Annotated in this window: 63 protein-coding genes (2 of these 63 cut by a window edge); 41 read left to right on the top strand and 22 right to left on the bottom strand. The window is 68.7% G+C overall.

From position 1 onward, the window contains the following. Positions 1 to 113, top strand: the final stretch of a protein-coding gene (locus tag ASD72_RS01075) for a PDZ domain-containing protein (protein ID WP_056878121.1). It extends 763 nt beyond the left edge of the window; the window shows 113 of its 876 coding nt (coding positions 764–876); the start codon falls outside the window, past its left edge; its stop codon occupies positions 111 to 113. A 1-nt stretch (position 114) separates the two neighbouring features. Here ASD72_RS01075 and hda read toward each other — a convergent pair whose 3' ends face one another. The 3 genes from hda to ASD72_RS01060 are packed head-to-tail and all read right to left on the bottom strand — an operon-like array spanning position 115 to position 3,104. Beyond that, complete coding sequence (hda, locus tag ASD72_RS01070; RefSeq protein ID WP_056878465.1) at positions 115 to 822, bottom strand: DnaA regulatory inactivator Hda; 708 nt, start codon at positions 820 to 822, stop codon at positions 115 to 117. Between the two features lie 23 nt (positions 823 to 845). Further along, complete coding sequence (locus ASD72_RS01065; RefSeq protein WP_056878120.1) at positions 846 to 2,009, bottom strand: AI-2E family transporter; 1,164 nt, start codon at positions 2,007 to 2,009, stop codon at positions 846 to 848. Between the two features lie 12 nt (positions 2,010 to 2,021). Then, the gene (locus tag ASD72_RS01060; protein ID WP_056878119.1) at positions 2,022 to 3,104 is read right to left on the bottom strand and encodes a DUF2066 domain-containing protein; all 1,083 of its coding nucleotides are present in this window, start codon (positions 3,102 to 3,104) and stop codon (positions 2,022 to 2,024) included. Between the two features lie 170 nt (positions 3,105 to 3,274). Here ASD72_RS01060 and purM point away from each other — a divergent pair, with 170 nt between their 5' ends. The 6 genes from purM to ASD72_RS01030 are packed head-to-tail and all read left to right on the top strand — an operon-like array spanning position 3,275 to position 7,690. Continuing rightward, complete coding sequence (purM, locus tag ASD72_RS01055; RefSeq protein ID WP_162250335.1) at positions 3,275 to 4,291, top strand: phosphoribosylformylglycinamidine cyclo-ligase; 1,017 nt, start codon at positions 3,275 to 3,277, stop codon at positions 4,289 to 4,291. Between the two features lie 8 nt (positions 4,292 to 4,299). Beyond that, on the top strand, positions 4,300 to 4,920 hold the full coding sequence (locus ASD72_RS01050) for a DUF2238 domain-containing protein (RefSeq protein WP_056878117.1): 621 nt from the start codon (positions 4,300 to 4,302) through the stop codon (positions 4,918 to 4,920). Further along, complete coding sequence (gene purN, locus ASD72_RS01045) at positions 4,917 to 5,570, top strand: phosphoribosylglycinamide formyltransferase (protein ID WP_056878116.1); 654 nt, start codon at positions 4,917 to 4,919, stop codon at positions 5,568 to 5,570. The genes ASD72_RS01050 and purN overlap by 4 nt, the downstream gene beginning before the upstream one ends. A 14-nt stretch (positions 5,571 to 5,584) precedes the next feature. After that, positions 5,585 to 6,301 (top strand): DUF3108 domain-containing protein, encoded by a 717-nt coding sequence (locus tag ASD72_RS01040; RefSeq protein WP_056878115.1) that lies wholly within the window; start codon positions 5,585 to 5,587, stop codon positions 6,299 to 6,301. A gap of 2 nt (positions 6,302 to 6,303) precedes the next feature. Next, the gene (locus ASD72_RS01035; RefSeq protein ID WP_056878114.1) at positions 6,304 to 6,993 is read left to right on the top strand and encodes a DUF3108 domain-containing protein; all 690 of its coding nucleotides are present in this window, start codon (positions 6,304 to 6,306) and stop codon (positions 6,991 to 6,993) included. A gap of 22 nt (positions 6,994 to 7,015) precedes the next feature. Continuing rightward, positions 7,016 to 7,690 (top strand): DUF3108 domain-containing protein, encoded by a 675-nt coding sequence (locus tag ASD72_RS01030; RefSeq protein WP_162250329.1) that lies wholly within the window; start codon positions 7,016 to 7,018, stop codon positions 7,688 to 7,690. Positions 7,691 to 7,735: 45 nt separating this feature from the next. Here ASD72_RS01030 and ASD72_RS01025 read toward each other — a convergent pair whose 3' ends face one another. From ASD72_RS01025 to ASD72_RS01015, 3 genes are read right to left on the bottom strand one after another with little or no spacing between them, the layout of a single operon-like run. After that, positions 7,736 to 8,077, bottom strand: a complete 342-nt coding sequence (locus ASD72_RS01025; protein WP_235577895.1) for an EF-hand domain-containing protein — start codon at positions 8,075 to 8,077, stop codon at positions 7,736 to 7,738. Beyond that, the gene (gene murA, locus ASD72_RS01020; RefSeq protein WP_056878112.1) at positions 8,074 to 9,345 is read right to left on the bottom strand and encodes a UDP-N-acetylglucosamine 1-carboxyvinyltransferase; all 1,272 of its coding nucleotides are present in this window, start codon (positions 9,343 to 9,345) and stop codon (positions 8,074 to 8,076) included. The genes ASD72_RS01025 and murA overlap by 4 nt, the downstream gene beginning before the upstream one ends. Positions 9,346 to 9,398: 53 nt before the next feature. Further along, on the bottom strand, positions 9,399 to 9,638 hold the full coding sequence (locus tag ASD72_RS01015; RefSeq protein ID WP_056878111.1) for a BolA/IbaG family iron-sulfur metabolism protein: 240 nt from the start codon (positions 9,636 to 9,638) through the stop codon (positions 9,399 to 9,401). Positions 9,639 to 9,691: 53 nt separating this feature from the next. Between ASD72_RS01015 and ASD72_RS01010 the strand changes: the two genes are divergently transcribed. The 18 genes from ASD72_RS01010 to ASD72_RS00925 all read left to right on the top strand — a co-directional run bounded on the left by ASD72_RS01010 (position 9,692) and on the right by ASD72_RS00925 (position 25,668). Beyond that, positions 9,692 to 10,696 carry a KpsF/GutQ family sugar-phosphate isomerase gene (locus ASD72_RS01010; protein WP_056878110.1) on the top strand — a complete coding sequence of 335 codons (1,005 nt, stop codon included), beginning with the start codon at positions 9,692 to 9,694 and terminating at the stop codon, positions 10,694 to 10,696. A 59-nt stretch (positions 10,697 to 10,755) separates the two neighbouring features. Next, positions 10,756 to 11,301 carry an HAD hydrolase family protein gene (locus tag ASD72_RS01005; protein WP_056878109.1) on the top strand — a complete coding sequence of 182 codons (546 nt, stop codon included), beginning with the start codon at positions 10,756 to 10,758 and terminating at the stop codon, positions 11,299 to 11,301. Continuing rightward, positions 11,298 to 11,861, top strand: a complete 564-nt coding sequence (lptC, locus tag ASD72_RS01000) for an LPS export ABC transporter periplasmic protein LptC (RefSeq protein WP_056878108.1) — start codon at positions 11,298 to 11,300, stop codon at positions 11,859 to 11,861. Before ASD72_RS01005 ends, lptC begins: the two co-directional genes overlap by 4 nt. Next, positions 11,839 to 12,348: a lipopolysaccharide transport periplasmic protein LptA gene (gene lptA / locus ASD72_RS00995; RefSeq protein ID WP_056878107.1), complete on the top strand. Its 510-nt coding sequence runs from the start codon at positions 11,839 to 11,841 to the stop codon at positions 12,346 to 12,348. The genes lptC and lptA overlap by 23 nt, the downstream gene beginning before the upstream one ends. Next, entirely contained in the window at positions 12,348 to 13,067 is a 720-nt protein-coding gene (lptB, locus tag ASD72_RS00990) for an LPS export ABC transporter ATP-binding protein (protein ID WP_056878106.1), read from the top strand. The genes lptA and lptB overlap by 1 nt, the downstream gene beginning before the upstream one ends. A 45-nt stretch (positions 13,068 to 13,112) precedes the next feature. Next, positions 13,113 to 14,552, top strand: a complete 1,440-nt coding sequence (locus ASD72_RS00985) for an RNA polymerase factor sigma-54 (RefSeq protein ID WP_056878105.1) — start codon at positions 13,113 to 13,115, stop codon at positions 14,550 to 14,552. A 261-nt stretch (positions 14,553 to 14,813) separates the two neighbouring features. Beyond that, entirely contained in the window at positions 14,814 to 15,134 is a 321-nt protein-coding gene (gene raiA, locus ASD72_RS00980) for a ribosome-associated translation inhibitor RaiA (RefSeq protein WP_056878104.1), read from the top strand. A 159-nt stretch (positions 15,135 to 15,293) separates the two neighbouring features. Next, on the top strand, positions 15,294 to 16,244 hold the full coding sequence (hprK, locus tag ASD72_RS00975) for an HPr(Ser) kinase/phosphatase (RefSeq protein ID WP_056878463.1): 951 nt from the start codon (positions 15,294 to 15,296) through the stop codon (positions 16,242 to 16,244). Next, the gene (gene rapZ, locus ASD72_RS00970) at positions 16,241 to 17,167 is read left to right on the top strand and encodes an RNase adapter RapZ (RefSeq protein WP_081420059.1); all 927 of its coding nucleotides are present in this window, start codon (positions 16,241 to 16,243) and stop codon (positions 17,165 to 17,167) included. Before hprK ends, rapZ begins: the two co-directional genes overlap by 4 nt. A gap of 104 nt (positions 17,168 to 17,271) precedes the next feature. Further along, positions 17,272 to 17,664, top strand: a complete 393-nt coding sequence (locus ASD72_RS00965) for a PTS fructose IIA subunit family protein (protein ID WP_056878103.1) — start codon at positions 17,272 to 17,274, stop codon at positions 17,662 to 17,664. Then, on the top strand, positions 17,657 to 17,926 hold the full coding sequence (locus ASD72_RS00960; protein WP_056878102.1) for an HPr family phosphocarrier protein: 270 nt from the start codon (positions 17,657 to 17,659) through the stop codon (positions 17,924 to 17,926). Before ASD72_RS00965 ends, ASD72_RS00960 begins: the two co-directional genes overlap by 8 nt. After that, entirely contained in the window at positions 17,926 to 19,647 is a 1,722-nt protein-coding gene (gene ptsP / locus ASD72_RS00955; RefSeq protein ID WP_056878101.1) for a phosphoenolpyruvate--protein phosphotransferase, read from the top strand. Before ASD72_RS00960 ends, ptsP begins: the two co-directional genes overlap by 1 nt. 166 nt (positions 19,648 to 19,813) lie before the next feature. Next, positions 19,814 to 21,175 carry a magnesium transporter gene (gene mgtE, locus ASD72_RS00950; protein WP_056878100.1) on the top strand — a complete coding sequence of 454 codons (1,362 nt, stop codon included), beginning with the start codon at positions 19,814 to 19,816 and terminating at the stop codon, positions 21,173 to 21,175. 9 nt (positions 21,176 to 21,184) lie between these two features. After that, a complete protein-coding gene (locus ASD72_RS00945) occupies positions 21,185 to 21,796 on the top strand; it encodes a DUF1294 domain-containing protein (protein ID WP_056878099.1) in 612 nt (203 codons plus the stop codon). Positions 21,797 to 21,897: 101 nt separating this feature from the next. Continuing rightward, a complete protein-coding gene (locus ASD72_RS00940) occupies positions 21,898 to 22,809 on the top strand; it encodes a DNA ligase (protein WP_235577894.1) in 912 nt (303 codons plus the stop codon). Between the two features lie 77 nt (positions 22,810 to 22,886). Continuing rightward, the gene (locus ASD72_RS00935; protein ID WP_056878098.1) at positions 22,887 to 23,690 is read left to right on the top strand and encodes a prolyl oligopeptidase family serine peptidase; all 804 of its coding nucleotides are present in this window, start codon (positions 22,887 to 22,889) and stop codon (positions 23,688 to 23,690) included. 2 nt (positions 23,691 to 23,692) lie between these two features. After that, complete coding sequence (locus ASD72_RS00930) at positions 23,693 to 23,968, top strand: hypothetical protein (RefSeq protein ID WP_056878097.1); 276 nt, start codon at positions 23,693 to 23,695, stop codon at positions 23,966 to 23,968. 140 nt (positions 23,969 to 24,108) lie between these two features. Beyond that, positions 24,109 to 25,668, top strand: coding sequence for a GGDEF domain-containing protein (locus ASD72_RS00925; RefSeq protein ID WP_056878096.1), 1,560 nt, complete (start codon positions 24,109 to 24,111; stop codon positions 25,666 to 25,668). Between the two features lie 17 nt (positions 25,669 to 25,685). Here ASD72_RS00925 and ASD72_RS00920 read toward each other — a convergent pair whose 3' ends face one another. The 3 genes from ASD72_RS00920 to ASD72_RS00910 all read right to left on the bottom strand — a co-directional run bounded on the left by ASD72_RS00920 (position 25,686) and on the right by ASD72_RS00910 (position 27,749). Further along, complete coding sequence (locus ASD72_RS00920; RefSeq protein ID WP_056878095.1) at positions 25,686 to 26,630, bottom strand: aspartate carbamoyltransferase catalytic subunit; 945 nt, start codon at positions 26,628 to 26,630, stop codon at positions 25,686 to 25,688. A 20-nt stretch (positions 26,631 to 26,650) separates the two neighbouring features. Next, positions 26,651 to 27,100 (bottom strand): Holliday junction resolvase RuvX, encoded by a 450-nt coding sequence (ruvX, locus tag ASD72_RS00915; RefSeq protein WP_056878094.1) that lies wholly within the window; start codon positions 27,098 to 27,100, stop codon positions 26,651 to 26,653. A gap of 82 nt (positions 27,101 to 27,182) precedes the next feature. After that, the gene (locus ASD72_RS00910; protein WP_056878093.1) at positions 27,183 to 27,749 is read right to left on the bottom strand and encodes a YqgE/AlgH family protein; all 567 of its coding nucleotides are present in this window, start codon (positions 27,747 to 27,749) and stop codon (positions 27,183 to 27,185) included. Positions 27,750 to 27,850: 101 nt separating this feature from the next. On the opposite strand from ASD72_RS00910, the gene ASD72_RS00905 reads away from it, so the two are divergent. Both ASD72_RS00905 and ASD72_RS00900 read left to right on the top strand, forming a co-directional pair. Beyond that, positions 27,851 to 28,396, top strand: coding sequence for a DNA-3-methyladenine glycosylase I (locus ASD72_RS00905; RefSeq protein ID WP_056878092.1), 546 nt, complete (start codon positions 27,851 to 27,853; stop codon positions 28,394 to 28,396). 90 nt (positions 28,397 to 28,486) lie between these two features. Further along, the gene (locus tag ASD72_RS00900) at positions 28,487 to 30,001 is read left to right on the top strand and encodes an acetyl-CoA hydrolase/transferase family protein (RefSeq protein WP_056878460.1); all 1,515 of its coding nucleotides are present in this window, start codon (positions 28,487 to 28,489) and stop codon (positions 29,999 to 30,001) included. 186 nt (positions 30,002 to 30,187) lie between these two features. On the opposite strand, the gene ASD72_RS00895 is transcribed toward ASD72_RS00900, so the two are convergent. The 6 genes from ASD72_RS00895 to ASD72_RS00870 all read right to left on the bottom strand — a co-directional run bounded on the left by ASD72_RS00895 (position 30,188) and on the right by ASD72_RS00870 (position 34,958). Then, entirely contained in the window at positions 30,188 to 30,469 is a 282-nt protein-coding gene (locus ASD72_RS00895) for a hypothetical protein (RefSeq protein WP_056878091.1), read from the bottom strand. 335 nt (positions 30,470 to 30,804) lie between these two features. Further along, entirely contained in the window at positions 30,805 to 31,221 is a 417-nt protein-coding gene (locus ASD72_RS00890) for a hypothetical protein (protein WP_056878090.1), read from the bottom strand. A gap of 99 nt (positions 31,222 to 31,320) precedes the next feature. Next, positions 31,321 to 31,875 carry a DUF6622 family protein gene (locus ASD72_RS00885; RefSeq protein WP_343123674.1) on the bottom strand — a complete coding sequence of 185 codons (555 nt, stop codon included), beginning with the start codon at positions 31,873 to 31,875 and terminating at the stop codon, positions 31,321 to 31,323. Between the two features lie 122 nt (positions 31,876 to 31,997). Beyond that, positions 31,998 to 32,537, bottom strand: coding sequence for a hypothetical protein (locus ASD72_RS00880; protein WP_155944407.1), 540 nt, complete (start codon positions 32,535 to 32,537; stop codon positions 31,998 to 32,000). Positions 32,538 to 32,730: 193 nt separating this feature from the next. Beyond that, positions 32,731 to 33,861 carry a PilT/PilU family type 4a pilus ATPase gene (locus ASD72_RS00875; protein ID WP_056878087.1) on the bottom strand — a complete coding sequence of 377 codons (1,131 nt, stop codon included), beginning with the start codon at positions 33,859 to 33,861 and terminating at the stop codon, positions 32,731 to 32,733. Positions 33,862 to 33,920: 59 nt separating this feature from the next. After that, complete coding sequence (locus ASD72_RS00870) at positions 33,921 to 34,958, bottom strand: type IV pilus twitching motility protein PilT (protein WP_056878086.1); 1,038 nt, start codon at positions 34,956 to 34,958, stop codon at positions 33,921 to 33,923. Between the two features lie 93 nt (positions 34,959 to 35,051). Between ASD72_RS00870 and ASD72_RS00865 the strand changes: the two genes are divergently transcribed. The 3 genes from ASD72_RS00865 to ASD72_RS00855 all read left to right on the top strand — a co-directional run bounded on the left by ASD72_RS00865 (position 35,052) and on the right by ASD72_RS00855 (position 37,128). Then, positions 35,052 to 35,735, top strand: coding sequence for a YggS family pyridoxal phosphate-dependent enzyme (locus tag ASD72_RS00865; RefSeq protein WP_056878459.1), 684 nt, complete (start codon positions 35,052 to 35,054; stop codon positions 35,733 to 35,735). Positions 35,736 to 35,768: 33 nt separating this feature from the next. Beyond that, positions 35,769 to 36,611 carry a pyrroline-5-carboxylate reductase gene (gene proC / locus ASD72_RS00860; RefSeq protein WP_056878085.1) on the top strand — a complete coding sequence of 281 codons (843 nt, stop codon included), beginning with the start codon at positions 35,769 to 35,771 and terminating at the stop codon, positions 36,609 to 36,611. Between the two features lie 61 nt (positions 36,612 to 36,672). After that, on the top strand, positions 36,673 to 37,128 hold the full coding sequence (locus tag ASD72_RS00855; RefSeq protein WP_056878084.1) for a DUF4426 domain-containing protein: 456 nt from the start codon (positions 36,673 to 36,675) through the stop codon (positions 37,126 to 37,128). A gap of 115 nt (positions 37,129 to 37,243) precedes the next feature. On the opposite strand, the gene ASD72_RS00850 is transcribed toward ASD72_RS00855, so the two are convergent. Both ASD72_RS00850 and pdxH read right to left on the bottom strand, forming a co-directional pair. Then, a complete protein-coding gene (locus ASD72_RS00850; RefSeq protein WP_235577893.1) occupies positions 37,244 to 38,041 on the bottom strand; it encodes a cobalamin-binding protein in 798 nt (265 codons plus the stop codon). Positions 38,042 to 38,141: 100 nt separating this feature from the next. Continuing rightward, a complete protein-coding gene (pdxH, locus tag ASD72_RS00845; protein WP_056878082.1) occupies positions 38,142 to 38,744 on the bottom strand; it encodes a pyridoxamine 5'-phosphate oxidase in 603 nt (200 codons plus the stop codon). 50 nt (positions 38,745 to 38,794) lie between these two features. Between pdxH and ASD72_RS00840 the strand changes: the two genes are divergently transcribed. Further along, positions 38,795 to 39,640, top strand: a complete 846-nt coding sequence (locus ASD72_RS00840; RefSeq protein WP_056878081.1) for a kinase — start codon at positions 38,795 to 38,797, stop codon at positions 39,638 to 39,640. Between the two features lie 71 nt (positions 39,641 to 39,711). Here ASD72_RS00840 and ASD72_RS00835 read toward each other — a convergent pair whose 3' ends face one another. Further along, complete coding sequence (locus ASD72_RS00835) at positions 39,712 to 39,915, bottom strand: dodecin family protein (protein WP_056878080.1); 204 nt, start codon at positions 39,913 to 39,915, stop codon at positions 39,712 to 39,714. 103 nt (positions 39,916 to 40,018) lie between these two features. Between ASD72_RS00835 and ASD72_RS00830 the strand changes: the two genes are divergently transcribed. From ASD72_RS00830 to ASD72_RS00810, 5 genes are read left to right on the top strand one after another with little or no spacing between them, the layout of a single operon-like run. Beyond that, complete coding sequence (locus ASD72_RS00830) at positions 40,019 to 40,561, top strand: shikimate kinase (RefSeq protein WP_056878079.1); 543 nt, start codon at positions 40,019 to 40,021, stop codon at positions 40,559 to 40,561. After that, positions 40,558 to 41,661 carry a 3-dehydroquinate synthase gene (aroB, locus tag ASD72_RS00825; protein ID WP_056878078.1) on the top strand — a complete coding sequence of 368 codons (1,104 nt, stop codon included), beginning with the start codon at positions 40,558 to 40,560 and terminating at the stop codon, positions 41,659 to 41,661. Before ASD72_RS00830 ends, aroB begins: the two co-directional genes overlap by 4 nt. A gap of 9 nt (positions 41,662 to 41,670) precedes the next feature. Next, on the top strand, positions 41,671 to 41,925 hold the full coding sequence (locus ASD72_RS00820; protein ID WP_056878077.1) for a WGR domain-containing protein: 255 nt from the start codon (positions 41,671 to 41,673) through the stop codon (positions 41,923 to 41,925). 19 nt (positions 41,926 to 41,944) lie between these two features. Then, positions 41,945 to 43,015 carry a uroporphyrinogen decarboxylase gene (gene hemE / locus ASD72_RS00815; RefSeq protein WP_056878076.1) on the top strand — a complete coding sequence of 357 codons (1,071 nt, stop codon included), beginning with the start codon at positions 41,945 to 41,947 and terminating at the stop codon, positions 43,013 to 43,015. Positions 43,016 to 43,055: 40 nt separating this feature from the next. Continuing rightward, a complete protein-coding gene (locus ASD72_RS00810; protein ID WP_056878075.1) occupies positions 43,056 to 43,688 on the top strand; it encodes a hypothetical protein in 633 nt (210 codons plus the stop codon). A gap of 21 nt (positions 43,689 to 43,709) precedes the next feature. On the opposite strand, the gene ASD72_RS00805 is transcribed toward ASD72_RS00810, so the two are convergent. Both ASD72_RS00805 and ASD72_RS00800 read right to left on the bottom strand, forming a co-directional pair. Then, positions 43,710 to 44,672 carry a hypothetical protein gene (locus ASD72_RS00805; RefSeq protein ID WP_056878074.1) on the bottom strand — a complete coding sequence of 321 codons (963 nt, stop codon included), beginning with the start codon at positions 44,670 to 44,672 and terminating at the stop codon, positions 43,710 to 43,712. Next, the gene (locus ASD72_RS00800; RefSeq protein WP_056878458.1) at positions 44,669 to 48,238 is read right to left on the bottom strand and encodes a hybrid sensor histidine kinase/response regulator; all 3,570 of its coding nucleotides are present in this window, start codon (positions 48,236 to 48,238) and stop codon (positions 44,669 to 44,671) included. Before ASD72_RS00800 ends, ASD72_RS00805 begins: the two co-directional genes overlap by 4 nt. A gap of 110 nt (positions 48,239 to 48,348) precedes the next feature. Between ASD72_RS00800 and ASD72_RS00795 the strand changes: the two genes are divergently transcribed. From ASD72_RS00795 to ASD72_RS00785, 3 genes are read left to right on the top strand one after another with little or no spacing between them, the layout of a single operon-like run. Next, positions 48,349 to 49,020, top strand: a complete 672-nt coding sequence (locus ASD72_RS00795) for a YceI family protein (protein WP_056878073.1) — start codon at positions 48,349 to 48,351, stop codon at positions 49,018 to 49,020. Beyond that, positions 49,017 to 49,643, top strand: coding sequence for a cytochrome b (locus ASD72_RS00790; protein ID WP_056878072.1), 627 nt, complete (start codon positions 49,017 to 49,019; stop codon positions 49,641 to 49,643). The genes ASD72_RS00795 and ASD72_RS00790 overlap by 4 nt, the downstream gene beginning before the upstream one ends. Next, entirely contained in the window at positions 49,630 to 50,190 is a 561-nt protein-coding gene (locus ASD72_RS00785; protein WP_056878071.1) for a YceI family protein, read from the top strand. Before ASD72_RS00790 ends, ASD72_RS00785 begins: the two co-directional genes overlap by 14 nt. Here the strand turns inward: ASD72_RS00785 and ASD72_RS00780 are convergent. Together ASD72_RS00780 and ASD72_RS00775 are read right to left on the bottom strand one after the other, a co-directional pair. Next, positions 50,159 to 50,773 carry a hypothetical protein gene (locus tag ASD72_RS00780; protein WP_056878070.1) on the bottom strand — a complete coding sequence of 205 codons (615 nt, stop codon included), beginning with the start codon at positions 50,771 to 50,773 and terminating at the stop codon, positions 50,159 to 50,161. The two genes, ASD72_RS00785 and ASD72_RS00780, sit on opposite strands and share 32 nt — an antisense overlap. Before the next feature lie 101 nt (positions 50,774 to 50,874). Continuing rightward, entirely contained in the window at positions 50,875 to 51,102 is a 228-nt protein-coding gene (locus ASD72_RS00775; RefSeq protein WP_056878069.1) for a glutaredoxin family protein, read from the bottom strand. Positions 51,103 to 51,175: 73 nt separating this feature from the next. Here ASD72_RS00775 and ASD72_RS00770 point away from each other — a divergent pair, with 73 nt between their 5' ends. Together ASD72_RS00770 and ASD72_RS00765 are read left to right on the top strand one after the other, a co-directional pair. Further along, positions 51,176 to 52,558, top strand: coding sequence for an L-serine ammonia-lyase (locus tag ASD72_RS00770; RefSeq protein ID WP_056878068.1), 1,383 nt, complete (start codon positions 51,176 to 51,178; stop codon positions 52,556 to 52,558). A 240-nt stretch (positions 52,559 to 52,798) separates the two neighbouring features. Continuing rightward, positions 52,799 to 53,356, top strand: partial view of a ligand-binding sensor domain-containing diguanylate cyclase gene (locus tag ASD72_RS00765; RefSeq protein WP_056878067.1) — the beginning only. The gene runs 2,547 nt beyond the window's last position; the window shows 558 of its 3,105 coding nt (coding positions 1–558); its start codon is at positions 52,799 to 52,801; its stop codon lies beyond the right edge, outside the window.

Raw genomic sequence — 53,356 nt, 5'->3', positions numbered from 1 at the left:
GCTACCGCATCGGTGCACGCCTGTTGCGCGACAAGCTCGATACCCAGAGCCTGCGCGACAACGCCTATTGGGAACCCGTGGTGTGGGAGGAAGTCGCGGAGCGTTGCCCCTGACTCAGGCGGCCGGCGGCTTTCCGCTGCCCAGCGTCTGCCGCAGGAACGGGACGGTGATGCGGCGCTGCGCCGCGAGCGACGCGCGATCGAGCGTATCCAGCAGCGCGACCAGCGCACCCAGGTCGCGCTGGGTATGGGTCAGCAGCCAGTCGAGCGCGGCATCCTCCAGCACCAGGCCGCGCCGGTGCGCGCGCTCGCGGAGGACATCGCGACGTCCTTCATCGTCCAGCGGATCCAGCATGACGCGCATGCACTGCTGCAGGCGCGAGCGCAGGTCCGGCAGGCCCAGGCCGAGTTCGTCCGGAATGCCTCGCGCGGTGTAGAGCACGTTCTGTCCCTGCGCGCGTGCACGATTGTGGAAATCGAACAGCGCGACTTCATCCTCGCGGTTGCCGGCGATGGCTTCCAGGCCGTCGAGCGCGATGACGTCGTAACCTTCCAGCGCTTCCAGCGCCTCGCGCGCACGGCCGGCGGCGGCCATCATCGGGAGGTAGGCGGCGCGCCGCCCCTGCTGCTCGGTGGCGGCGCACAGTGCCAGCGCCAGGTGGGTCTTTCCGGTACGCGAAGCGCCCGCGATGTAGGTCCACGTCGCGTCCGGCTGCACCGCCAGCGCCTGCAGGCCCGGCAAACCGCCTTCCGGCGGCCGGACGAACGTTTCGAATCGCTGGTCGGCGGGATAACGCAGCGCCAGGGGCAGCTGCGGCCCCACGTTCGCACCGCCCGGGGCTTTGCTCACGGCGCTTCGTTGCCCCGCTCGGACGCCTGCTCCAGACTGCCCTTGTCGATGTAGGAATCCAGCAGGATGGCAGGCCTGTCGCCGGCATAGAGGCGGCTCTGGGTATAGCGCTCGTGGGCGAAGCGCAGCAGCACGTTCGCGATCGCCGCGATCGGCAACGCCAGCAACATGCCCAGGAACCCGAACAGCTGGCCGCCCGCCATGATGGCGAAGATCACCGCCACCGGATGCAGGCCGATGCGGTCGCCGACGATGCGCGGCGTGAGCACGTAGCCCTCCAGCATCTGGCCGACGACGAACACGCCCATCACCATCGCCACCAGCGACCAGTCGCCGCCCGACTGCACCAGGGCGGCGATCACACCCAGCACGATGCCGCTCGCGGTGCCCAGGTAAGGCACGAAGCTGATCAGGCCGGCGATGATGCCTACGAGCAGGCCGACCTTCAGGCCCACCACCGACAGGCCGATCGCATAGATCGCGCCGAGCGCCAGCATCACCAGGAACTGTCCGCGCAGGAAGGCGCCGAGGACTTCGTTCGATTCCAGCGCCAACCGGTTGACCGTCGCGATGTGGTCGCGCGGCACCAGCGCGGCAATGCGTTCCACCAGCAGGTCCCAGTCGCGCAGGAAGTAGAACGTCAGGATCGGCAGCAGCACGAGATTGGCGATCCACGCCATCACCGCGAAGCCGGAACGGGAGAAATAACCGAACAACGTCGCCGCGACGCCGCCGGCCTGCTGCCAGTGGCCGCGCACCCATTCGGTCAGTCGGTCCGGATCCAGCCAGGCCACCAGTTCCAGGCCGGTGCGACGTTCGACCCAAGGCAACGCCGTCTGCACGAACCAGTCGCGGTAGGCCGGCAACGATTCGATCACCGTCACCACCTGGCGCTCGATCATCGGCACCAGGATCACCAGCGCGAGCACCAGCAACAGCAGCATCAGCGTGAACACCAGCACCACGGCCGTGGTCCGCGAGCGCCCCGTGCGCTGCAGGCGATCCACCCAGGGATCGCCCAGCCAGCCCAGCAGTGCGGCGCAGACGAACGGCGTCAGTACCGGCGCCAGCAGCCAGATCAGCCACCCCACGATCAGGGCGATGAACAGCCATTGCCAACGGCGGGCCAGCGTTCCTACCGGCGAGGAAGAAAGGTCCATGCGATCCCCAGGTCAGCGCATCTGGAAGGCAGGCGGCTCGCCTTCGCCCCCGGTGAAAGGTGCCTGGTCGCCCATCGTGCGGCGGAAGCCGGCCAGGCCGGAGACCAGTTCGAGATCCAACTCAAGCGTATCGCCGCTCGCGCGCACCGGCGTGATGCGACGGACGACGGCCATCTTCTGCAGGTGGCCGGTCAGGCGCAGGTAGTCATCCGTGCTGCGCACGCCGGAAAACACGACGCGATAGGTGCCCGCCGGTCCGGCAGTACCCCGCTTGCCGTAGCGCTTCACCAGCGCATCGGCCGTGCCATCGGCACCGGACGCCATCGCGCGCCGCGCATCGGCGTCGGTGATCGACCACTTCGCCAGCACCTTGCCGGCATCGACGAACACCCAGTCGGCCGTCCAGCCGCTCTTGTCGCGGTACAGCTTGCCGATCACCTGCATGGGCGGGCTGTAGCGCGAGGACGCACGCGCCACGGCGGCGGTGTCCTGGCGCCAGATGGCGCCGACCAGCGCCTGCTCCGCAGCACCGCCGGCGGGCAGGCCGAGGCTGTAACCGCGCTCGACCGCGCGATTCAGCAGCGGGCGCGCGGCGTTGGATTGCGGCAGGCCTACCAGGCGAGGACCGCTGCCATCGTTGATCGCCAGCCACACCACCGGCTTGGGGCGCGGCTGGGGCCAGATCGGCAGGCCGAGCGCGCCGGCCAGGCCATTCACCTGGTCTTCGTCGAAACGCACGACCAGCGTGGTGCGGAACGTGGGGGCGCCGGAAGCCGACGTGCCCTGGTCCTGGCGGTAGTCGTAGCCATCGACGTAGTCCTTGGCGTTGCGCAGTTCGGCGCCCACGCCCGGACGCGACATCACGCCGCGGTCGCCCGACAATTTGCCGAGCACGCTGCCCAGCGCGCGCGCGAAACCGCCCTGGCGCTCCGCTTCGCCCTGGCCGTTGACCGGCACTTCCGCCTGGTACAGCCCGCGCGCCGACACGGCATCGCCTTCCGTGCGCAGGCCGGACTGGGCCTGTACGGGGAGCGTCGTGAGCGTGGCGGCCAGGAGCAGCGCGGCAGCGAGGGCAAAACCGGAAATACGGCGCATCGAGCGTCCTTGAGCTCTTCAGACCCCCCGAATTGTTGCCCGAATGACCTGCCCTCGCCAACGCCAGCCGTTCAGGCCGGCCGATTCCGGTGGCGATTCCTTTAAAATCACGCCTCTTGCCCCGCCGAAGACCGCCCGTGACCCAGCCGACGACGCCCGCCCCCACCCCGATGACCTATCGCGACGCGGGTGTCGACATCGACGCCGGCAACGAACTGGTCGAACGCATCAAGCCGCTGGTCAAGCGCAGCTTCCGCCCCGAGGTGATGGGCGGCCTGGGTGGCTTCGGGGCCCTGTTCGACCTGTCGGGCAAGTATCGCGAGCCCGTGCTGGTCTCCGGCACCGACGGCGTGGGCACCAAGCTCAAGCTCGCGCAGCAGCTGGGCCGTCACGACACGATCGGCATCGACCTGGTCGCCATGTGCGTCAACGACGTGCTGGTGCAGGGCGCCGAGCCGCTGTTCTTCCTCGACTACTTCGCCACCGGCAAGCTCGACGTCGACACCACGGTGGCCGTGGTGGGCGGCATCGCCCGCGGCTGCGAGCTCTCCGGCTGCGCACTGATCGGCGGCGAGACGGCGGAAATGCCGGACATGTACGGCCCGGGCGAGTACGACCTCGCCGGCTTCTGCGTGGCCGCGGTGGAGAAATCGCGCCTGCTGGACGGCGCCAAGGTGCGCGCCGGCGACGTGCTGATCGGCATCGCCTCCAGTGGCCCGCATTCCAATGGCTATTCGCTGGTCCGTCGCATCTACGACCGCGCCGGTCGCCCGTCCGACATCGACGTCGGCGGCGTGAAGCTCGCCGATGCACTGATGGCACCGACCACGCTCTACGTGAAGCCGATCCTGGAACTGCTGCAGGCGCATGACATGCACGGCATGGCGCACATCACCGGTGGCGGCCTGACCGAGAACATCATCCGCGTCATTCCCGACGGCCTGGGCCTGGAGATCGACGCCAGCGCATGGGCGCTGCCGCCGGTATTCGACTGGCTGCAGCGCGAAGGCGCGGTGGAGAACACCGAAATGTGGCGCACGTTCAACTGCGGCATCGGCTTCGTGCTGGTGGTGGCGCCAGACCAGGTGCCGGCCGTGCAGGCCGACCTCGCGCGCCTGCAGCTGGCGCACTGGCAGATCGGCCAGGTGGTGCCGGCCCAGGGCGGCGAGCGCGTCCGCATCGGTTGAGCGGCGCGATGTCGCGCGCCAAGGGGATCGCCTTCGGCCTGACGCTGGTCGTGTTCGCGGCCAGTTGGATCGCGCCGCGTTGGCCCGTCGAACAGGCCATGCACAGCAGCCTGACGGTGCTGGGCCTGGGCTGGCTGTGGTGGCACGACCGTCGCTGGCCCCTCCGGCCGCTCCATTTCGTGCTCATCTGCGCCTTCATCGTGGCGCACTGCGTCGGCGCACGCTGGCTCTACTCCTACGTGCCGTACGACGCGTGGCTGCAGGCCGCGTTCGGCTGGTCGCCTGCGGAGACGTTCGGCTGGCGACGGAACCACTTCGACCGCTTCATCCACCTGATATACGGCGTATGTTTCGCCCCGGCGATCTGGCACTGGCTGCGCCAGCGCTGGCCGGCGCTGACGCTGGGTCAGGCCTTCGGCGGCGCGGTGATGCTCATCATGTGCAGCAGCCTGGTCTACGAGTGGCTGGAATGGGGCATCGCGCTGACGATGTCGCCGGACGCCGCCGAGTCCTACAACGGCCAGCAGGGCGATGTCTGGGATGCCCACGCCGACATGCTGCTCGCCACGCTCGGCGCCCTCGCGACCTGGCCACTGGCGCGCGCCGAGCGCAGGCAGGTCGCGCCATGACGGCCCGCATCGCCATCCTGGCGTCCGGCAGGGGCAGCAACCTGCAGGCGATCCTGCGGGCCATCGAAGCGGGCACGCTGGAGGCCGAGGTCGCAGGCGTGTTCTCCGACCGTCCGGCGGCGCCCGCGCTCCAGCTCGTGCCGCCCGCAGCCCGCTGGAGCGCCAAGCCCTCCGGCTTTCCCGACCGAACGGCCTACGAAGCCGCACTGACCGACGCCGTTGCCGCATCGCGACCGGACTGGATCGTCTGCGCCGGCTACATGCGCATCCTGGGCGAAGCCTTCATCGCGCGCTTCCGCGGCCGGCTGCTGAACATCCATCCCTCCCTGCTGCCCAGATACCGCGGCCTGCATACCCACGCCCGCGCCCTGGAGGCTGGCGACGCCGAACATGGCGCCAGCGTGCACTTCGTGGTGCCTGAACTCGATGCGGGCGCCGTCATCGGCCAGGTGCGCATCCCGATCACGGCCGGCGACACCCCTGAAACCCTCGCGGCACGGCTGTTGCCGCGTGAACATGCCCTGCTGGTGGCGGCCCTGCGGCTCGCGGTGGCCGGCGAGTTAGCTGAACAGGGAGATACGGCATTCCGTCATGGTCAGGCGCTATTAAATCCCCTGTCTCTAGATTCAACCGACCGTTTGATTCCCTGACGCCGCCCCTCCGGATGCCCTTCAACCTACGCCTCCCCCTGCTTGGCCTGCTCCTGGCCGGACTGGCAGTGCCTGCCCAGGCGCTGGAGCCCTTCGTGGCCAGCTACCAGGCCTACAACGAGGGCAAGCTGGCAGGCAGCGCGAGCATGAAGGTCGTGCCGCGTGGCGGGGAACAGTGGCAGATCGACCTCAACGTGAAGGGCACGCGCGGTTTCGCGCGGCTGGCGGGCCTGAACATCGAACAGAGCACCGTCTTCGACGTGGAAGGCGACCTGTTCCGTCCCCGTAGCCAGGCCACCGTCCGTCACGCCCTGCTGATGGGAAAGAAGATGGTCGGCACCTACGACTGGACCACTCACACGGCGCAATGGCAGGGCGACATCAAGAAGAACCGCCGCGCCCCGCTGCCACTGCAGGCGGGCGACCTCAGTGCGCTGCTGATGAACCTGGCCGTCATCCGCGATGCCGCGCCCGGCCGGCAACTCACCTATCGCGTGGTCGACAATGGCCGCGTCCGCGAATACGCCTATGCCGTATCCGCCGAGGCGGAGACGGTCGCCGTCGATGATCTGAGCTACAGTGCCTTGCGTGTCAGCCGCACCAATGGCGGCAACGACGAAACGATTTTCTGGGTCGCCGACGGCGTACCCACCCCCGTGCGCATCCTGCAGCGGGAGGACGGTCAGGACGGCATCGATCTGCGCCTGGTCGAATACCAAGGAGTGCCCTGAGCATGACGAAGAAGCCCTTCCCCATCCCGCGCATGCTGATCGCCGCGATGCTGCTCGGCGCCGCCGCCGCACCGGCGCTCGCCGTGGAGGCTTTCACCGCGAACTACAACGCCAGCGCCCTCGGCATGAGCGGCGAAGGCCAGATGGTGGTCGCACCGCAGCCGGGCAATCGCTGGCAATACACGTTGACCGTACGCAACCAGGCTGTCGATCTCAGCCAGAAGACCGTGTTCGACGAGCAGGATGGCCGCATGCGTCCGTTGAACAGCAGCGACAGCTCGCGCCTGCTGATCAAGAAGAAGAACGTCAACACCGTGTACGACTGGTCGAAGGCGCAGGCGACCTGGACCGGCGACATCAAGCCCGATCGCGCCGGCCCGGTGAAACTGCAGGCGGGCGACATGGACGCGCTCCTGGTCAACCTGGCCATCGTGCGCGATGTCGTCGCCGGCAAGCCGCTGACGTACCGCATGGTCGAGAACGGCCGCGCCAAGGCGATGACCTACCAGGTCGCCGGCAAGGAACGCATCACCCTGGGCGGCAAGGCGCAGGACGCCACCAAGGTCATCCGTACCGACGGCGACAAGCAGACCATCGTGTGGGTAGTGGCCGATGCGCCGGTGCCCGCGCGCATCCTGCAACGCGAGAACGGCCAGGACACCATCGACCTGACGCTGAAATCCTGGCGCTGAAGCGAGGCCGGCCGTGACACGGATGTCCATCCCGCTCTCCGCCACCTGCGTTGCCCTGCTGTCGTGGGTAGCCGCGCCTGCACTGGCGCTCACGCCGTTCACCGCGCAGTACGAAGCCTCCTTCAAAGGCATCTCCGCAGGTGGCGCCATGTCGCTGACGCAACAGGGCACACGCTGGACCTACTCGATGGGCATCCGCAACTCGGTGGCGAACATCAGCCAGGCCACGGTCTTCGAGGATGCCGCCGGCCGCTATCGGCCCCTTGGCGGAAGCGACCGCTCCACCTATCTGATGAAAACGCGATCGATCGTCACCCACTACGACTGGCGGGCGATGCGGGTGCGCTGGACGGGCGACGTGAAGCCCCAGCGCGCAGGTCCGGTGGCCATGCAGACCGGCGACATGGATGCATTGCTGGTGAATCTGGCGCTCGTGCGCGACGTCGGGTTCGGGCGCACCACGATGAATTACCGGCTGGTGGAGAACGGCAAAGCCAAGCCACAGGCCTACCGCGTCGCCGGCCGCGAAAAGATCACCGTCGCAGGACGCGCGCTGGACACCACCAAAGTGGTGCAAAGCGCCGGCGGCAAACAGACGACGGCATGGATTGCCGCCGGGGTGCCCGCGCCTGTGCGCATCGTGCAGCGCGAGGATGGAAGCGAAGTGTTCCGACTCCAACTCACTTCCTGGCGCTGACGCACGGGAAGCACCATGAAAAAGCCCGGCAATGCCGGGCTTTCTTCATTCCTTGGCCGGGACTGCGTCGGCCTGGAATACGGTCTTGCAATCCATCCGGATCGTGCCCGCTCCGCTTCGCCAGGCGAAGGTGTCGCACTGCCGCCGGCCATCCTGCTTCTGCTCCACCACCACGGTGAAGATCGCCTGCGCGATCTCGCCCTGCGTGACCGTGCCATCCGCGTTCCAGTCCATGTCCCGGGTGGTGATGCCATGGGTGGCCGCGGAACCCGTGTAGTGCAGCCACGCCACCAGCGCCAGCAGCGCGACCACGATGCCTAGCAGGATCTTGCGGCGCAGCGGGAATCGCGGCCGGATGCCCGACAGTGCCGGATCGGGCCGACTCACGACACGCGCCTGATCTTCGCGCCGAGCCCACCGAGTTTTTCTTCGATGTTCTCGTAGCCACGATCCAGGTGATAGATGCGGTCGATGGTGGTTTCGCCGTCGGCTACCAGGCCCGCCAGGATCAGCGATGCCGACGCGCGCAGGTCGGTCGCCATCACCGGCGCGCCACCCAGCCGCTCAACGCCGCGCACGATGGCGGTGTGGCCTTCGACGCGGATATCGGCGCCCAGGCGCAGCAGTTCGTTGACGTGCATGAAGCGGTTTTCGAAGATCGTCTCGTTGATCACACCCACGCCGTCCGCCACGCAGTTGAGCGCCATGAACTGCGCCTGCATGTCGGTGGGAAATGCGGGGTACGGCGCCGTGGTCAGGCTGACCGCTTTCGGTCGCTTGCCGTGCATGTCGAGGGTGATGCTGTCGGTGGTGGTTTCGATCGTCGCGCCGGCTTCGGTCAGCTTGTCGAGCACGGCCTCCAGCGTGTCCGGGCGCGCGTTGCGCACGATCACCTTGCCGCCCGTCATGGCACCGGCCACGAGGAACGTGCCGGTCTCGATGCGGTCCGGCACCACCGAGTGGCGACCGCCGCCCAGGCGTTCGACACCATGGATCACGATGCGCGACGTGCCGGCGCCTTCGATCTTCGCGCCCAGCGCATTGAGGCACTCGGCCAGGTCGGTGACCTCCGGCTCCATCGCGGCGTTTTCCAGCACGGTGGTGCCTTCGGCGAGCGTGGCGGCCGCCATGACATTCTCGGTGCCGGTCACGGTGACCATGTCGAACACGAACCGGGTGCCCTTCAGGCGCGCCGCGCGGGCCTTGATGTAGCCGTTCTCGACGGTGATCTCCGCCCCGAGCGCCTGCAGGCCCTTGATGTGCTGGTCGACCGGGCGCGAACCGATCGCGCAGCCGCCCGGCAGCGACACCACCGCCGCGCCGTGGCGCGCGACCAACGGGCCCAACACGAGGATCGAGGCGCGCATCGTCTTGACCAGCTCGTACGGCGCCACGAAGCGGCTGACGGTGGTCGGATCGACGGTGATGCCGCGCCCCTTCGCCAGCGTGCCCTCGTCGATGGTGATGCCGGCGCCCAGCTCGCCCAGCAGCTTCACCGTGGTCACCACGTCGTGCAGGTGCGGCACGTTGGTGATTTCCACCGGCGCATCCGCCAGCAGGGTCGCGCACAGGATGGGGAGCACGGCGTTCTTGGCGCCGGAGATGGTGACTTCGCCGTTGAGCGCGTTGCCACCGGTAACGATGATCTTCTGCATGGAAGTCCGGAAGGAAAGGTCGGAGAGGAGAGTGGGGACGGAATCGCGAGGCGTCAGGGCGCCGCGGCCGCTTCTTCAGGCGTCAGCGTGCGCAGCTGCAGGGCGTGGATCTCGCCGCCCATGCGCTCGCCCAGGGTCGCGTAGACGAGGCGGTGGCGCGCCAGCGGCAGCTTGCCGCGGAAGGCCTCGGCCACGACGGTGGCTTCGAAATGGACGCCATCGTCGCCCTGGACGTCGGCCTGGGCGCCCGGCAGGCCGGATTCGATCAGTTTACGGATGGTTTCGGCGTCCAACGGGCTTTCCTAATAAAATACCCGGCCATTCTAACCGTCGGCGCCCCATCCGCATGTCCCAGCCGAACCCCCTGTCCCGCTCCGTCCTGCCTGCCAGCCTGGCCGCCAGCGGACGCCGGGTCATCGAGATCGAGGCGCGCGCACTGGATGCCCTGGCGGCCCGCCTGGACGGCACGTTCTCGGCCGCCTGCCACGCGATCCTGGCCGGCCACGGCCGCGTGGTGTGCACCGGCATGGGCAAGTCCGGCCATGTGGCGCGCAAGATCGCCGCGACGCTCGCCTCCACCGGCACGCCTGCGTTCTACGTCCATCCGGGCGAGGCCGGCCACGGCGACCTGGGCATGATCACCGATGCCGACGTGGTGCTGGCGCTGTCGTACTCCGGCGAATCCGACGAAGTGCTGACGCTGCTGCCGGTGCTCAAGCGCCAGGGCAATACCGTCATCGCCATGACCGGCCGGCCGCAGTCCACGCTGGCGCGCGAAAGCGATATCCACCTGGACGTGAGCGTGCCGGCAGAGGCCTGCCCGCTCGATCTCGCCCCCACCAGCAGCACCACCGCCTCGCTGGCGATGGGCGATGCGCTGGCCGTGGCCCTGCTCGATGCCCGCGGCTTCACCGCCGACGATTTCGCCCGCTCCCACCCGGCCGGCAGCCTCGGCCGCCGCCTGCTGCTGCACATCACCGATGTCATGCATGCCGGCGACGACGTGCCGCGCGTGGACGTTTCCGCCACCCTCAGCGAAGCGCTGGTGGAGATGAGCCGCAAGCGCCTGGGCATGACCGCCGTGGTCGATGCCGATGGGCGCCTGGCAGGGCTTTTCACCGACGGCGACCTGCGCCGTACCCTCGACAACCCGGCGCTGGACCTGCGCAGCGCGCGGATCGCCGACGTGATGACGCGCCAGCCCAAGACGATCGGTGCCGACCAGCTCGCCGTGGAAGCGGCGCGCCTGATGGAAACCCACCAGATCAGCGGTCTGCTGGTGGTGGATGATGAACAGCGCCCGGTCGGTGCCCTCAACATTCACGACTTGTTGCGCGCCCGCGTGGTGTAACCGCGTTTCCCTCCCGCAACCGGCTTGCCGTGCCGCCTTCCCCACCCCATCCTGAGCCTATGCCCCTGCGCCATCTCCACGACCTGACCGACGATGTGCTGGCCCGCGCCACGCGCATCCGCCTGGCGTGTTTCGACGTGGATGGCACGCTGACCGATGGCCGCATCTACCTGGACGGCGAGGGTCGCGAGCAGAAGGCCTTCCATGTCCAGGACGGCCAGGGGCTGGTCCTGCTGAAGCGGGCCGGCATCGAGGTCGCCTTCATCACGGCCCGGGGCGGCACCGTCGCCGCGGCCCGCGGGCGCGAATTGGGCGTACAGGTCTTCACGAGCACCAAGGACAAGCTGGCGAAGGTGCGCGAACTCTGCACGACGCTGGCCATCGGGCTGGACGAAGTGGCCTTCATGGGCGACGACCTGCCGGACGTGCCCCCCTTCGATGCCGTGGGCCTGGCCATCGCACCCGCCGACGCACACCCGTGGACCGCCCGCCGCGCGCACTGGCGGACCCGCCGGCCCGCCGGCCAGGGCGCGGCCCGCGAAGCCTGCGACCTGCTGCTGGGCGCGCAGGGCCATGCGCCGGCGTTCGAGGGGGGGATGGCATGAGCTGGCGCGCCGTCCTCGGCCTGGTGCTGCTGCTGGCCGCCATCGTCAGCGGCTGGTCCGCCTGGAAGAACCGCGACATCCCGCCGCCGAACCGTGTGCTGGCGGACCGCTCCGACTACGTCATGCGCGACTTCGAGATGATCGCGCTCAACGGCGAGGGCAAGGAAGCCGTGGCGGTCCGTGCGCCACTGATGACCCGCGACCCCCGCGACGAGACCTACACGATCGCCACCCCGCTGTTCCTGCTGCCGGAGGAACAGGGCCGCTCGTGGGAGTTGCGCTCGAAGACCGGCTGGCTGAGCGCCAAGGGCGAGGAGCTGCGCCTGCGCGGCGACGTGCACGGGACCTCGCCGGCGGGCAGCGCGCGCCAGGCGGACTTCCGCACGGCGTCACTGAATGTATTCCCCGACCGCGACCTCGCTCAGACCGACGACGAGGTGACGGTCACCCAGCCCGGCTCTAGACTGACCGGGCGTGGTTTCGAGACCAATCTCAAGACCAAGGCCTACGAATTCAAATCCCAGGTGAAATCCATCTATGAACCGCGTTCTGCTCGCTAGCGCCGCACTGCTGCTCCTGCTGCCTGCCGCAGGTGCGGCGGCCAAGTCCACGGACCGCAACCAGGCCATGTCGATCGACGCCGGTGGCCAGTCCGGCAACCTCGAAGGCGACGGCAAGACCCTGCTGTCGGGCGGCGTGGTGGTCACCCAGGGCTCGCTGGAGATCCGCTCGAGCGCGGCCGAGATCTACATGGCCGGCGGCGAGATCTCGCGCACGGTCTTCACCGGCAAGCAGGTGAAGATGAAGCAGCAGATGGACAACGGCAGTTGGATGGACGCGCAGGCGGACCGCGTGGAATACGACATGAAGACCGAGACCATCACCTTCATCGGCAATTACACCGTCAAGTCGGATCGCGGTTCGAACAGCGGCCAGCGCATGGTCTACAACACCAAGACCGGCAACATGCAGGCCGGCGGCGATGGTTCGCGCATCAAGACCGTGATCCCGCCGAAGACCGCCGCGCCGGCACAGGGCAAGAACTGATGTTGATCGCGAAGGGACTGCGCAAGCGCTACAAGCAACGCGAGGTCGTCGCCGACTTCGGCCTGACCCTGCAGCCCGGCGAAGTGGTCGGCGTGCTGGGCCCCAACGGCGCCGGCAAGACCACCTGCTTCTACATGATCGTCGGCCTGGTCGCCGCGGACGCCGGCACCATCGAGCTCGATGGCAAGGACATCACCGCAGAGCCCATGTACCGCCGCGCCAAGCTCGGCGTGGGCTACCTGCCGCAGGAGCCCTCGGTGTTCCGCAAGCTGTCGGTGGCCGACAACGTCCGGCTGGTGCTGGAGCTGCGCGAGGACCTGGATGCGGCCGGCATCGACCTCGAACTGGCCTCGCTACTGGACGAGCTGCAGATCACCCACGTCGCCGACCAACTGGGCGCCAGCCTCTCCGGTGGCGAACGGCGGCGCGTGGAAATCGCGCGCGCCCTGGCGGCCCGGCCGCGCCTGATGTTGCTGGACGAGCCCTTCGCCGGCGTCGACCCCATCTCGGTCGGCGAGATCCAGCGCATCGTGAAACACCTCAAGGATCGCGGCATCGGCGTCCTCATCACCGACCACAACGTGCGCGAAACCTTGGGAATCTGCGACCGGGCGTATATCCTCAATGCCGGTAGCGTTCTGGCGCAGGGGGCCCCGGACGCATTGCTGGCCAATCCGGACGTACGCCGGGTCTATCTGGGCGAGACCTTCCGCCTGTGATCCCCGTCGGCGGCTTTTGGCCGCCTCGGGTTTCCAAGGTCGGGAATGAAGCCACGCCTTCAGACATCGCTGGGACAGCATCTGGTCATGACGCCGCAGTTGCGTCAGGCCATCCGCCTGTTGCAGATGTCGACCACGGAACTCGAAGTCGAACTGACCGAGGCCGTCGAAACCAACCCCCTCCTCGACTGGGTGGAATCCGACCAGGAGTCCACCGCGCCCCGCGGCAACGAGGAGGAGGCCCCGCCCGCCGAACGCACGCGCAGCGAAGAAGGCGAAGGCGAGGGAGGCGAAGCGCGCGATGACTGGTCTCCCGACGATGGTCCCTGGACCTCGTCCGGCGGCGGCTCATTCGACGACGACGAGAACGGCAGCCCCGCCGAGCGCGTGGTCGAAGCGGACACCCTGCACGGCCACCTGCTGTGGCAACTGCACCTGTCCCACCTGTCTCCGCGCGATCGCACGATCGGCGCCGCACTGATCGACGCACTGGAAGACGACGGCTACCTGCGCGAACCGCTTTCCGACATCGTCGAGGCGTTGCGCCCCGAGATCGAGGCCGCGGAGGACGACATCCTCGTGGTGCTGCACCAGGTGCAGCGCTTCGATCCCGTCGGCGTGGCGGCGCGCTCGCTCGGCGAATGCCTGCATCTGCAGCTGTCGGTGCTCAGCGACGACACGCCCGGCAAGGCACTGGCGATCAGGATCGCCGAGACCGCACTGGAACGCCTGCCTCGCAGTGGCGTGGCCGGCATCGCGCAGGAAATGAAACTTCCCGTCGCCGAGGTCGAGGAAGCGGTACAGCTGCTGCGCACGCTCGACCCCAAGCCCGGTGCGCAGGTCGGCGACCTGTCGCACGACACCTACGTGGTGCCCGACTGCGTGGTCTGGCGCCAGCGCGGCGTGTGGCGCGCGGCGCTCGCGGGCAACACCTTGCCGCGCATCACCATCCATCGCGGCTACGAGCAGATGATCCGCCAGTGCGGCGACAGCGATGCCGGCTACCTCAAGGCGCAGTTGCAGGAAGCGCGCTGGCTGCTCAAGAGTGTCGAAGCCCGGGGCGAAACGCTGCTCAAGGTGATGCGCTGCCTGCTGCACCAGCAGGCCGGGTTCCTGGAATTCGGCGAGCAGGCGTTGCGCCCGCTCACTCTGCGCGATGTGGCCGAAGACGTCGGCCTGCACGAATCGACCGTGTCGCGCGCCATCGCGCGCAAGTACGTGCGCACGCCGCGCGGCACCCTGCCCATGCGCTCCTTCTTCGCCTCGGGCATCGACACCGAAGGCGGCGGCGAGGCTTCCAGCACCGCCATCCAGGCCATGATCCGACGACTGGTGGATGCGGAGAATCCGCGCAAGCCGCTGTCCGACGCCAAGCTGGCGGACCTGCTCAAGGCGTCCGGCATCCCGGTGGCGCGCCGCACCGTGGCCAAGTACCGCGAAGCGCTGAACATCCTGTCTTCTCACGAGCGCGTGCGCATCGGCTGAACCGACGACCGGCGCAAGCCGTTTCCGTGACCGCGTACGCGTCGCCCGAAACACTTTCCTAACACCTCGCCTCGCGCTCGCAAAAAATGCACGCGGACGGTTGATAGTTGCCGCCAACGGGTCCATCTTGTCCCTGAAGGCAGCCTTTTCCATCGCTCCACGAAGGAGGAATTGCAGGAACCCAGACGCACCTGCGTTGTCAGTTCACCTGACACGCGTTCCGCGCAGCCGCGCGGCTCTACAGACCCGAAGGAGGCACACATGCGTATCGAGACTTACGGCCATGAAATCGAAGTCACTCCCGCCCTGCGCGAATATGTCGAGACCAAGCTGAAGCGGCTGGAACGCCACTTCGATCAACCCTTCGAAGTCCGTACGCAACTGGGGACCCGCAAGCCCGATTACCTGGCCGAAGCCACGATCAACGTCGCCGGCCGCACCCTGCATGCCGACGCCGGCGCGCAGACGATGTACGCCGCCATCGATGTCCTGGCAGACAAACTCGATCGCCTGCTGGTCAAACACAAGGAAAAACGTTCCGACGTTCAGCGCATCGGTGTGCGCGGCGAACTGATCGGTTGAGTCGATGCGCGGCGATCGCCGCGCCCTGTCCCCGGGCCGCTCCGCAACGGAGCGGCCCTCTGCGGTCGCGAAGCAGGCACCGCCCCTTTACACTGGCCTCGCCGATTCCACCGTCCGCTCGCGAACCGGCACCCTCTTCCTGCCGGCCGCCTCCGCATGATGAACACCAGCATCACCGCCCGTGAATTGTTCGACCACCAGAAGGACAAGCTGGTCCTGCGCTGGCTGGCGGGCCAGAAAGGCGAGAAGCGGGTGCTGGAAGCCGGCGACACCCTTTCGCGACGCCCATCGCTGGCCGGCTACCTCAATGCCGTGTATCCCAACAAGGTGCAGATCCTCGGCACGGAGGAGCTGACCTGGCTCGACTCGCTGGATTCGCGCCAGCGCTGGGAAACCATCGAGAAGATCGTGCAAGCCAAGCCGCTGGCCCTGGTCATCAGCAAGAACCAGTCGTGCCCCGAGGACCTGCGCGAGGCCGCCAACGAGAACGACACGCCGCTCTGGGTCTCGCCCAAGCGCGGCCACGAACTGCTCAACCACATCTCCTACCATCTCGCGCGCACGCTGGCGCCGCGGGTGACGCTGCACGGCGTCTTCATGGAGATCTATTCGATCGGCGTGCTGATCACCGGCGAAGCCGGATCCGGCAAGAGCGAACTCGCGCTGGAACTGCTCAGCCGTGGGCACCGCCTGGTCGCCGATGACGCGCCCGAATTCACCCAGATCGCGCCGGACGTGCTGGACGGCACCTGCCCCGAGCTGCTGCAGGACCTGCTGGAAGTGCGCGGCCTGGGCGTGCTCAACGTGCGCGAGATGTTCGGCGACACGGCGGTGAAGAAGAACAAGTACCTGCGCTTGATCGTCCACCTCACGCGCCCGATGACCGAGCCCAACCCGCATGGCTACGAGCGCCTGACCGGCGACTCCGGCACGCGCCACGTACTGGACCTCGACGTGCCGCTGATCACCCTGCCGGTGATGCCCGGCCGCAACCTGGCCGTGCTCACCGAAGCGGCGACGCGCCTGCACATCCTGCGGACGAAGGGCATCGACCCCGCCGCCATGTTCATCGCGCGCCACAGCAACCTGCTCGAGCGCAGCACCCCATGACGGACCCGACCGCCCCGCAGGCCGACCCGGCGCACGACGAGAACGGCGCACCGCCCCCGCCTGCGCCCACCGTCGTCATCGTCAGCGGCCTGTCCGGTTCGGGGAAGTCGGTCGCCCTGAAGACCTTCGAGGACCTGGACTACTACTGCGTCGACAACCTGCCGGTGGACCTGCTGCCTTCGTTCGTGCGCAGCCTGATGCGCGAGGACGAACTGCCGCCGAAGATCGCGGTCGGCATCGACGTGCGCAGCCGCCAGAGCGATCTGTCCCGGTTGGCGCAATGGCGCGCCGCCCTTGCGCAGCTGGGGCTGGAAGGCCGGCTGATCTTCTTCGACGCCAGCGACGAGGTCCTGCTGCGGCGCTATTCCGATACCCGTCGCCGGCATCCGCTGGGCCATGGCGGCCTGTCGCTACAGGAAGCCATCCGGCAGGAGCGCACCATCGTCGAGCCGTTGCGCGCGGAAGCCGATGTCATCATCGACACCAGCCAGCTCAACGTGCACCAGCTGCGGCGCCGGATCATCGCCGAGTTCGCCTTCAACAAGAGCGCACAGCTGTCGCTGCTGTTCGAATCCTTCGCCTACAAGCGCGGCGTGCCGGCCGATGCCGACTTCGTCTTCGACGCCCGCGTGCTGCCCAACCCGCACTGGAACCCGGACCTGCGCCCGTATGCCGGCCGCGACCCGAAGGTGCGGACGTTCCTGGACGCGCAACCGGAGGTCGCCGAGTACGTCGGCCAGGTGAGCGGCTTCCTGGACACCTGGCTGCCACGCCTGCGCGGCGAGACCCGGAGTTACGTGACCATCGCCTTCGGCTGCACCGGCGGCAAGCACCGCTCCGTGTACCTGGCCGAGACGCTCGCCCGGCATGCGCGCGAGCAGGGCTGGGAGGAAGTGGCCACCTTCCACCGGGAACTGGACTGACAAGAGCGGGGCGGACCGGAGATGGACTGACGCCCACTCCGGGCGCCGCATCGTTCCACCGGCGCGGCTTCCAGCGCGTCATGCCGGTCTGTTAACGTTCCAGCATGGCCTGTGGCATTCTTCTTGTGACTCATCCCGGCGTGGGTGCGGCGATCCTCGCCGTCGCCACGGCGCTGTTGCGGCAACTGCCCCTGAAGGCAGAGGCCTTCGAGGTGCCGTTCGACGCCGACCTGGACGCGCTGCTGCCGCAGGCGTCCGCCGCGCTGCGGCGCGTGGACGGCGGCGACGGTGTGCTGGTGCTGACCGACCTGTACGGGGCCAGCCCCAGCAACCTGGCCGGCAAGCTCGCCCGCCTGGGCACGCCGGTCCGGCGCGTCTCGGCGTTGAGCCTGCCGATGCTGCTGCGGGTGATGAACTATTCGGAACAGGGACTGGACGAACTGCCGGCGACCGCCGCCGCCGGCGCACGCAATGGAGTCATTCACGACGATGCTTGAGCGCGAACTCACTATTTCCAACCGCCTGGGCCTGCATGCGCGCGCGACCGCCAAGCTCGTGCAGACGCTGGCCGGCTTCCGCTGCAACGCCACGCTGGCGGCCAAGGGCCGCGAGGTGAACGCCAAGAGCATCATGGGCGTCATGTTGCTGGCTGCCGGCCAGGGCACCCCGGTCATCGTCCGCATCGAAGGCGAAGATGAAGTGGCCGCGATGCAGGAAATCGTCTCGCTGTTCGAGCGACGATTCGACGAGGACGCCTGATGCGGGCGCTGCTGCCGGGCCACGGGGCTTCGCGCGGCAGCGCGCTGGGACGTGCCCGGGTCCGGCTGCCGCACGTCCTGGACGTCGCCGAGCAGCACATCCGCCAGGACCAGATCGACGATGAACTGGTGCGGCTGCACGAAGCCGTCGACGCCACCCGCCGCGAGATGCACAGCCTGCGTGCGCGCCTGCATGGCGCGCTGGCGAAGGAAGTCGGCGAGTTCCTCGACCTGCACGCGCTGCTGCTCGACGACCCCGAACTGCTGCACGGCCTGGACGAACTGATCCGCGCCGGCCGCTACACCGCCGACTATGCCCTGCGCCTCCAGCGCGACCGCCTTGCCGCCGTGTTCGACGGCATGGACGACGCGTACCTCAAGAGCCGCATGGACGATCTCGACCATGTGATCGGGCGCATCCACGCGCACCTGCACCAGCGCGCGGCCGACACGCCCGGCGTGGCCGGCGAGATCCTGGTCAGCGACAACGTGGCCCCGTCGGAACTGGCCGAGCTCCAGCAGCAGGGCGTCGTGGCCGTGATCACGGCGGCCGGCAGCGCGCTGTCGCACAGCGCCATCCTCGCGCGCAGCCTGCACCTGCCGCTGGTGGTGGGCAATGCGCAGGCCCTGCAGCGCATCAACGACGGCGACGTGCTGCTGGTGGACGGCAGCACCGGCGAAGTCGTGGTCAATCCCGACCCGGACGACCTGCGCCGTTACCGCGAACGGTTGCGCGACGCCGCACGCGAAGCGCGCGAGCTCGGCCGCCTGCGCTCCAAGCCCAGCCGCACCCGCGATGGCGTCGACATCGGGCTGTGGGCCAATGCGGAATCGATGGAGGATGTCGCCAACGCCCATGCGCTCGGCGCTGCCGGCGTGGGGCTGTACCGCACCGAGTTCCTGTTCCTGCAGCGCCGCGAGCTACCCGGCGAGGACGAGCAGTTCCAGGTCTACCGCGACCTTGCGCTGGGCATGAGCGGGCGGCCGGTGACGATCCGCACGCTCGACCTTGGCGCCGACAAGGCGGACCGCACCGGCCTGGTGGTGGGCGACGAGGACAATCCCGCGCTCGGCCTGCGCGGCGTGCGCTTGTCGCTCGCGCATGCGGACGTGTTCGACACCCAGTTGCGGGCGATCCTGCGAGCCTCGGCCTACGGCCCGGTACGCATCCTGGTGCCGATGGTCAGCGGCCGCGAGGAGCTGCTGGAGGTCCGCCGTCGCCTCCGCCGCGTCGGGCTGCAGCTGCGCAAGCAGGGGCACGAGATCGCCGAGCATGTCGAACTGGGCGCGATGATCGAGGTGCCCGCGGCCGCGATCGCCTTCCATGGATTCGTGGACGTGGTGGACTTCGTCTCGATCGGCACCAACGACCTGGTCCAGTACCTGCTCGCGGCCGATCGCAACAACGAAGCCCTGGGCGAACTCTATTCGCCGCTGCATCCCGGCGTGCTGCGCCTGCTTCGCCACATCATCAGCATCGGCGCCGAACACAAGGTGCCGGTGGCGATGTGCGGCGAGATCGCCGGCGACGCCACTCTCGCGCCGATGCTGCTGGCCCTGGGCCTGCGCGAGTTCAGCCTGCATCCGGCGACGTTGCTGGAGCTGCGCAAGGCGATCCGCGACAGCGACCTGTCCGACCTGCAGGCCCGCGCGGCGAAGCTGCTGCAGGCGCGCGACCGCGCCGGCATCGAACGCTGGCTCAAAGCCGCCATCGCACCCTGATCCTTCCGTTGTGGGAGCGACGTCAGTCGCGATCGACCACCGCAGGTGCCTCATCGCGACTTCTGCAGGGTGTCCATAAATCGCAGGCCGGGCGATAATGGCGGAATGAACGCTTGATGCCCCGGTCGCATCCGCCTGACGGATCGGCCCCATTCCGGAGTACCGAATGGTCGAGACCATCCGCCACGACAAGACCGCACGCCAGTTGCGCCTGCTCTCCGACGCGCTCGACAGCGGTCGGCTGGGGCCCGTGCGCCGGTTGGTCAATACCTTGTCGCCCGCGGAGATCGGCAACCTGCTGGAATCGCTGCCGCCGGGCAAGCGCGAAGTGGTCTGGGGCCTGGTCGATCCGGAGGACGACGGCGAGGTGCTGGTGCACGTCGGCGACGAGGTGCGCGAGAGCCTGCTGGCGGACATGGACACCGACGAGATCGTCGCCGCGGTCGAGGACCTCGACATCGACGATCTCGCGGACCTGGTCGAGGACCTGCCCGACACCGTCATCGACGAAGTCCTCAAGTCGATGGACCGCGAGAACCGCGAGCGCCTGGAACAGGTGCTGTCGTACGCGGAGGACACCGCCGGCCGCCTGATGAACCCGGACGTGGTCACCGTGCGCGCCGACGTCAACGTCGACGTCGTCTTGCGTTACCTGCGCCTGCGCGGCGAACTGCCGGACCACACCGACCACCTGTACGTGGTCAGCCGCCGCCACCAGTACCTCGGTCGCGTGCCGCTGGCCGCGCTGGTCACGCACGAGGACACCACGCCCATCAACCGGCTGATCGACGACGAGCAGCCGGCCATCGACGTGGGCGAGAGCGCGCAGGAAGTCGCGCGCCAGTTCTCCGACCACGACTGGGTTTCCGCCCCCGTGGTGGACGACAACAACATCCTGCTCGGCCGCATCACCATCGATGACGTGGTCGACATCATCCGCGAGCAGGCCGAGCACCAGGCGCTGGGCGCCGCCGGCCTGGATGAGGACGAGGACCTGTTCTCGCCGGTCAAGCGCGCCGTGCGCGGCCGCGTGGTGTGGTTGGGCATCAACCTGTTCACTGCGTTCATGGCGGCGACGGTCATCAAGGAGTTCGATGCTACCCTCGAGAAGATCGTTGCGCTGGCCGTGCTGATGCCCATCGTCGCCGGCATCGGCGGCAACGCCGCCGTGCAGGTGCTGACGTTGATGGTGCGCGGCCTCGCATTGGGCCAGGTGGGCGCCAGCAACGCGCGCATCCTGTGGTGGAAGGAACTGCGCGTGGCGCTGATCAACGGCGTGCTGATCGGCGGCATCGTCGGCCTGATCGCGTTCCTGTGGTTCCGCAGCCCGATGCTGTCGCTGGTGATCGCGATGGCGCTGGTGCTCAACTTCTGCGCCGCCGCCACCGCCGGCGTACTGCTGCCGCTGCTGTTGAAGCGCATGAACATCGACCCCGCCGTCGCCGGCACCGTCGTCGTCACCGCGGTCACCGACGTGATGGGCTTCTTCTGCTTCCTCGGCCTGGCGACGCTGATCCTGCTGCACTGAGAGCCGCGCATGGAGCGACTCGGCAAGGTCGGCGAATGGAACGACGACCGCGGCTTCGGCTTCATCGCTCCGCTCGATGGCGAGCCGGCCCGGGTGTTCTTCCACGTCCGCGATTACCGGCTCGAGGGTCGTCGGCCCGAGGTCGGTGAAATGGTGAAGTTCACCGCGCAGCGCCAGCCCGACGGCAAGTGGCGCGCGCGGGCGGTACGCCGGGCCGTACCTGCCGCGCGCCATGCGAAGCCGTTCATGCGCGCAACCGATGCGCCACGCACTGCCTCCCCGCTCGCCGGAGCCGGGGCGGTGACTCTGTACGCACTGTTCCTCGCCTGGGCGATCCGCAGCGATCGGCTTCCATTCGAAGCGGTGTTCGTCGTGTTGGGAGTATCGGCGATCACCTTCGTCGTCTATGCGCTGGACAAGCATGCGGCGCAGACCGGTCGCTGGCGCACGCCCGAATCGACGCTGCACCTGCTCGAACTCGCCGGGGGTTGGCCCGGCGCATGGATCGCGCAGCGGACGCTGCGGCACAAATCGCGCAAGCCCGGCTACCGCGCCGCGTTCTGGGCGATGGTGGCCCTGCATGCCAGCGCGCTGATCGCGTGGTGCTGGACGCGGCCTTGAACCCGGTACGCCGGGTTCCCCCCGCTCGGCGAGGCTGATCCTGCTGCCCCGACCGATCACGCCACGGGGCGCTTTCCTATAGACGGACGCGAGGTGTGCCGATGCCGGCACTCGGCCACGCACGCGAGGCTGACGCTTCCTCGGCCCTGTTCGCCATCGCCATGCGCCTGTTCCTGACTGCCCTGCTATGCCTGCTGGCCTGGTCCGCCCTGTCGGCGCCACCCCCCGATCCGATGCTGGCGACCACGTACCGCGGGGGCGTGCCGGTCGCGGCGTTCCTGGTCAGCGAGAAGCTGGATGGCGTACGCGCACGTTGGGACGGGCGGGCGCTGTGGACGCGTGGCGGTGCGCGGATCGCGGCACCGGACGGGTTCACCCGCGGGTGGCCGGCCGAACCCATGGACGGCGAGCTGTGGATGGCACGTGGACGCTTCGACGAAATCAACGCCCTGGTCCGTCGCGTCGGAGCCGATGCGCAGGCCTGGCGTGGCGCGCGCTTCATGGCGTTCGACCTGCCGGCGCACCCGGGGCCGTTCGCCGAGCGCGTCGTGCGCATGCGCGCCCTGGCCTCGGCCGCGCGCAGCCCGCACCTGGCGATGATCCCGCAGCGACGCTTCGACACCACCGCCGAGTTGGAGGCGGAACTGGCGCGCGTGGTCGCCGTCGGCGGCGAGGGCCTGATGCTGCATCGAGGCACCGCGCGTTACCGCGCCGGGCGCAGCGAGGACCTGCTGAAGTACAAGCCCCACGAAGACGCGGAGGCGCAGGTGGTCGCGCACCTGCCCGGCAAAGGCAAGTACGCAGGCGTGATGGGAGCCCTGCAGGTGCGCACGCCGGAAGGACGCAGCTTCCGTATCGGTACGGGCTTCACCGATGCCCAGCGGGCCACGCCGCCGCCCGTGGGCGCGTGGCTGACCTACCGCTACAACGGCCTCACTTCGACGGGGCTGCCGCGTTTCGCCCGCTTCATGCGGGTACGCGACGACATGCCTCCCTCCGATCCGAAGCGCTGAAACCCACAGAACGACGCGGCGCTGTCCCGTGTACAACGGGGTATGCTGCCGCCCGGCTCCCCGACATCGCGACCGCCATGCGCTTTCTTGCCACCGCCTGCCTGGCCCTGCTGCTGACCCTGATGACTGCCTGTGCCACAACGTCCCCGATGACCCCGACCGGCGAATTCCTTTCGCGCGAAGTCACGCTGGAAGGCAAGACCTACCGCTACCAGGTCTTCGTCCCCGCCGCCCGCTTCCGCTCCGGCGCAGTGCCCACCGTGCTCTTTCTCAACGGTTCCGGCGAGCGTGGCAGCGACGGCGTGAAGCAGACGATGGCGGGCCTGGGGCCGTACCTGCGCCAGCACGCAGCGGATTTCCCGGCGCTGGTGGTGTTCCCGCAGGCGCCCGACGACACCGAGTGGACCGAGGATGCCGGCCCGATCGCTTTCGCCACGCTCGACGCGGCGCTGCGCGAGTTCAAGGGCGACCCCGCGCGCGTCTATCTCACCGGCATGTCGATGGGCGGCTACGGCACCTGGGAACTCGCACTCCAGCAGCCCACCCGTTTCGCCGCGCTGGTGCCGATCTGCGGTGGCGTCACCGTGGACTGGACCGACGCACGGCCCGGCCTGCGCGCACATACGGTGGGCCATGCGGCCGACCCGTTCGCCGCCACCGCACAGCGCCTGAAGGACGTTCCGGTGTGGATCTTCCACGGCGGCCAGGACGACGTGGTACCGCCCTCGCAGTCGCGCCGCATGGATGCCGCGCTGAAGGCCGTCGGCGCGCGCGACGCGCGCTACACCGAATTCCCCGACGCCAACCACAACAGCTGGGACGCGACCTACGCCTACGCCCCGATGTGGGACTGGCTGTTCGCCCAGCGCCGGGGTCGCTGAGCATGTCGGAACTGGTCGAGGACTATTTCGCCGATGGCTGGCGCGAACGCACGCTGGCCTGTCCCTGCGGCTGGGAAGGCGACAGCCGCGGCATGGCGATGGAACTGCACGACGCCGTCACCGACTACGCCTGCCCCACCTGCGGCAACCTGCTGTTGATCGTCAGCCACCCGGACCTCGCCCGGGTGCGCAAGGCCGCCGCTGCCGGCAACGCCGAAGCCGCCGGCCAGTTGGCGATCATCGAAGAAGCCCTGGCCCGCTTCCCGCCCGCCGACTGAGCCGCGGCGCCGGTCACGCTTCGCAACCGCGGCAGGCCCGGGTCGCCATCGCGCCCTCAACCGCCGCCGATCCCGGCCGATAACCCGGCATCCCCTGGTGGCTGACGGGCATCCGCCCATGGCCGTGCGAGCGACTTCCGATGGCTGACGTAGCCGACGACAACTCCGGAATTTCTGGCGGCCTCCGCCGGTTTTGGTCGCGCCGTCGCGAGGCCACCGCATCCTCATCGCACGAACTCACCACGACGGGCACGGCCCGGTCGCGGCCGGCGATCAGCAGCGCGCAGCTGCAGGCCTTGTTCGCCCATGCGGAAGAACCCGCAGCGCTCCTCTCCGCCTTCGCCCATGGCGTCGCCGGCCTGCCGGGCGAACTGCAAGGCATGGGCGAGCGCCTGCAGTCCGCGCATGCGGACGGCGACTGGCCGCGCTATGGCCGCGCGATGCGCCAGCTCATCGACAAGTACATCCGCACGATCCTGGACGAGCCGTTGTCCGGCGAAGCCGAGCAACTGCGCGACCTGCTGCACCAACTGCTCGCGGGCGGCATCGAACACCTGCTGCGCGACGACGCCGCCCTGTTGCCGCAGGCGCATGCGCTGGCCGACCGCGTCCGCCAGTGGCAACCCGCGCAGGCGTTGGACCCGCTGGGCGCGGACCTGAAGGAACTCTGCCTCCAGGTCGGCGTGCGCACGCACGAGGTCGACGATGCACAGGAACTGATGCGCAGCCTGTTCGACCTGCTGCTGGAGAACGTCGGCGAACTGATCGAGGACGGCAGCTGGCTGCAGGACCAGATCGGCGCGGTGCGCCAACTGCTGGCGGGCCCGCTGGACCGCACTTCGCTGGAACAGACCCGCGCCGGCCTGCGCGAGGTGATCTACAAGCAGGGCCTGCTGAAGCAGGGGCTGGCCGAATCGAAGGCCTCGATGAAGGACATGATGGTGACCTTCGTCGAGCGTCTGGACGGCATGGCCAACAGCACCGGCGAATACCACGACCGCATCACCTTCCACGCGCAGGCCATCCGCGAGAGCCGCAGCATCGCCGAGCTCGGCAAGCGCATGGAGGACATCCTGCAGGACACCGCCGACGTGCAGGCGCAGGCACTGCGTGCGCGCGACAGCCTGCTGGAGGCACGACGCGAGGTGGAAGCGGCCGAACAACGCGTCGCCGACCTGGAAGTGGAACTGCAATCGGTCTCCGAACTGGTACGCGTGGACCAGCTGACCGAAGCGCTGAACCGGCGCGGCTTCGACGAGCTGTTCAAGCGCGAATCGGTACGCGCCCTGCGCAGCGGCCAGACCTTGAGCCTGGCGATGCTGGACCTGGACGACTTCCGCCACATCAACGCCGCCCACGGCCACCTCGGCGGCGACGCCGCGCTGTGCCATGTGGTGGTGATGGCGCGCGCCACGCTGCGCGCGAGCGATGCGATCGCACGTTTCGGTGGCGAGGAGTTCGTGCTGCTGCTGCCGGACACCAGCTTCCTGGAAGCCACCGGCACGCTCGAACGCTTGCGCGGCCGGCTGGCCCACAAGCCGCTGATCCACGATGGGCGCGGCATCATGGTGACCTTCAGCGCCGGCGTGGCGCGTTGGCGGCCGGGCGAATCGCAGGATGAACTGCTCGCGCGCGCCGACCGCGCGATGTACCAGGCCAAGCAGGCCGGCAAGGACCGCGTCGTCGCCGCCGAGGAGTGACCCCGGCGCGACGCGCCTCAGCCCAGCAGCGTCTCCAGCACGGCCATGCGCACGGCCACGCCGTTGCTCACCTGGCGCAGCACCAGCGACTGCGGGCCATCGGCGACCTCGTCGGTGATCTCCACGCCGCGGTTGATCGGGCCGGGGTGCAGCACCACGGCGTCCTTGGCCGCACGCGTCAGGCGGGTGGCGGTGAGGCCGTAGTCGCGGTGGTAATCCTCCAGCGAGGCCACCAGCCCTTCTTCCATGCGCTCGCGCTGCAGGCGCAGCATCATCACCGCATCCACGCCGTCGAGCATGGCGTCGAAATCCTGGCCGACCTCGCAGCCGGCCAGCGTGCCGTCGTCCGGCAGCAGCGACCGCGGGCCGCACACGCGGATCTCGCCCGCACCCAGCGTGCGCAGCGCATGCAGGTCCGAGCGCGCCACGCGCGAATGGTTCACGTCGCCGACGATCAGCACCTTCATCTTCGAGAAATCCGGACCCTTCGCCTGGCGCAGCGTCAGCACGTCCAGCAAGCCCTGGGTGGGATGCGCGCTGCGGCCGTCACCGGCGTTGATCAAGGCCGTGCCTTCGCCCGCTTCGGCCGCCAATGCGGCGACCGCACCGTCGTCCGCGTGGCGGACGATGAAGCCGCGCACGCCCATCGCCTCGAGGTTGCGCAGCGTGTCGCGCGCGGTTTCGCCCTTGCGGGTGGACGAGGTGGACGCGTCGAAGTTCAGCACGTCGGCGCCCAGTCGCTGTGCGGCGATGTGGAACGAGCTGCGGGTGCGCGTGGAGGGTTCGAAGAACAGCGTGCAGATGGTGGTGCCGTCGAGCACCGTCCGCCGCGGCGTGCGGCCCAGCGCCGCGTCGCGGATCTGGCCGGCGCGGTCGATCAACCGGCACAGGGTTTCGCGGGGCAGCCCTTCCAGGGTCAGCAGGTGCCGCAGGCGTCCATCCGAATCGAGTTGTGGGGTCATGGGGTGTCGTGTGGGAGAAGTCAGGTCAACTGGGTCGCGTCGTGCGGCGCGGCCAGCCAGCGTTCGATGATGACGGCGGCGGCGACGGCATCCAGCGCGGCGGCGTCGCGGCGGCGCTTGCGCCCTTCCGCGCGATCCAGCGCGAAGCGTTGCGAAGCTTCCACCGAGCTGGTGCGTTCGTCCACCAGCACCACCGGCAGGTTGTAGCGCAGGCGCAGTTCGCGCGCGAACGCATGGGCGCGCTTGCGGATCGGCTGGTCGCCGCCATCGAGGGTCATGGGGTCGCCGACGACGAGGCCATCGGGCTTCCATTCCGCATGCAGCTTGTCGATGGCCGGCCAATCAGGCCCATGGCCATGCACGTCGATCACGGCCAGCGCGCGTGCGCCGGTGCCGAAGGCGCTGCCCACCGCCACGCCGATGCGGCGGGCGCCCACGTCGAATCCCAGTACGGTGCCGTCCAGCTTCATGCCATCTGCCTCCGTTCGGACATATGCATCCCATCCTGCACCCGTGGCCGTGGAGAGGGCGTCTGCGGGGCGGGGCGCGCGATCATGCGTGGCCGCTGTAGTCCGTCAGGCGCGTCATGTCCACGCCGATCCGCTGGCCGGCCGCCTGCCAGCGCCGCTCCAGCGGCAGCGCGAACAGCAGCTCGGCATCCGCGGGCGCGGTGAGCCAGCTGTTCTCGCCCAGTTCGTATTCCAGTTGCCCGGCGCCCCAGCCCGCGCAGCCCAGCGCGACGATCGCATGCGCAGGGCCGTCGCCGGCCGCCATGGCTTCCAGGATGTCGCGGGAGGTCGTCAGGTAGAGCCCGTCTGCCACGGCCAGCGTGGACTCCCATGCGCGCGGGCCGTCATGCAGCACGAAACCACGCTCCGGGTGCACCGGGCCGCCGGCGAGGACTATCTGGTCGGCCAGGCGCGGATCCTGCGCTTCCAGGTTCATCTGCCGCAACACTTCGCCCAGCGTGTACTCGGAGGGTCGGTTGACCACCACGCCCATCGCGCCTTCGTCGTCGTGCTGGCAGATCAACGCCACGCTGCGGGCGAAGTTCGGATCCGACAGCGCCGGCGACGCGATCAGCAGCTGGTTGGCCAGGGGCGTGGCGGCGTTTTGCATGGACGTCATTCTAGCCCGGCGCGCGCAGGTGCGCCCCCTGCGGACGGGAACCGTCCGCGATGCCGCCTAGAATGCGGCGACCCTCTCTCGATCCTTTTTCCATGTCCGGCTACTGCGACATCGCCCCCGGCCACCCGCTGCACGGCCCCTACCACGACCACGAATACGGTTTCCCGCAGCGCGAGGAAGCGGTGCTGTTCGAACGCCTGCTGCTGGAGATCAACCAGGCCGGGCTGAGCTGGGAAACCATGCTGCGCAAGCGCGAGGGTTTCCGCGCCGCCTACCACGGCTTCAGCGTCGACAAGGTCGCCCGATACGGCGAGCGCGACCGCGCGCGGCTGATGGCCGACGCCGGCATCATCCGCAACCGCCTGAAGATCGAAGCGGCCATCCACAATGCCCAGGTCATCCAGGGCCTGCGCGGCAGCCATGGCGGCTTCGCCGAATGGCTGGATGCCCACCATCCGCTGGGCAAGGCCGAGTGGGTCAAGCTGTTCAAGAAGACCTTCCGCTTTACCGGCGGCGAGATCACCAACGAGTTCCTGATGAGCCTGGGCTACCTGCCCGGGGCGCACCGCGAGGACTGCCCCGCCTATCGCCGCGCCGCGAAACAGCGGCCGCCGTGGATGGCGCGCGCCGGGCATTGATCCACCGCAATTGCGGCGTTCCACGATGGTCGTATGCTGGTGTCCGACCCCGGGCTCGATAATGTCCGTTTCGTTCCAGCCACCGCCCTCATGTCCGAAGACCGCATCCGCCACGCCGCCCTGCGCGCCCGCCTGACCACGCCCGAGGCCGCCGCCGCGCTGATCCAGCCCGGCGAGACCGTCGCGATGAGCGGCTTCACCGGCTCGGGCTATCCGAAGGCGGTGCCGCTCGCCCTCGCCGCCCGCATCGAACACGCACATGCGGCCGGCCAGCCGTTCCAGATCAAGCTGATGACCGGCGCCTCCACCGCACCGGAGCTTGATGGCGCCCTGGCCAAGGCCGATGCCATCGCGCTGCGCATGCCGTTCCAGAGCGACCCGGACGCGCGCAAGCGGATCAACGACGGCACCCTGGATTACATCGACATCCACCTCAGCCACGTGGCGCAACACGTGTGGTTCGGCTTCTACGGCCCCATCGACACGGCCGTGGTGGAAGTTTCGGCGATCCGCGAGGACGGCACGCTGGTGCCGTCTACCTCGGTGGGCAACAACAAGACCTGGCTGGACCTGGCGAAGAAGGTGATCGTGGAGGTCAACGACTGGCAGCCGGCCGGCCTGGAGGGTATGCACGACATCTACTACGGCACCGCCCTGCCGCCGCACCGCAAGCCGATCCCGCTGGAACACGTGCAGGACCGCATCGGCGACACCGCGCTGCATTGCGACCCGGACAAGATCGTCGCCGTCGTGCGCACGCACGGCCCGGACCGCAACAGCCCGTTCAGCCCGATCGATGCCACCAGCGAGCGCATCGCCGCGCACCTGATCGAATTCCTCAAGCACGAAGTCGCGCAGGGCCGCCTGCCGGCGAACCTGCTGCCGCTGCAATCGGGCGTGGGCAACATTCCCAACGCCGTGCTGGCGGGCCTGGCGAAGAGCGGTTTCCGCGGCCTCACGGCGTTCACCGAGGTCATCCAGGACGGCATGCTCGACCTGCTGCGCGATGGCGTGCTCGATGTCGCCTCGTGCACCGGCTTCGCGCTGAGCCCGGAGGCGAACGAGGTGTTCAAGCGCGACATCGCCTTCTACCGCGAGCGCATCATCCTGCGCACGCAGGAAATGTCGAACCATCCGGAGCTGGTCCGCCGGCTCGGCTGCATCGGCATGAACGGCATGATCGAGGCCGACCTCTACGGCAACGTCAATTCCACCCACGTGATGGGCAGCCGCATCCAGAACGGCATCGGCGGCTCGGGCGACTTCGCCCGCAACGGGTTCATGTCGGTGTTCCTCAGCCCCAGTATCGCCAAGGGCGGCAGCATCTCCGCGCTGGTGCCGATGGTCAGCCACGTGGACCACACCGAACACGACGTCTCGGTCATCGTCACCGAACAGGGCCTGGCCGACCTGCGCGGCCTCACCCCCAAGCAACGCGCAAGTACGCTGATCGCGAACTGCGCCCATCCCGACTATCGCGACGCCCTGCAGGACTACTTCGACCGCGCCCTGCACCACAGCTACGGCAAGCACACCCCGCACCTGCTACCGGAAGCGCTGTCGTGGCACCAGCGGTGGTTGGAGACGGGGAGCATGAAGGGCTAGGCGCCTTCAAACCTTCGCCCCATCCACCTAGGTCGGGGTGAGCCCAACGCGACACGCCGTCCGCGATCTGGGGGTTAGGACTCGTGGGCTAACCCCAAGCAATGGCCATGGCGAGGAACGCCGTCGCCGCATCGCCTCTCGCGCAGGTCGCGCCATGTCAGCGTCAATGATCGGTGCGGAACACAACTATGGATGGCCGCCAGCTCTCAGGCACCGGTAATACCGCCGCTCGAGATAGTTGCTCAAGAAGCCGACAGCCCCAAAAGCAGCACCCCACTTCTGCATGTAGGGCAATGATCCCTTCACGAAGATCATTGCGGCAAGCACCAGAAACGAAGCAACGACCAAGGTCAGGACAATCTTTCCGACCTGGAGCGTGTGGGCTTTCCAGTTCACGATAAGCACCATCACGGCCGTCGCGAACAGCAAGGCATTCAAGATATTCAAAGTGAGGAGAAGCGCACTCATTCGTCTTCAAGCTCCTTCTTCATCATGCTTGCTGCTTGGACCATATCGTTCGTAAAGAGAAGGCAACAACCACCCGCGTAGCCCCGCTCCTAATGCTCCAGCCCTGGATTGTTTGCGTCTGCTGATTATAAAAGGTCTTCGTCAGCCCATAGGTTGGGGTGAGCGCAGCGAACCCCAACAGCCTCAGCCTTCCCCCGCACGGACATCGTGCTCGGGCGTTGGCGCCCAATCCTCCGGCATCTCGCCCAGCAGAATGTGGCGATGGCTATGGCTCATCATCTTCCCCGCGCGCCGGGGTTCGCAAGCTCGCCCCAACCCATGGCTCTGCCGCTTCGTCAAGCCTCGCCCGCAGCGGCATCCGAAATCTCACGAAACCATCGACGCCTTTCACTCGGCTGATCCAGCCTGTCGTAGTCCTGCGTGAAAGCATCCAACAGCGCCGACGTAGCCGATTCATACTTCCAAAGCTTCTTCGCAAGCAGATGTTGAAGGACGTCCAGTTGGGACAGGACCTCGTCATCCCCTTCGGTTGCCAGGGCGGCGTCGGCAAAACGGCGATACAGGCCTGCCAGCAGGTCGCTGCCCTCGCGGGAAGAAAGCGCTTCATGGAGGTATCGCTCGTCCACCACAGGATCGACCGACCCCGCATGTACGCCATGCTCCGAGAGGAAGCCTTCAATCAGCTCCGACCGGCACGCGATCTCGGCCGCCAGAAGCCTGTAAACCCCGGCGAGCGCTTCGACCGCTGTCATGGGTGATCCTTTCCCCTGCACGTTGACCTCTGTGTCCACGACGAGTGGGGGGCTGGATCGAGCCGTCATCGCCGCCCACCCCATCCTACCCGTTCGCCGTCAGGCGCTGTGCTCCACCAGGCGCAACTGCTTCATCACCCCCAGCACCCGCAACGCGCGCGCCATGAACACGCCGCTGAAGAGTCCGTACGTGCCGGCCACCACCACGACGGCCGTTGTCGTTTCAAGGATGCCCGGCTTCATGGCATGGACCACGGCCACGGCGTACTTGAAGAAGAAGATGCCCATCATCAGCGCCAGCGGCACCCAGCTGCCGGTCACGGTGAACTGCTTCGTCGATGCGTCGTAGGCCGCGCGGCGCGACGGGGCCCGCACCAGGGCGATGGCGACCACCGCGACCCACGCGCAGGCCCAGGCGGCCAGCGCGGCGAGGTGGGCGTCGAAGGTCGACCAGACCGAGTACAGCGACCAGGCCAGCATGGCGACCGGGAGCACGATGAGGCGGCCGCGCGACACCTGACGCGTCCTGCTCTGCACGTAACCCAGGTAGACCAGGCCGAAGAACAGGCCGAAGACCCAGAGGGGGGTGTGGGTGAGGATCTGCGTCATGGGGCAAGGGTCCTGGAGAGGCCGACACCGTGTCGGTTCACGCACATCTTCCGATCCGCCTGCCCTCCCGTGAGGTGCCGGAAGTCAACACTTTCAGGTGCCGGAGGTCGTGGAGCCTACCCGCTTCGATCCACTCCGTTGACCCTGTGCCCGGCCTCGGCAGCCGGTCAGATGCTGCAGCCGCGACGGCTCATCGAAGCCTGGATCGTGTTCGCGCTGGAGGGGCTGTTGCGCATGGCACGGCGAAGCTCTTCACAGGTCACGTCCTTGAGGAACTGCTGATAACGGCCGACGAACGAGCTGTCGTGGAGGGTCACGTTGAGCCGTGACGGTGCCTCGAACGCACGCTTGTCCTGGCGGGCGAAGAGATCACGCTCGCCTGCGCGCAGCGGCGCAGCCGGCAGCGAGAGCACCAGCGGCCCCTCGCCCTGCGATGGCAGCGGCGGCGCGTCGTGCGGCGCGACCTCCGGAGGCGTCGCCGGCATGCGCGGCGCGGGTCGCGGGCGTGCAGGCAGCGACGGCAGGTTCGGGCGCGAAGCCACGGTGCGTGGAACCACGGTCGGGCGCGCGATGAAGCGCAGGCGCGGGCGATCGCTGTCCTCCGCCATCCGACCCTGCCCCGGCGATCGAGGGTCCAGCAGCACAACGCCGAAACATGCATGCACCAGCACGACCACGACGACGGCGACGATCCTGTCCCTGCGCATGCGTTCCATCCTGATGGCGAGCGAGTGTGCGAATGGCTCGCCACCCTACCTGCACGATCAGCGCGCCACGCATCGCGGCGCGAACACGTTCAGAACGAAGTCAGCCCCATGTAAGGGACGGGTTAAACGCCCACAGAAAAGGGGCGGTCGCCCGCCCCTTTTCTTGATGACGCGATGGCGCGTTGCGCGGCCGTCAGCGGACTTCCGCGATCTCCACGCCGTCCAGGCCCTGTGCCAGCGTGCGAGCGTCGCCGCCCTGGGCCAGCTTGATGCGCAGGCGCACTTCGTTCTGCGAATCGGCGTAGCGCAGCGCGTCCTCGTAGCTGATCTCGCCGGCCTGGTACAGCTCGAACAGGCTCTGGTCGAAGGTCTTCATGCCGAGGTTGGTGGATTCCTTCATCACTTCCTTCAGCTTGTGGATCTCGCCGTCGCGGATGTAGTCCTGGATCAGCGGCGTGCCGAGCAGGATCTCCATCGCCACGCGGCGGCCCTTGCCGTCCGGCGTCGGGATCAGCTGCTGCGCGACCACGCCCTTGAGGTTGAGCGAGAGGTCCATCAGCAGTTGGGTGCGGCGGTCTTCCGGGAAGAAGTTGATGATGCGGTCCATCGCCTGGTTGGCGTTGTTCGCGTGCAGCGTGCACAGCACCAGGTGCCCGGTTTCGGCGAAGGCGATGGCGTGGTCCATGCCTTCGCGCGTGCGCACCTCGCCGATCATGATCACGTCGGGCGCCTGGCGCAGGGTGTTCTTCAGCGCCGCATCCCAGCTGTCGGTGTCGATGCCGACCTCGCGCTGGGTGATGATGCAGCCCTCGTGCTTGTGCACGAATTCGATCGGGTCCTCGATCGTGATGATGTGGCCGGTCGAGTTCTGGTTGCGGTAACCGATCATCGCCGCCAGCGAAGTGGACTTGCCGGTACCGGTCGCGCCGACGAAGATGATGATGCCGCGCTTGGTCATCGCCAGCGTCTTGATGATCGGCGGCAGGTTCAGCTCTTCCACCGTCGGGATGCGCGTCTCGATCCGGCGCAACACCATGCCCACCTGGTTGCGCTGGTAGAAGCAGCTCACGCGGAAGCGACCCACGCCGGCCACGCCGATCGCGAAGTTGCACTCGTGGGTCTTTTCGAATTCCTCGCGCTGGCCCGGCGTCATCACGTTCAGCACCAGGTCGCGCGACTGCTGCGACGTCAGCGGCGTCTGCGTGATCGGCGAGATCTTGCCGTGCACCTTGATGGACGGCGGCATGCCGGACGTGATGAACAGGTCCGACGCCTTCTGGTGCGCCATCAGCTTGAGGAAGGAGGTGAAGTCGATGGTGCTCATGGGTCTGCTCCGTAGGCGAGGCGGCGGTCAGGCGGCGTGGCGCCGCGCGGGCCCTGCCGTCATTCGAACAACCGCTTGTCCTTCGCGTATTCCTTGGCCTGCTGGCGGGTGATCAGCGCGCGCTTCACCAGGTCCTGCAGGTGCTGGTCCAGGGTCATCATGCCGCTCTGCTGGCCGGTCTGGATGGCCGAGTACATCTGCGCCACCTTGTCCTCGCGGATCAGGTTGCGGATGGCCGGGGTGCCCACCATGATTTCCCACGCCGCGGTGCGGCCGCCGCCGATCTTCTTCAGCAGCGCCTGCGAGATCACCGCGCGCAGCGATTCGGACAGCATCGAGCGCACCATCGGCTTCTCGCCGGCGGGGAACACGTCGATCACGCGGTCGATGGTCTTGGCCGCCGAGCTGGTGTGCAGGGTGGCGAACACCAGGTGGCCCGTTTCCGCGGCGGTCAGCGCCAGGCGGATGGTTTCCAGGTCGCGCAACTCGCCGACCAGGATGTAGTCCGGGTCCTCACGCAACGCCGAACGCAGCGCCTCGTTGAAGCCGTGCGTGTCGCGGTGCACTTCGCGCTGGTTGATCAGGCACTTCTGCGAGGTGTGCACGAACTCGATCGGGTCCTCGACGCTGAGGATGTGCCCGTACTCGTTCTTGTTGATGTGGTCGATCATCGCCGCCAGCGTGGTCGACTTGCCCGAACCGGTCGGGCCGGTGACCAGGATCAGGCCCTGCGGCTGCTGGATCAGCTCGCGGAACAGCGGCGGGCAGGCCAGGTCTTCCAGGGTCAGCACTTCCGACGGAATCGTACGGAAGACGGCGCCGGCGCCGCGGTTCTGGTTGAAGGCGTTCACGCGGAAGCGCGCCAGCGACGGGATCTCGAACGAGAAGTCGACCTCGAGGAATTCTTCGAAGTCGCGCCGCTGCTTGTCCGACATGATGTCGTAGACCAGCGCATGCACCTGCTTGTGGTCCAGCGCCGGGATGTTGATGCGGCGCACGTCGCCATCCACGCGGATCATCGGCGGCAAGCCGGCCGAGAGGTGGAGGTCCGAGGCCTTGTTCTTTACCGAGAACGCCAAGAGTTCGGCGATATCCATGACGCTGCTTCCCCAAGTTGCTGCGAACTGGAACGTTCATTCCCCGAAGGGCAGTATAGCGCCCTTGCCGTTCCCGCCAATGGTTGGATGAACATGCTCGCCGACACCCTCAGCGAGACCCTGCAACATCTTGAAAACGCAGCGAAAGCCGCACATCGGCCAACCCCCGCGTTGCTGGCCGTGTCCAAGCTGCAACCGGCCTCTGCCGTGGCCGAACTGGCGCGTGCCGGACAGCGCGCCTTCGGCGAAAACTACGTGCAGGAAGCCCAGGCGAAGATCGGCGAACTGGCGGACATGGGCCTGGAATGGCATCTCATCGGCCACCTGCAGTCGAACAAGGCCGAACTCGCGGCGCAGCTCTTCGATTGGGTGCAAACGGTCGACCGTCACAAATTGGTCGGCGCTCTGTCACGCTATCGTCCTTCCGATCGGGTGCCGCTGAATGTGCTCGTGCAGGTGAACATCGATGACGAGGCCAGCAAGCATGGCTGCCAGCCGGACGAGGTCGCCGCCCTCGCCGATGCCATCGCGGCCGAACCGCGGCTGCGGCTGCGCGGCCTGATGGCCATCCCCGCGCCGCATCCCGACGCCGCCCGGCGCATCGCGGCCTTCCAGCGCATGCAAGCGCTGCAGGACGGGCTGGCGGCGACGCATCCCGGCGTGGATACCCTGTCGATGGGGATGAGCGACGACTACCCGCTCGCCGTCGCGCACGGCGCCACGATGGTCCGCATCGGCACCGCCCTGTTCGGCGCGCGACCGGCGCGAACCACCTGACTCCTTTCTACTTTTTTCCAGAGGCCTGACGCCATGACTCCTTCCACGCCGCGCCTGCTGACGCATCCGCTGGCCTTCGTCGGCGGCGGCAACATGGCCCGCAGCCTGATCGGCGGCCTGCTCAAGCGCGGGGCGGATGCCTCGCGCATCCGCGTGGCCGAGCCCAACGAGCCCCTGCGCGCCGCGCTGGCGGCGGACTTCGGCGTGCAGGTCTTCACCGAGGCCGGGGAAGCGGCCTACGGCGCGGATACCTGGCTGTTCGCGGTGAAGCCGCAGGTCATGCGCACGGTGTGCGAATCCCTCGCACCGTTGGCACAGGCGCAACGCCCGCTGGCCGTTTCCATCGCCGCGGGCATCACCGTCGCGCAGATGCAGCGCTGGCTGGGCGGCGGCGTGCCGGTGGTGCGCAGCATGCCCAACACGCCGGCCCTGCTCGGTGCCGGCGTCACCGGCCTGCATGCGAGCGATGAGGTCGACACCGCCGGCCGCGAACGGGCGGAATTGCTGCTCTCTGCCGCGGGCCCGACCGTGTGGATCGACGCCGAAGCGAAGATGGACGCCGTCACCGGCGTGTCCGGCAGCGGCCCGGCCTATGTGTTCCTGTTGGCCGAGGCAATGGAATCGGCCGCGGTGGCCGAAGGCCTGTCGGCCGATGCCGCACGCACGCTGGTGCTGCAGACCGTACTGGGCGCAGCGCGCATGCTGACCGAAAGCGGCGAAACACCTGCGGAACTGCGCCGCCGGGTGACCTCGCCCAACGGCACCACGCAGGCGGCGATCGAAACCTTCCAGGCCGGTGGCTTCGAAGCGCTGGTCGCCCGGGCCGTGCATGCGGCGACCGCACGGGGCGGCGAACTGTCCGCGGCGAACGATTGACGCCGCATCCGGCCCGCTCAGAACCTCGTAACGCCCTTACCGCACACAGGCACCGACGCCGATGAAACTCCTGATCGCCCCGCTCGTTCTCGCCCTGTCGCTGGCCGCCTGCTCCGGCGGCGAGACGCCGCGCGCCGCCGAGTTCGTACCGCCCGCCCCCGCCGAAACCGACTTCGGCAACCTGCGCGTGCGCTTCAACGCCCTGCCCACGCTGGCATTGAGCGAAGCCGTCGCGAAGCAGTACGGCGTGCCGCGCGATGCCGGCACCGCACTGGTGCTGATCGCCCTGCGCGAGGTGAAGGGCGCCGAGGAGCTCGATGCCGACGGCGACGTGAGCGTCACCGCGCACGACCTGTCCGGCGCGCGCCAGGTCGTCGCACTGCGCAAAGTGGAGGCCGGCGAGTACACCGACCTGATCGGCACCGCGCGCATCTCGCCACGCAATTCCTACCGCTTCGAGATCGTGGTGCAGGCCGGTGGCCGCACGGAAACGGTGAAGTTCCAGCGGAATTTCTGAAGCGCAGCAGCCTTCGACCGTTGTGGGAGCGACGTAAGTCGCGATGGAGCACCGCGGTGGCCTATCGCGACTTACGTCGCTCCCACGCCAGACCATCCGTACAGGGAGAACCGCCTCAGCGGTGGCGCGACGACCACGCCTGCACGATGGCCGCGATGGCGCGCACGCCATCGGTCAACGCCGCCGGCCCGGGCTGCAGGATCAGCGGCGATTTGATTTCGTGCAGTTCGCCGTCGCGCACGGCGGGAATCGCGTCCCAGCCGGGGCGTGCCGCCACGCGGTCGGCGCGGAACTTCTTGCCGCACCATGAGCCCAGGATGAGGTCGGGTGCGCGCCGCACCACCTCGCTGCCGTCGGCGAGGATGCGGTGCTTGGCCAGCGACTCGCGCGCCATCTCGGGGAAGACGTCGTCGCCGCCCGCGATGCCGATCAATTCGGACACCCAGCGGATGCCGGTGATCTGCGGCTCGTCCCATTCCTCGAAATAGACCGTCGGCCTGCGCGGGAGCCGCGCCGCCTGCGCACGGATATCGTCCAATCCACGTGCGAGCGTGTCGGCGTACGTGTTGGCGCGCGTCGCGGCACCCACCAGCGCGCCCAGCCGCCGCACGTAGTCGACGATGCCCTCCACGCTGCGGTGGTTGCTGATCCACACCTCCACGCCCTGCCGCACCAGCGCGGCGGCGATGTCGGCCTGGATGTCGGAAAAGCCGATGGCGAGATCCGGCTGGAGTTTCAGGATCTCGTCGATCTTCGCGCTGGTGAACGCGCTGACCTTCGGCTTTTCCTTGCGTGCCTGCTGCGGACGCACGGTGAACCCGCTGATGCCGACGATGCGGTCCTGCTCGCCGAGCGCGTACAGCGTTTCGGTCGGCTCTTCGGTCAGGCAGACGATGCGCTGTGGGCCCCTCACGGCGATGCCCGCCCTGTGGGAACGACGTCAGTCGCGAGCTCTTGGGACGCCGCGAAAGGCTCGCGACTGACGTCGCTCCCACCGGGATCCTGGATATCCCTCAAGGGAACAGCATCCGCTTGCTCCACGCGCCGGCGGCATCGCATGCGTAGCGCCAGCGCTCGTGCAGGCGGAACTGCGCGCCGTACCAGAACTCGAGCGCGTCGGGCGCCACACGGTAGCCGCTCCAGCCCGCCGGCCGCGCTACGTCGCCGCCAGCGAAGCGCGCTTCCACTTCAGCCATGCGGCTTTCGAACGCTTCGCGCGAGTCCAGCGTCTCGGACTGGATCGACGCCCATGCGCCCAGCTGGCTCTGGCGCGGACGGGAGGCGAAATAGGCATCGGCTTCGGCATCGCTGACCGGCGTCACCACGCCTTCCACGCGTACCTGGATGCCGGCCTCGCGCAGGGTGCGCCACAGGAACAGCAGCGCGGCGCGCGGATTGTCCTGCAGCTCGCGGCCCTTCTGGCTGTGCGTATGCGTGTAGAAGACGAAACCGTGTTCGTCGAACGCTTTCAGCAACACCGTGCGCGCGGACGGGCGGCCGTCCGGCGTGGCGGTCGCCACCGTCATCGCATTGGGTTCGATTTCGGTGCCCGCGGCCTTCGCTTCGCCGAACAGCGTGGCGAACGTGGACAGGGCTTCGGCGTACAGGTCGGTCATGGCATCGCAGCGGCAGCGCCCGCGTCCCGGGCATGCGCTATTGTCGCGCGATGACGACACCTGTGCATCCCGAGGGTTTTCCGGCGCGGCTCGTCGACGACGCGCTGCAGGCCGCGCGCGCGTCGTCGTCGTCGTCGTCGGCCACGCCGGTGTTCGCCATCACCGGCCTGCAGGGCAGCGGCAAGTCGACGCTGGCGGACCAGGTCGCGGCCCGGGCGCGCGGCGAGGGCCTGCGCGTGGCGGTGCTGTCGCTGGACGACCTGTACCTGACGCACGCCCAGCGGCAGCGGCTGGCAGCCGACGTGCACCCGCTGCTCGCCACCCGCGGCCCACCCGGCACGCACGACGTGGCGCTGGGCTGCCATGTCCTGGACGCACTTCGCAAGGGCCAGGACGTGGTGCTGCCGCGCTTCGACAAGCTGGCCGACGATCGCGCGCCCGACGAGGCCTGGACACGGACCGAAGGCCGCATCGACCTGGTGCTGTTCGAAGGCTGGTGCCTGAAGGCGATGCCCGAGGCCGACGCGGCGCTGGCAGCGCCGCTCAATGCGCTGGAACGCGACGAAGACGCGGACGGCCGTTGGCGCCGCTATTGCAACGACGCGCTGCGCACCGACTACCCGGCCTTGTGGTCGCGCATCGACGCGCTGTGGTTCCTGCAGCCGCCCGGCTTCGACATCGTGCGGACCTGGCGCGGGGAACAGGAACAGGCCCTCGTGGCGCGCGACCCGCAGCGGACCGGCATGGACCGCGCGCAACTGGACCGCTTCATCCAGCATTACGAGCGGACCAGCCGGCACTTGCTGGCGACGCTGCCGGCGGTCGCCGAGCGGACGATCACGCTGGATGAAACCCGGCGACCCGTCGCGGCGCAGGGTGGCGTGGGAGCGACGTAAGTCGCGATGACGCACCCTGATACCTTCAATCGCGACTTACGTCGCTCCCACGACGCGCCCTCCCGCCCCCCTCACGTCACCACAAAACTGATCCGCAGGTTCACGCGCCACTCGGTGACGTTGCCGCCGTCGTCGGTGACGACCTTGATCTCGTTCACCCAGGCACCCTTGATGTTCTTCACGGTCTCCGAAGTCTTCTTGAGACCGACCTTCACGGCATCTTCCATGCTGGTCTTGGACGAGGCGTTGACCTCGATGATCTTGGCGACGGACATGGTGCGCTCCTCTTCGGTGGCCCGGCCGATGCCGGGGGGGTCACCGTAGTCCCGCCGGCGTTAAGACCGCGCCACGCACCGGCGGTGCTAGCATCTGCCCATCATGAATCCGGCCCCCAACCTGATCCTCGTCGGCCCCACCGGTGCAGGCAAGACCTCCATCGGCAAGCGCGTGGCCGAACGGTTCGGGCTGGCCTTCGTCGATGCGGACCAGGCCATCGTGGACCGCACCGGCGCCAGCATCGCGACGCTGTTCGAACACGTGGGCGAAGCCGGCTTCCGCGAGCGCGAGAAAACCACCCTGCGCGAGCTGCTCGCCGGCCACGGCCAGTTGGTCTCCACCGGGGGCGGCGCGGTGCTCGATGCCGACAACCGGGTGCTGATGAAGCAACGCGGTTACGTGGTCTACCTGCAGGTGAGCGTGGAAGCGCAGTTGCGTCGCCTCGGCCGCTGCACCAACCGCCCCCTGCTGCAGCGCCCGGATCGCGAACAGGTGTTGCAGGAGATGGCCACGCTGCGCGAACCGCTGTACCGCGAGGTCGCCGACCTGGCCCTGGACACCGACGGGCTGACCCCGCCGGAAGCGACCGCCCGCCTGACCCAGCTGCTGGCGCACTGCTGGCAGCCCATCGAAGAGAACGCATGAACCACCCACGCACCGTCGATGTCGGCGGCGAGATCCCCTACACCATCACCATCGGGCCGGGCCTGCTGGGCGACGGCGCGGCGCTCGCGCGCCACGTGCGCGGCCGGCACGTGCTGCTGGTCAGCGATTCGGTGGTCGCGCCGCTGTACGCGGGCGCCGTGCGCGAGGCGCTGCACGCCGCGCGCCCGGACCTGGCCATCGGCACCTTCATCCTGCCCGCGGGCGAAGAGTCGAAGACGTTGTCCCACTTCGGCCACGCCATCGACGCGCTCGCCACCCTCGGCGCCACCCGCGATGCCTGCGTGGTCGCCCTGGGCGGCGGCGTGGTGGGCGACCTCGCCGGGTTCGCGGCGGCGTGCTGGATGCGCGGCGTGGACTGCGTACAGGTGCCGACGACGCTGCTGTCGATGGTCGATTCGTCGGTGGGCGGCAAGACCGCGGTCGACATCCCGCAGGGCAAGAACCTGGTGGGCGCCTTCCATCCGCCGCGCGCGGTGTTCGCCGATACCGCGGCGCTGGCCACGCTGCCGCCGCGCGAGCTGCGCGCCGGCCTGGCCGAGGTGATCAAGTACGGCGCCATCCGCGATGCGCGCTTCTTCCAGTGGCTGGAACAGGAGCGCGCGGCGCTGCTGGCCATGGACGGCGAAGCGCTCGCATTGGCGATCGCCGCGAGCTGCGAGCACAAGGCCGAGATCGTGGCGCGCGACCCGCTGGAGAAGGGTGAGCGCGCCCTGTTGAACTTCGGCCACACCTTCGGCCACGCCATCGAGACCGAACAGGGCTACGGCGGCCTGGGCAACGACAACCTCAACCATGGCGAAGCCGTGGCGGTGGGCATGGTGCTGGCGGCCCGCCTGTCCGCGGACCTGGGCCTGGCGCCGGCCACCGACACCGAGCGCGTGGAAGCCCTGCTGGTGGCTTATGGCCTGCCGGTGCGGATTCCGGCCGGCCTGGCGCCCGACGCCTTGCTGGCCCGCATGCGCCTGGACAAGAAGAACCTCGCCGGCCGCCTGCGGTTGGTGCTGTGGCGCGGGCTGGGCCAGGCCGAGGTGGTGCCGGACGTGGACGAAAGCCGGGTGTTGGGCGTGCTGTCCGGCTAACATGTCGCCATGCGCGTCTTCCTCCAGCAACGCCCCGACGCGGGCGAAGCGCCCCGCTACGTCCAGTTGACCCTCCAGCCCGACCTGTTCGGGGGCTGGGAACTGTTGCGCGAAACCGGCCAGGTCGGCGGCCGCGCCACGCTCAAGCGCGAGCAGTACCTGCTGCAGGACGAAGCGAACGCGGCGTTCGAGAAGGCCCGCGACAGCCACCTCAAGCGCGGCTTCCAGCTGATGTTCGCCCGCGGCGCCGACGCGCCCAAGTAACCTTTTCCCGGATGTCCCGATGACCGCTCTGAAGAACGACCGCTTCCTGCGCGCCCTGCGCCGCGAACCCGTGGACTGCACGCCCGTCTGGCTGATGCGCCAGGCCGGCCGCTACCTGCCGGAGTACCGGGCCACGCGCAAGGAAGCCGGCAGCTTCCTGGGGATGGCGAAGAACCCCGAGATCGCCTGCGAGGTGACGCTGCAGCCGCTGCGCCGCTACGACCTGGATGCGGCGATCCTCTTCTCCGACATCCTGACCGTGCCGGATGCGATGGGGCTGGGCCTGTACTTCGTCGAAGGCGAGGGTCCGAAGTTCGAACGCACCATCCGCAGCGCCGCCGACGCCGCCAAGCTGGGCGTGCCGGACATGGAAACCGAACTGCGCTACGTGATGGATGCGGTGCGGGTGATCCGCCGCGAACTGGACGGCAAGGTGCCGCTGATCGGCTTCTCCGGCAGCCCGTGGACGCTGGCCTGCTACATGGTGGAAGGCGGCGGCAGCAAGGACTTCGCCCGCATCAAGGCGATGGCGCTGAACGAACCGGCTGCGCTGCATCGCCTGTTGTCGGTCAATACCGATGCCGTGATCGCCTACCTGGCCGCCCAACGCGCCGCCGGTGCGCAGGCGTTGCAGGTGTTCGACACCTGGGGCGGCGTGCTCAGCCCGGCGATGTACCGCGAATTCTCCCTGCCCTACCTGCAGCGGATCGCGCACGAACTCGACCGGGGCGAGGGTGCCGAACGCACCCCGCTCATCCTGTTCGGCAAGGGCACCGCGGCCTATCTGGAAGATCTGGCGGCCACCGGCGCGGAAGGCGTGGGCGTGGACTGGCTGGTCGAACTGGGCGACGCCGCACGCCGTACCGGTGGCAAGGTCGCGCTGCAGGGCAACCTGGACCCGGCCACGCTGTACGGCTCGCCCGAGGCGATCCGCGCGGAAGTGAAGCGCACGCTGGACAGCTACCGCGACGGCAACGGCGGCTCGCGCGAGGGCCATGTGTTCAACCTGGGCCACGGCATGTCGCCGGACATGGATCCGGACCACGTCGCCGTCCTGGTCGATGCGGTCCATACGTTCAGTAGGCGATGAATCCTGCGCGGCCCCGCCGCGCCCCACCCGGAGTGACGCAATGGAATGCCGCCACCTGCTTGCCCCTGCCGCCGCCGGCCTGTTGCTGGTGGCCGGAGCGCGCGTGCGCGCCGAAGAGGCAGCACCCCGCCCGCTGCAGGTCGCCGGAGGCGACTTCCCCGCGCTGGTGATCGTGGTGCCCGGCGAACAGGCCGGCTCCGGTCGCGAGATGCTGCCGGGCTGCGACCGTATCCGTGCACGCCGCCTGGACGAGCTTGCGCCCGGCTGGCGCACGCGGGTGGCGCGGGTGGAACTGGACTGCGAGGACACCCTGGCCGACGACGCGCGCGACGCCCTTACCGCCGTCACCGCGCGCGCGGTACTGCAGCCCGATCGCGTGCGGATGGCCGACCAGCCGGTCGCCGAAATCCGGCTGACGGATTCCCAGCGCTGGGGCGATCACCAGTACGTGGTCGACGCGCCTTATGCGACTGCGGCACCGGCGCTGCGCCGCCTCGTGGAAGATGCGTGCCGCCAGCGCACGCTGGCACAGGAAGTACCGCTGGAGACCTGCACGATGGTGGAGGCGGATGCCGGCTTCTATCTGTCGCACGACGAGGTCGGCGGCATCTGGATCCACGCCGATCCGGACGACGCGACCCGTACCGTGTACGTCGAAGCCTGGGCCGATTGATGGGCCGATCGAACGGCTCCGTCAGCCCAGGCCCCTGCGCGGGCTCCTGAGCCGCGGCGTGGTGCCGTCGGTGCCCTCGCCCGGAAGCCGGTACTCGAAGCGGATCTCGCGCATGCCGTCGGGCACCGGGATCTCCATCATCTCCGGCGACACGCAACGCCCGCGCAGCACGTTGCGGATCGACTGCGCCTCGTTCCTGAGCCGCGCCGCATCGTCCGCGCGCGCGATGACGTCGGGCCGCAGGTAGACCGCGTCGTCGGCGACCCACATTTCTTCGTCCTGTCCGTCGTTGGTGCTGGCCAGGATCGCATCCGGTCGCGGGCCGGCCGCGGGCATGGGACGCACCTGCAGCACCTGCCAGCACGCGCCGGTGTTCAGCACACGGACGTCGGCGGCAAAGCCCGCCAGCAGCGCCTCCGCCTGCCGCTGCACCGCGTCGTCGGACGTGCTGTCCGCTTCCACGCTGTAGCGGATCTTGATGAAGTACAGGTCCCGCACCGTCATCGCGAGTACCGAGCGGTAACGCGTGTCGCGCATCGGCATTTCCATGGCGAAGGAGCGGGCTTTCACGGCCAGCTGGCCCAGCATCCGTTCGCCCATGCTCGGCGCCGTGGCGAAGGTTCTTGTTTCGCCCAGGCGCACCTCGCCCGCATCCCGCTGGCGCGCGATCAGCACGATTTCGTCGATGCTCTGCTGGAACGCCCGCTCGAAGACCGGATCGAACATCACCCCCGCCGGATACAGGTACAGGTCCATCCAGCGGTCCGACTTGCGCGTGTCCTGGTAGCGGACCGATACCCCCAGCTCCGGCTGTTCGTAGCGCTTCTCGCCGACGGATTCCCAGTCGCCCACGCGCAGCGGATACAACGCGCGCGTATCGGTGATGTAGCCGCCCAGCAATGGCGGCACGGGCTCTTTGGCCCGCGTCGGGGCAGCCATCGCAAGCAGGGCGACGAGGCCGATCCAGCGGATCGCCCGCGTCACGGGACACCCTCCGGCCCGGCGTTCGCCGGCCGCTCGCGCAGCGAAGCGATGACCGCCGCCAGCATGTCGCCGGTCACCGGCTTGCGGATGAACTCGTCGAAGCCGGCCTGCCGCGCCGCGGGTTCGGCTTCGGCATCGGTACGCGCGGTGAGCGCGACCAGCGGGGTCGCGATGCCACGCATCCGCAACTGCTGCGCCAGCGCCATGCCGTCGAGCCCGGGCAGGTCGAGGTCCAGGAAGGCCACGTCGAAGGTCGTCGCGGCGACGTCGGCCAACGCCGCCAGGCCGTGCGGCGCATGCGTGACCCGGTGACCGCGGGCGCGCAGCAGGCCGGCCACGACCTCCGCGACGGTGGCATCGTCTTCGACCAGCAGGATCTCCAGTGGTCCGGACTCCGCGTGCGTGCGTGCGTGCTCGCCCGCGGACGGGGCGGCGGTGCCGTCGCCTTCGGTCGCCTGCAGGCCGGGCAGGTCGACGAAGAAACGCGTTCCCTTGCCGGGCGCGCTGTCGACGTTGATGCGCCCGCCCATCGCGACGGCGAGTTCCTGGCAGATCGCCAGCCCCAGGCCGCTGCCGCCGTAGCGTGCGGTGGTCTGCGCACCTTCCGCCTGCTCGAAACGGCGGAACAACCTTTCCTGCTGTTCGGCGTTGATGCCGGGGCCGGTGTCGCCGACTTCCAGGCGCACGCCCTGGCCGGCCATCGGCAGCGCGCGCAGCGACACGTGCCCGGCCTCGGTGAACTTGATCGCGTTGCCCAGCAGGTTCAGCAGGATCTGGCGCAAGCGCAGGGGATCGCCGCGCACCGTGCGCGGCACGCCGGCGGCGATGCCATCGTGGAACGCGAGCCCACGCTTGCCCGCCACCGGGCCCATCAAGGCCACCACGTCGCTGAGCAACGCGTGCAGGTCGAATTCGATCTGCTGCAGCTCCAGCTTGCCGGCCTCGATCTTGGCCAGGTCGAGCGCGTCGTTGACCAGGCGCAGCAGGTGCATGCCGGCGCGCTGGATCGCATCGGTATAGCCCTTCTGCTTCGTATCCAGGGGGGTGGCCTGGAGCAGCTCGGTCATGCCCAGCACGCCGGTCATCGGGGTGCGGATCTCGTGGCCCAGCGTGGCGAGGAAGCGCGTCTTCGCCAGCGATGCCTGTTCGGCCACCTCGCGCTTGTGCTCGGCCAACTGCCAGGCGCTGCGCCGGCGCACGCGACGCCGGTAGGCCGCGCCGAGCGCGAGCAGCAACAGCACGCCCAACAGCGCGAACAGGGCCAGGCCCCACGCGCTGCGCCACCACGGCGGCAGCACGTGCACCGCCAGCACGCGTTCGCGCGACGCATTGCCGGCGGCGTCGAAGGCCTGGATGCGCAAGCGGTAGCGACCGGGGGTGAGCGCGGAGAACACACGTTCGCCGCTCGCGCCCTGGTCCACCCAGCCGTTGTCGAATCCTTCCAGCAGCGAGCGGTAACGGTTGCCGAGCGGGTTCTCGTAACTGAGCAGGCGCGTGCCGACGAGCAACTCGTGGTCTTCGGGACGCAGTTCGATGCCTTCGCCCACCGGCAGGTGCAGCACGCTGTCGCCGCGGCTGACCTGCAGGCCGTCGAGCACGAGGTTCGGCGTCACCGGGCGCGGGTCGGGCAGGTGCGTATCGAGCAGCGCGACCGAGCCATCCGCCGCGGTCGTGACCAGCAATCCCTCGGCGGTCATCATCAGGCCACGATCGTTGAGCTCCTGGCTCAACAGGCCTTCGCGCACGCCAAAGTTGCGCAGCAGCGCGCGCGAACCGCGCAGGTTCGTGTCGATGCGGAACAGGCCGCGCCGCGTGCCCAGCCAGACGCGGCGTTGCGGGTCGACGGCCAGTCCGGTCGATTCCACCGCAGGCAATCCCTCGGCCGCACCGATGCGGCGCTCGCGCGCCCACGTTCCGCCCTCGCGCCGCCACGCCTCGACGCCGGACATGCGGTGCAGCCAGAGGCGGTCGGCGTGTTCGAACGCGAAGGCGTACACGCGGTCGGTCCCCATTTCCGGCACGGCGGCGAAGCGGTCGGCGGCGGCGTCCCATTGCAGCATGCCCTGTGCGCCACCGATCCACGCACGCCCATCCGGTGCGACCGCGATACCCTCGATGTCGGGCAGGCCGGTGCCGGCATCGGGATCCTTCAATATCGTCCGCAAGACGCGTCCGTCGGCATCGCGCTGCTGCACGCTGCCCATCTGCGTGACCAGCCACACGCTGCCGTCCGCGCCTTCCACCAGCCAGTCGATCGACGTGGAGTCGGGCACGGTATCGTCGCCTTCGTGCGCCCACTGCAGGTGCGCGCCCGTCGTCGGGTCGATGCGGATCAATCCGTGGCGATTGCCGATCCACAACTGGCCGCGGCGATCCTGCAGCACCGAGGTCAGGCGCAGTTCGGCCAGCTGCGCGGCATGGTGCGCCAGCGGGACCACACGGCCGCTGCGCGTATCCAAGCGCTCCAACTTGCCGGTGCTGCTGGCGATCCAGATGCCATCAGGCCCGGCCTGCGACAGGCCGCGGTAGAGGCCGCCGCCCAGGCCCTGCGCCGTCGAGAACGCCGCGATGCGGCGCCAGTCGGAGCGCAGATAGGCCAGGCCACGTGTCGGTACCGGCACCCACAGGCCACCATCGGGCAATGCCAGTACCGTCTGCAGCACGCGGCCGATGCCGATGCCCTGCGAGTCGTAGTTCACCGGCGCCGGCGCCCGGTCGCCTTCGGTGCGCCACAACCCGCCCTGGCTGGCCAGCCAGTACTCGCCCTGGCCGTCGCTCGTCATCGCCATCAGGGCGTTGGGCCGCACGAACATCGGCGACCACGGCGGCGACACCCAGCGGCCATCGGCCAGGTGGCGGTACACGCCGTCGGAGGCGCCGACCCAGAACGTGTCGGCTTCGACCGCGATCGAATAGACGATCGGCCCGTCGCCTCCGGGCAGCGCGACGCGCCGGACACGTCCGTCCTCGTACTTCGCCAAGCCGGACATGGTGCCTACCCACAGCACGCCTTTCGCATCGAACGCCAGCGACAGCACATTGTCGGACGGCAGGCCCTGCGCATCGGCGGCACCGGCAGCGAAGCGCGTGATGCCGCCGTCCGCCGCCAGCCGGTGGAGTCCGCCGCCGAACGTGCCGAACCAGACTTCGTCACCGCGGCTGGTGATCGTGAAGACCTCGTCGCTGCCCATTTCCGGATGATCGGCCTGCCGGTAGTGGCGGAAGCCGCTGCGGTCGCGGCCCATCATGCTGAGCCCTCCGTTCTCGGTCGCCACCCAGATCCGGTCCGCGGCATCGATGTGCAGCGCCTGCACCACGTTGCCCGGCAGCGAGGACGGATCGGCCGGATCGTGGCGCCACACCTTGAAACCGACACCGTCGTAGCGCGCCAGGCCGTCCCAGGTGGCCACCCAGAGATAACCGGAACGATCGCGCGCCAGCGCGGGAATGCTGGTGGAAGGCAGCCCGTCCCCCGCGCCTAGCAGGCGGAAGCGCGGAATCTCGGGCACGGTCGCCTGCACCGACGCGCAGACCAGCCACAGCAGCAACAACCATCCCGCGCGCATCGCCATTCCTGCCTGCCCCTCGTCCCTGTCGACCCTTCCGGCATCGTCGCAACGGACCGTTGCACGTGCAAGCGGGGTATCTTCATGGACCGGCCCCTAGAATCCGCCCCATGCCCGGATCGTCCGCCCGCCGCCTGTTGCTGAGCTCGCTGTTCCTGCTGGCCCTGTCGCCCGCCGCGGCGCGCGCGCGCGATGCGTTGGCCGAGTACCGGCTGGACCCGGTCCACACGCGCGTGATGTTCGCCATCTCGCATGCGGGATTCTCCAGGGCCCTCGGCACCGTGTCCGGCAGCACCGGCACGCTGACCTTCGATCCCGACGACTGGACCCGCGCGAAGGTCGACGTGCGCGTGCCGGTCGGGCGCGCGGACCTCGGCGACGCGGACTGGAACAAGGCCACGCTGGCGAAATCCCTGCTCGACGCGGAGGGCCATCCCGAAGCGCGCTTCGTCTCCACCCGCGTCGAACCGGTCGATGCGACGCATGCCCGCGTGCACGGCGACCTGACCCTGCGCGGCGTCACGCACGAGGTCGTCCTGGATGTGGTCCTCAACGCCGCCAAGCGCCATCCGATGCCGCCGTTCCGGCGCACGGTGGGCTTTTCCGCCACCACCATGCTGAGCCGCGCCGACTTCGGCATCACCGCATGGAAGTCGGTGATCGGCGACGAGGTGGAACTGCGCATCGAAGCCGAGGCCACCTACGACGGCAAGGCCGACGCTGATGCACCGGCCACCGACACACTGCCTTCCCCATCACCACCGCCGGAGCCGACGCCATGACCTTGAAGAACACCGACGACCGTTGGGGTGCGATAAGCCAGCTGTTCCACTGGGTCATCGTCGTACTGATCCTGGTGATGGCGTATATCGGCCTGACCATGGGCGACCTGCCCAATGGTCCACGCAAGATCAATATCTATGCGCTGCACAAGTCGATCGGCCTGACGATCCTGGCGCTGGTCGTGCTGCGCGTGCTCTGGCGCGTGTACGCCGGCGCCCCGGCGCCCGTCGCCGGCACGCCCACGTGGCAGCAGCGCATCGCATCGGTGACGCACGTCCTGCTGTATGCCCTGCTGTTCGCGATCCCGCTGTCCGGCTGGGTGCTCAATTCGTCGGCCGGTTATCCGCTGCAGTGGTTCAAGCTGTTCAACCTGCCGGCGATCACCGGCCGCAACGACGGCGTGCACGAAGCCGCCGAAGGCGCACACGAGCTGCTGTTCTGGGTGCTGGTGGTGCTGGTGGTCGCCCACGCCGGTGCGGCGCTGTACCACCATCTTTTCCAGGGCGACACCACGCTGACGCGCATGCTGCCGGGGCGCGGCAAGGCGCTCGCGCCGGCCCCCGTGGCGGCGCCCGCTCCCTCTTCCCCCACCCTGCAGGATTCCCCCGATGAAAACCCCTGACCGCGCGCGCCTCGCGCTCGCCTCCCTGTTGCTCGCGACCGCCGGCCAGGCGGCGGCCGCCGACTACGTGCAGGCCCCCGGCTCGACGCTGGTGTTCGCCAGCAACTACCAGGGCGAAACCTTCACCGGCAAGTTCGGCAGCTTCGCCACCACGATGAGCTTCGACCCCAAGCAGCTGGCGACCAGCAAGCTGGACGTCGCCATCCAGCTGGCCGGCACGCAGACCGGCAACAAGGATCGCGACGACACGCTGGTGTCGAGCGATTTCTTCAACGTGGGCAAGTTCGCGCAGGCGCGCTACACAGCGACCAAGTTCCGCACACTCGGCGGCAACCAGTACGCGGCCGACGGCACGCTCACGCTGCGCGGCGCGAGCAAGCCGGTGACGCTGACGTTCACCTGGACGCCCGGCGCGCAGCCGGTGCTGACCGGCAAGGCGACGGTGAAGCGGCTGGACTTCGGCGTCGGTGGCGGCGACTGGGCGGACACCTCGACGATCCCGAACGAGGTCGCGATCAGTACGAAGGTCGTGCTGAAGCCGCGTTGATGCCCTGGGCCCGGCAGTCCCGCCGGTCGGTCGCATCCGGCGCCACGGTGACGCGGCCCAGGCCGTAACTGAGGGCACCCAACACATCGCCCTCGCGATGGTTGCGATGGCACGCCAGGCAATCCGGGCGGGCGCGGATGGGTCCCATCGCGCGCTCGCCGCTTGGTCCTGCTTGCACGACGATGTCGGCGCCACTGACCAGCCTGGCCAAGGCCTCGCGCTCCCACGCCTGCAGTGTGCGGGTCGACGTGGGTAACGCGGGCATGGCGGCATCATCGTCGCGGTGCTGGAAGCCCATGAACCCCGCGCGATGGACGACGGGCGGATCGTGCCGGGCGACGCCGACCAGTTCCACGTCGAAGACGCAGCGCCCTTTCTCGCCTACGCCTTCGAACTGGTAGTGGCGCATGCGCGCCATCATCGGCGTCACCCGCCGCTTGCCGAACCCCTGGCTGTCGATGAAGGCCTCGACGAAGGCGTCGTGCATGCGGCGCAAGGCCGCGTCGTCTTCGCGCGGGGTTTGGCCGCGCGCGATCGGCGCGCCGATTGCGACCATGGCCAGCGCCAGCCATCCCCATCGCATTCGACCCATCGGCGAACCCCCGTGCACAGACGGCGCCAGCCTAGCCCGCCACGCTCACGCCGGGATGCCGCGTGCAACCACCGTTTCGCGACGGGACAGCTTCAGCGTTGCAGGAACGCGGCCACGGCATCGGCGCCGAACGGCCAGTCCAGCTCCGCACCAGTGTCGCTGCGATGCAGCACGGGCACGCGGATGCCGTAGCGCGCCTCCAGCGCGTCGTCCTCGTCGATGAAAACGCTTTCGAACTCGGGAATCCGCGCATTCGCGAGCACGTCGAGGGCGAGGTCGCAGAGGTGGCAGTCGTCGCGCTGGTAGAGGATCAGGGGCATCGCAGGTACGGAGTGAAAGGCGGAAGGCGCGTACCTGCTTAGAATAGCCGCCTTTTCCGCGGCGGCTCGCAGCATGGCAGTCAGTACGTTCGACCTGTTCAAGATCGGCATCGGCCCCAGTTCCTCGCATACCGTCGGGCCGATGCGCGCCGCGGCGCGCTTCGTCGCGCGCTGGCTGGTCGATGCCGGGCGCCTGCAGGACGTAGTGCGGATCCGCGCCGAAGTGTTCGGGTCGCTCGCCCTGACCGGGCGCGGACACGGCACCGACAAGGCGGTGCTGATGGGGCTGGAAGGCCACTACCCCAACGAGATCGACCCGGACATCATCCCGCCGGCGCTGGAGCGCATCCGCACCGGCAAGCGCATCCTGCTGGGTGGCACGCACGCGGTCGCCTTCGACGAGAAGCGCGACCTGCTGATGAACAAGCGGCAGAAGCTGCCGTACCACACCAACGGCATGCGCTTCACCGCGTACGACGCCAACGACGAGGTGATCGCCACGCGCGATTACTACTCCGTCGGCGGCGGTTTCGTTGTCAACCAGGACGATGCCGCGGTGGACCGCATCGTCGCCGACGAGACGCCGCTGCCGTACCCGTTCAAGAGCGGCGACGAGCTGCTGGCGCAATGCCAGCGCAGCGGCCTGAGCATCGCCGCGCTGATGTTCGAGAACGAGAAGGCCTGGCGCAGCGAGGACGAGATCCGCGACGGCCTGCGGGCGATCTGGAATGCGATGCAATCGTGCATGGCGCGCGGCATCCGCGAAGAGGGCACGCTGCCCGGCGGCCTGCATGTCTCGCGTCGCGCGCCCACGCTGCACCGCGAGCTGTCCAGCAAGCCGGAGGCCGCGATGCGCGACCCGCTGACCGTGCTGGACTGGGTGAACCTGTATGCGCTGGCGGTGAACGAAGAGAACGCCGCGGGCGGCCGCGTGGTCACCGCACCCACCAACGGCGCGGCCGGCATCATCCCGGCGGTGCTGCACTACTACGACCGTTTCTGCCCGGGCAACAGCGAGCAGCGCGTGTTCGATTTCCTGCTCACCGCGGCGGCCATCGGCATCCTCTACAAAGAGAACGCCAGCATCAGCGGTGCCGAAGTCGGCTGCCAGGGCGAGGTGGGCGTGGCGTGCTCGATGGCGGCCGGCGGCCTGGTCGCCGCACTGGGCGGCAGCCCCAGCCAGGTCGAGAACGCGGCCGAAATCGGCATGGAGCACAACCTGGGCCTGACGTGCGACCCCATCGGCGGCCTGGTGCAGATCCCGTGCATCGAGCGCAACGCGATGGGCGCGGTGAAGGCGATCAACGCCAGCCGCATGGCGATGCGCGGCGACGGCAAGCACAAGGTGAGCCTGGACAAGGTCATCAAGACCATGCGCGACACCGGCCGCGACATGCAGGACAAGTACAAGGAAACCAGCCGCGGCGGGCTCGCGGTCAACGTCATCGAGTGCTGAGCGAAGACATCGCCAGAGCAGGGGTTCGACAGATCCCCACGAACCAGGCCGCGCCAGCGTAGCCCGGGTAGAGCGCAGCGAACCCGGGGATCCGACACGACCCTGCATCCCCGGGGTGCGGCCGTGGCCGTACCCGGGGCTACGACCTTCCCGGTTCAGGTTGCCGCCCTTTAGACGCATCCGTGCGCGCCGATAGGTGTAGGTAAACCTACTTACCGGAGACGCGTCCTGTTCCACCTCGTGGACAAGATCCGCCGCGGCCGGCCCTCCTGGCGATACCGACTGACGGCCTGGTGCCTGCCCCTGCTGGGCGGGATGGCGCTGCTTTGCCCGTCCGCGCACGCGCTGGACCCCTCCAAGTCGTTCCATCACTACGTCCGCAACCACTGGAGCCTGGAGCAGGGCCTGCCCCAGCTCAGCGTGCTGGCGATCGCCCAGGACAAGCCGGGCTACCTGTGGTTCGGCACGCAGGCGGGGCTGAGCCGCTTCGACGGCGTGCGCTTCACCAACTTCGACCTGGACAACACGCCGGAACTTCCCAGCACCTGGATCCAGGCGCTGCGCACCGACCGCGAGGGCCGCCTGTGGATCGGCACGCCACAGGGACTGGCCGTGCGGGAAGGCAATCGCATCCGCGCCGTGCCATTGGCACCCGGCGAGGCGGCCGGCGTGGTGGACGTGCTCGCCCTGTCGGCCGACGCCGCCGGCCGGCTGCTGGTGGCGACCAGCCGCGGCGTGATGGTGGTCGCCGACGGTCATCTGAACATGCGGCATGCGATCCCGGACGGAGGCGCACTG

The organism is Pseudoxanthomonas sp. Root630 (genome assembly GCF_001427585.1).
Classification (GTDB): Bacteria; Pseudomonadota; Gammaproteobacteria; order Xanthomonadales; family Xanthomonadaceae; genus Pseudoxanthomonas_A.
The sequence above is the reverse complement of the archived record's forward strand: the minus strand, read 5'-3'. Positions and strand labels throughout refer to the sequence as shown.

Coding starts and splice junctions, on each gene's coding strand:
- raiA (WP_056878104.1), top strand. CDS start 14,814: ATGCGTATCGAGACTTACGGCCATGAAATCGAAGTCACTCCCGCCCTG.
- murA (WP_056878112.1), bottom strand. CDS start 9,345: ATGCAGAAGATCATCGTTACCGGTGGCAACGCGCTCAACGGCGAAGTC.
- hemE (WP_056878076.1), top strand. CDS start 41,945: ATGACCGCTCTGAAGAACGACCGCTTCCTGCGCGCCCTGCGCCGCGAA.
- ASD72_RS01065 (WP_056878120.1), bottom strand. CDS start 2,009: ATGGACCTTTCTTCCTCGCCGGTAGGAACGCTGGCCCGCCGTTGGCAA.
- ASD72_RS00945 (WP_056878099.1), top strand. CDS start 21,185: ATGGAGCGACTCGGCAAGGTCGGCGAATGGAACGACGACCGCGGCTTC.
- ASD72_RS00810 (WP_056878075.1), top strand. CDS start 43,056: ATGGAATGCCGCCACCTGCTTGCCCCTGCCGCCGCCGGCCTGTTGCTG.
- ASD72_RS00890 (WP_056878090.1), bottom strand. CDS start 31,221: ATGACAGCGGTCGAAGCGCTCGCCGGGGTTTACAGGCTTCTGGCGGCC.
- ASD72_RS00855 (WP_056878084.1), top strand. CDS start 36,673: ATGAAACTCCTGATCGCCCCGCTCGTTCTCGCCCTGTCGCTGGCCGCC.
- lptB (WP_056878106.1), top strand. CDS start 12,348: ATGTTGATCGCGAAGGGACTGCGCAAGCGCTACAAGCAACGCGAGGTC.
- ASD72_RS01060 (WP_056878119.1), bottom strand. CDS start 3,104: ATGCGCCGTATTTCCGGTTTTGCCCTCGCTGCCGCGCTGCTCCTGGCC.
- ASD72_RS00960 (WP_056878102.1), top strand. CDS start 17,657: ATGCTTGAGCGCGAACTCACTATTTCCAACCGCCTGGGCCTGCATGCG.
- ptsP (WP_056878101.1), top strand. CDS start 17,926: ATGCGGGCGCTGCTGCCGGGCCACGGGGCTTCGCGCGGCAGCGCGCTG.
- ASD72_RS01005 (WP_056878109.1), top strand. CDS start 10,756: ATGCCCCTGCGCCATCTCCACGACCTGACCGACGATGTGCTGGCCCGC.
- ASD72_RS00840 (WP_056878081.1), top strand. CDS start 38,795: ATGACGACACCTGTGCATCCCGAGGGTTTTCCGGCGCGGCTCGTCGAC.
- ASD72_RS00830 (WP_056878079.1), top strand. CDS start 40,019: ATGAATCCGGCCCCCAACCTGATCCTCGTCGGCCCCACCGGTGCAGGC.
- ASD72_RS00940 (WP_235577894.1), top strand. CDS start 21,898: ATGCCGGCACTCGGCCACGCACGCGAGGCTGACGCTTCCTCGGCCCTG.
- ASD72_RS00870 (WP_056878086.1), bottom strand. CDS start 34,958: ATGGATATCGCCGAACTCTTGGCGTTCTCGGTAAAGAACAAGGCCTCG.
- mgtE (WP_056878100.1), top strand. CDS start 19,814: ATGGTCGAGACCATCCGCCACGACAAGACCGCACGCCAGTTGCGCCTG.
- ASD72_RS00965 (WP_056878103.1), top strand. CDS start 17,272: ATGGCCTGTGGCATTCTTCTTGTGACTCATCCCGGCGTGGGTGCGGCG.
- ASD72_RS00835 (WP_056878080.1), bottom strand. CDS start 39,915: ATGTCCGTCGCCAAGATCATCGAGGTCAACGCCTCGTCCAAGACCAGC.
- ASD72_RS01050 (WP_056878117.1), top strand. CDS start 4,300: ATGTCGCGCGCCAAGGGGATCGCCTTCGGCCTGACGCTGGTCGTGTTC.
- ASD72_RS00770 (WP_056878068.1), top strand. CDS start 51,176: ATGGCAGTCAGTACGTTCGACCTGTTCAAGATCGGCATCGGCCCCAGT.
- purM (WP_162250335.1), top strand. CDS start 3,275: ATGACCTATCGCGACGCGGGTGTCGACATCGACGCCGGCAACGAACTG.
- ASD72_RS00905 (WP_056878092.1), top strand. CDS start 27,851: ATGTCCGGCTACTGCGACATCGCCCCCGGCCACCCGCTGCACGGCCCC.
- ruvX (WP_056878094.1), bottom strand. CDS start 27,100: ATGAAGCTGGACGGCACCGTACTGGGATTCGACGTGGGCGCCCGCCGC.
- ASD72_RS00785 (WP_056878071.1), top strand. CDS start 49,630: ATGAAAACCCCTGACCGCGCGCGCCTCGCGCTCGCCTCCCTGTTGCTC.
- ASD72_RS00790 (WP_056878072.1), top strand. CDS start 49,017: ATGACCTTGAAGAACACCGACGACCGTTGGGGTGCGATAAGCCAGCTG.
- ASD72_RS01030 (WP_162250329.1), top strand. CDS start 7,016: ATGTCCATCCCGCTCTCCGCCACCTGCGTTGCCCTGCTGTCGTGGGTA.
- ASD72_RS00880 (WP_155944407.1), bottom strand. CDS start 32,537: ATGCGCAGGGACAGGATCGTCGCCGTCGTCGTGGTCGTGCTGGTGCAT.
- ASD72_RS00820 (WP_056878077.1), top strand. CDS start 41,671: ATGCGCGTCTTCCTCCAGCAACGCCCCGACGCGGGCGAAGCGCCCCGC.
- pdxH (WP_056878082.1), bottom strand. CDS start 38,744: ATGACCGACCTGTACGCCGAAGCCCTGTCCACGTTCGCCACGCTGTTC.
- rapZ (WP_081420059.1), top strand. CDS start 16,241: ATGACGGACCCGACCGCCCCGCAGGCCGACCCGGCGCACGACGAGAAC.
- ASD72_RS01040 (WP_056878115.1), top strand. CDS start 5,585: ATGCCCTTCAACCTACGCCTCCCCCTGCTTGGCCTGCTCCTGGCCGGA.
- proC (WP_056878085.1), top strand. CDS start 35,769: ATGACTCCTTCCACGCCGCGCCTGCTGACGCATCCGCTGGCCTTCGTC.
- hprK (WP_056878463.1), top strand. CDS start 15,294: ATGAACACCAGCATCACCGCCCGTGAATTGTTCGACCACCAGAAGGAC.
- ASD72_RS00910 (WP_056878093.1), bottom strand. CDS start 27,749: ATGCAAAACGCCGCCACGCCCCTGGCCAACCAGCTGCTGATCGCGTCG.
- ASD72_RS00795 (WP_056878073.1), top strand. CDS start 48,349: ATGCCCGGATCGTCCGCCCGCCGCCTGTTGCTGAGCTCGCTGTTCCTG.
- ASD72_RS00900 (WP_056878460.1), top strand. CDS start 28,487: ATGTCCGAAGACCGCATCCGCCACGCCGCCCTGCGCGCCCGCCTGACC.
- ASD72_RS00920 (WP_056878095.1), bottom strand. CDS start 26,630: ATGACCCCACAACTCGATTCGGATGGACGCCTGCGGCACCTGCTGACC.
- ASD72_RS00865 (WP_056878459.1), top strand. CDS start 35,052: ATGCTCGCCGACACCCTCAGCGAGACCCTGCAACATCTTGAAAACGCA.
- ASD72_RS01035 (WP_056878114.1), top strand. CDS start 6,304: ATGACGAAGAAGCCCTTCCCCATCCCGCGCATGCTGATCGCCGCGATG.
- ASD72_RS00935 (WP_056878098.1), top strand. CDS start 22,887: ATGCGCTTTCTTGCCACCGCCTGCCTGGCCCTGCTGCTGACCCTGATG.
- ASD72_RS00775 (WP_056878069.1), bottom strand. CDS start 51,102: ATGCCCCTGATCCTCTACCAGCGCGACGACTGCCACCTCTGCGACCTC.
- ASD72_RS00780 (WP_056878070.1), bottom strand. CDS start 50,773: ATGCGATGGGGATGGCTGGCGCTGGCCATGGTCGCAATCGGCGCGCCG.
- ASD72_RS01010 (WP_056878110.1), top strand. CDS start 9,692: ATGTCCCAGCCGAACCCCCTGTCCCGCTCCGTCCTGCCTGCCAGCCTG.
- ASD72_RS00985 (WP_056878105.1), top strand. CDS start 13,113: ATGAAGCCACGCCTTCAGACATCGCTGGGACAGCATCTGGTCATGACG.
- ASD72_RS00930 (WP_056878097.1), top strand. CDS start 23,693: ATGTCGGAACTGGTCGAGGACTATTTCGCCGATGGCTGGCGCGAACGC.
- ASD72_RS00925 (WP_056878096.1), top strand. CDS start 24,109: ATGGCTGACGTAGCCGACGACAACTCCGGAATTTCTGGCGGCCTCCGC.
- ASD72_RS00875 (WP_056878087.1), bottom strand. CDS start 33,861: ATGAGCACCATCGACTTCACCTCCTTCCTCAAGCTGATGGCGCACCAG.
- aroB (WP_056878078.1), top strand. CDS start 40,558: ATGAACCACCCACGCACCGTCGATGTCGGCGGCGAGATCCCCTACACC.
- ASD72_RS00895 (WP_056878091.1), bottom strand. CDS start 30,469: ATGAGTGCGCTTCTCCTCACTTTGAATATCTTGAATGCCTTGCTGTTC.
- lptA (WP_056878107.1), top strand. CDS start 11,839: ATGAACCGCGTTCTGCTCGCTAGCGCCGCACTGCTGCTCCTGCTGCCT.
- lptC (WP_056878108.1), top strand. CDS start 11,298: ATGAGCTGGCGCGCCGTCCTCGGCCTGGTGCTGCTGCTGGCCGCCATC.
- ASD72_RS00800 (WP_056878458.1), bottom strand. CDS start 48,238: ATGCGCGCGGGATGGTTGTTGCTGCTGTGGCTGGTCTGCGCGTCGGTG.
- purN (WP_056878116.1), top strand. CDS start 4,917: ATGACGGCCCGCATCGCCATCCTGGCGTCCGGCAGGGGCAGCAACCTG.